Here is a 57671-nt window from a genome sequence, read left to right as displayed (position 1 = left end):
CAGCGAGCCTTTCTCGGAGATCGCTGCAGCCAACCCGACCTGACTGCGACTGACGTTGCGCAACACAGCGTACTCCGCCAGCACCTTTCGCACGTATTCCTGTGTTTCACGATACGGAGGGATACGGCGTCCGTGCTTTTCAACGGCCCCCTCGCCCGCGTTGTAGGCGGCCAGCACCAGTTCCAGGTCATTGCCGAACCGTTGCTGCAGGGTCTTGAGGTATCTGGCGCTCACCTGCAGATTGGTCTGCGGGTCATGCAACTGGTCGGCCCCCTCTACGCCAAACCTGCGGGCTGTCGGCAGGATCACTTGCATCAGCCCTCGGGCTCCAGCGGGTGATACGGCGTCAGGCTGGTGCCGTGACTCAACCCGTGCAATCGAATGCAGTAGCAGCGGGTCGATATCGTGCTCGCGCGCTGCGTGGTCAACCAGTGGCGCAAGGCCTGCAGGCCCACGGGTACGCACTTGCAGGGACTCACTGGCGCGCACCGAAGGCTGCGACTTGGAATCTGGGCGCTGCTGCGCAGCGCGCGCACCAGGCCGCGGCGTGCTCACAATGCCCGCATTCAGCAGACGCGACGAAGAGTGTCTGTACACCCCCATCTGCGCTGCCAGCACAGGCCGACCTGCCTTGCCCGAAGCCGCCTGGCACCCCCGTAAACGCACCTGCTCTTCACGCTCAGCAGGGGTGAGCAGTTGGTCCCACCCTGCGGCACATGCCACTGGTGCTGCCAGGACAGCCTCTGCGCCCCCGGCGCAGGCAACGCTGGCGAACGCCGCCCCCAGCAAACCCCAGGGGGCCACCCAGCGTCGGCAAGCCATGCGCAGCGCGGCACTGGAGACGTGATGAAACAAAGGGTGACGCACGGGAGGCATTTCTTTTTGGAATAGGTACAGACACGCAAGTGTTTGCGTACAACTTGTCGAATTTGTGGCAAAACGTGCCGCATCCCGTATCCATTTGTCAGCAACGAAACACAAATGCATTCGCACCACAATGGTGCTGTCGCATTTGTGCTTGCACCTTGTTTCAACATCCCCGTCGTTCCAGTCAGACTCCCCGACACTTCTGGACACCTTCAGGCGAAGGGGCCTCGCAGAACAGCATCGCCAAGCCGTCGCCCCCCAAAAAGCACGACGCAAGCATCGCCGCAGGGGGGCATCCCATGGTCTTGGCTGGCGCGCAGGCAGCCCCTCATGTACCGGATTTATCAACCTTCCTATCGACCCTCCAAGAGGACACAACAGCCATGGCAGGTACTGACGACAGTGGCGACAAGACAGAAAAACCCACCCCCAAGAAGCTGCAGGACGCACGCAAAAAGGGAGAGGTTTCAAAAAGCAAAGACCTCACTGCCACGGCAACTCTGTTGACCGTGCTTTTGCTGGCCACGGTGGCACTTCCGCTCATCGGCCAACAGCTGACTGCGCTCATCGACATCAGCCTGAGCGCACTGCAAGAACCCTTTGCCACCGCCATGCCCCGCTTGGTGCAACAGGCACTGGTCACACTGCTGTCCATCGTTGCGCTGGTCATCGTGCCGGTTGCCGTGGTGGGAGTGCTGGTCGAGTTTCTGCAAGCTGGCCCGGTGTTGACGATGGAGAAAATCAAACCCAAGGCAGAGCACCTGAACCCCGCCAGCGGGCTCAAGCGCATGTTCTCTCTCGACAACCTCGTCGAGCTGCTCAAGTCCATCCTCAAGACGGCCCTGGTTGGCACCATTGCCTGGCTGGCACTGAAGACCTTGCTACCGGACCTGCCCCTGCTCGCCAACAGCCGACCTGAAACCGTGGGCTCAGCGCTCTGGCACGCCAGCTGGACACTCCTGGCCTGGGCCAACGGTTCGTTCCTGCTGGTGTCCGCGCTGGACCTGGCCTGGCAGCGCTACACCTTCACGAAAAAAATGCGCATGAGCATGCGGGACATCCGCCAGGAAATGAAAGATGCCGAAGGCGACCCCCACCTCAAAGGCCAACGCAAGCAGTTGCAGCAAGAGTGGGCCCAACAAAGCGCCAACAAGGCCGCCGCTGGCGCACACGTGTTGGTCGTCAACCCCACCCACGTGGCGATTGCCATTGACTACCACCGCGATCGCTGCCCCGTGCCCACCGTGACGGCCAAGGCCCAGGACGACGACGCCCTGGCCATGCGCGAGGCGGCACAGGAAGCGGGCGTGCCGGTGCTGCGCAACATCGAACTGGCGAGGCAACTGCTCGCAGACACAGAAACCGGTGACATCGTGCCAGCCGAGCTGTTCGACATCATCGCCACCGTGGTCCTGTGGGCCCAGGACGTGCGCCACGAGCTGGAGCTGGCACAAGAACGCGCAAACAACGCGACACCGAATACAGGCCCGCGTGCAGCCAAGCGCCCCGCCCCCGGCGAAGACCTCACCCGCTACGGCCCTGCAACCGCAAACACCGAGAGCCAGACCGCCAAAGGCGCGCGCTGGCGCAAACACCATTTCTCCCGCTACGTCCCTCGGCGCTGGCGGCAGCACAACCCATCCTCGTCACAGCCATGACCACAACGCCAAGACACGACGCATCCCCAGCCTCCCCCCAAAACCCAAACAACGGTGCAGGCGATGTGGCAAACGCCACGGTCGCCCCCTCCACACCCACCCAGGCCCTCACGGCGACAACATCGACACCAGACGCAGGCACCCCAATATCTTCTGGCCCTCTGGCAAGCGTGCTGGGCAGTGCACTGGCGCTGGCGTTTGTGCTCGCCCTGGCATGGCTGTTCTTGAAACTGCTGCACCGGGCCAGTACCTTGCGCTCGGGTCAAACAACATCCCCGCTGCAAATCGTTCAGCACCTGTCACTGGGTGGACGCGAACGGGTGCTTGTCGTGCGCAGCGGTGACCAAGAGTACCTGCTCGGCGTCACCCCTTCGCAGGTTCAACTGCTGGACAAGCGCCCACACCAGTCGACTAGCGCCAGTCCAACGGACAGCTAACGCTATGCCATTGCCAACCGTGCTCGCTTGTGGTCATTTAGGCCTCTAGCGCTTTCTCATCAAGCGCTAGAAGCTATTCATTTGATAGCAATTGCCTGCCTTGCACTCAGCGCCCCATAGGTGTTCTTCCCAGCTAGGGTGATTCCCAGCTAGGAAGCATCCCAGTTACGCACAGCGCAGAGCCTCGGCACACTGCGCCGCCATGCAAGTCACATCGTCCGGCGCCGCCGCAGTGTGGGATACCCCCACCATCGAGCCCATCACCCCCGCATCTGTGGATGCCTACGACCCAGGCAGCGTAGACACCTTTGACACGGTCGACACCAAACCCTTGCTGCTCGACGGCGGCGCGGGCTATGACACGGGCTACAACAAACCTCTCTTGGTGGACGAAGCCCCGGTCTACGAAACCGTGTCCACCAAGCCCTTACTGATCACCGACGACGGCAATGGCGATGTGGCGTATGGCGTGAACAAACCCCTGCAGATTGACGCTGCCCCGGAATACGTAACAGTCCACACCAAACCCCTGCTGCTGACACCCGCCCAAGTCGCCAGCCCAGACGCTGCCACGGCAGTGGCCGCCCCCAAAGCCAGCGCCATGGAGATTGCGGCGCTGGAGTTGTTGCTGGCCGAGCCCGCCAACCAGGAAATGATTGCCCAGTTTGGCCCGCCGCTGGCGCCGCTGAACACCGGCACCGACGTGGGCAACGGCATCCAGGCTCGCTTTGGCACAGACCTGGGTGCGCGATTGACGCAGCTGCAGGAAGCGCAAAACAACGTGCGCGGCCAATTCCTCAAAGCCCTGGACGAGGCCCAGCAGCACCCTGGGCCCAATGTGGTGGGCAGTGAGCTCGTGCAGCTGTACAGCAGCAATAACGACAGCGGCGATGTATCAGAGCAAACGCTGCTCCACGTCACGCACCCTATCGACGTTGCGCAAACGAAGGCGGTTTGGGACAAAGCCAACCAGTTTGTCAGCGGGGTGAGCAACGAATGGCGCTTCACCGATCCCGCTGAATTCGCCAAAGCCTACGCCGCAGGCGACAGCCCTACGCAAAAAGCGTTTGCGCTATTGCACGGCAAAGAGCCACTGCAGTTCCAGCCTGAGCAGATCCACAACCAAACCGATGCAGGTGTGGACAGCACCCCCGCGCATTACAAGCTAGGTGAGGCCAAGCTGGTCATGGGTGGCCAGACCGTGGACGACAACGGCAACCCTGGCGACTGGCGTGACGCCACCCTGGAAAAAACCCAGCTCACCCCCGAACAAAACCGCAGGCTCATCAACAACGAATACCTGTGGTTTGACCCCGTCAACGGCTGGAGCACGGACCTGGAGAACAACATCCGGCCCAGCAACAGCTTCATCGACAAAGCCTTCCCCCTGGTGTTCGCTGGCGTCATGACGATGATGACGGCCGGCGCCTTCGGCATCACCGCCGCCAGTGCCAGCACCAGCCTGGGCCAAAGCATGGCCCTGGGCGCCATCAGCAGCGCCAACATGCAACTGGCCACGGGCGGCAAGATCAATCTGGGCAACATGCTGCGCTCGGCCCTGACCGCGGGCGTGACGTTTGGGGTGATGGACGTCTCGGGCGTGAGTGGCGCCCTGCAAAGCACCGAGCTGGCCACCCGCACCCTGGGCCACCTGGGCAAAGCTGGCCTGCAGGGCCTGCTGCAAGAAGCCAGCGGCGGCAAGTTCAAGGACGGCCTGACCAACAGCCTCATCTCCAGCGTGGCGGGAGAAGTGGGCAAGAGCCTGGAGAGCCAGATCACCGCGCTCAGCAAGGACGGGACGCTGAACGTGCAAGAAGCCAGCACCCTGCGCCTGATGAGCCGCGCCGCCAGCAGCGCCGTGCGCGTGGCAGGCAGTGGCGACGCAGCCGCAGGCTTTGCCAGTGACTTTCTTGGCGGGCTGATGGAAGAGAACAACCCGTTTGCAGGCAAAGCAGACGCTGGCGGCAAGGCAGACAAAACGAATAAGACCGAAAACACCGGCAACACCCGCCAAGGCGACAAACCCAACAACGAGTGGGTGCAGAACCTCGGCTCCAGCGACGTAGACCCCACCCAGGCCCAAGGCCTGCAGCCCGGGCGCAGCAGCCAAGGCCTGCGGGTCTCGGGCGATGCGCTCTCGAACTGGAGTGATGAGATCGACGGCGGTATCCGCCTGAACGGCAGCATGGCCCCCGAGGCACCAGCCATCAACGAGGCCGTCGTGGGCAAGGGCCAAGGCCCACTGGCCGCATTGGCTGCAGCCGGGCTCAACGCCCAGGAGCAAAGGGCGGCCTACGGCCAGCTGCTGGCCAGTGGTCAGGTGCGGCTGAACGCGCAGGGCGTGCCCGTGGTGCAGCCGGGGCAGGTGCTGCGGTTTGACTTGTCGGATACGAGCGCGGCGCAGCTGGGTGGGCGGGCTATTGCGGCCGAGAGTGGGGGAAGGGCGCAAAGAGACGCCGCCGCTGAGAACACCAACAATGCGGGCGGTGGCCGAGGATTTGTGAATCCAGCACCAGCGTCCGAGTATGGAAACTACCCTTTTGCGGGGCGCTCTACGATCACCGATCCCAGTGCCTATACCGATCCGCGTCAGCGGGTTATGACGCTGGCGAGCATGTCGGACATGCCCATAGATAGTTTTAGCGCAGCAGAGTGGAGAGCTGCAGCCTCGGAATACAAGCAAATCCAGGGCAAAGACTTCTCTCGCGACGCCATCTATAACGGACTGTGGACCAAGGCGGCAGCGTTGGAAAATGCTGCAGGCAAAGGGTTTAGCCGGGATGCGATCAACGACATCACGGGCTTTGCGACGGAGGAAGGGCTGCACGCGCAGGTCGGAATGGCCATGGGAGGTGCGCTGGGCCGGGGGATTGGCAACAGACTGGGCGGCAGTGTTGACAATGCGATGGGGGCTGCGGGAAAGACGCCGGATGGAAATAGGCCTCAGAACGGTTCGGGTGTGAGTGGAGTAGAGGCTGCGAGCAGCAGGGACATTTCGAACAATGGAGGCGTCGAACTTGCTGAAGGCGCCTCCTCTCTCATTGGCGCTAACAGAGCAGTCATTGATCCACGCAAGCTTACCGATTACGCACTGAACCCTGCCCATCCGGTCGGGGGAAACAAAGCACGGGTGTTTGAGTCAGCACTTGGATTCACCAAGAGTAACGCTGATGATCTGATGAGCCAACTTCGTCAAGGTGTGATGAATTACACACCCATCGCGGGTAAGGTCGATCAGTTCGGAAGTCGCTTTACGGTAGATATACCTGTAACTGGTCCAGCAGGCAGTGGCGTTGTTCGAAGCGGCTGGATATACAAACCTGGTTCAAATGTGCCTGAAATGACAACTATCTTTGTGAAGTGATGCAGACAATGAAGCCAAAGATAAATGACGCTGTGGAGCTCATTGACGCAATTCCGAGCGAATCGCTAGCCAAGGGCGCAATCGGTGTAATCGTCGAAGAGTTCACAGAACCAGAGAGCGCTTACGAAATCGAGTTCTGTGATGAAGAGGGCGTAACCGTTGCTCAGATTGCGTTACGCCCCAACCAATTTAAATTGATGGGTTCACTCTTCCAATGAAAACATCGCCCATACCCGCAACGCAACTAGAGCGTTTTATGAACTTTACTCATTGAGGGCAAAGCCGCGAGTAGAGTTTGCGCATGCCCCGCAAGCCCTACACAACGGACGTCAGCGATGAAGAATGGAGCTTCACTGCCCCATATCTGACCTTGATGGACCAGCACGCGCCCCAGCGAGAGAACGATCTGCGGGAAGTCTTCAACACCCTGGGAGTCGGTCTATCAGCAGAGCCGGCGCTGGCTGGATGCGGGTTGCCTCGAGGCGATGGTCTCGGACCTGCGCTCCAGCATTCGCGTAGCGCAGGGTCGCCAAGGTCAGCCCAGCGCCGTAGCGATGGATGGGCACACGTTGCAGTCGAGCTGCGAGAGCGGCCCGAGTGCGGGCTACGACGCTACAAACGCAAGCGCGGCAGCAAAGTCCACATGGCCGTGGACACGCTGGGCCACCTGCGGGCGGTGCATGTCACGCCAGCGGACGAACAGGAGCGCGCCCAAGTGCAGCGCCTGTGCGAAGACATGCAGTAGGCCACGGGCCACACGGTGCAACTGACATGGGCAGACCAGGGTTACACGGGTGAGGCAGCATCGAAGGCGGCGCAAGCAAACGCGATCGACCTGCAGATTGTGAAGTTGCCTGAGGCGAAGAAGGGCTTCGTGCTGCTGTCCCGGCGCTGGGTGGTAGAGCGCAGCTTCGGCTCGCTGGCGAGATTTCGCAGGCTATCGCGGGGCTACGAGCGACTGCCCGAAGTGCCCGGCGGGCTGCATTTCCTTGTCTTTGCAATGCTCATGTTGCCCGCTGCCGCACGAGTGCTGGCCGGGGCAGGAAGTTCATAAAACGCTCTAGGCTTCGTCAACAGTACAGGGGCAATCCAATGGGGTGCGGGAACGTTCAGTGTTGCAGCCGCAAACGGTCCCGAGTTCTGCAACACATGCAGCGGCAAGGAACCGTGGTCCTCGCCTACCGCCACGCACTACCCACCCGTCGGCCCCTGGTGAAACACCAGCTCCTGCACCACCTGCCCGCCCACCAAGTGCTCGGTAATGATGCGGTCCATGTTCGCGGGGGTCACGTCGTAATACCAAGTGCCGTCAGGCTGCACGCACATCACCGGGCCGCCTTTGCAGGCGGCGAAACAGCTGACCCTGCTGCGTTTCACGCGCAGTTCCCCATCGTTCAAACCCGCGGCCTTGAACTTGGCGCCCAGGCTGTCAAACAGGTCTTGCGCCTCACCGTTTTGGGTGCAACGCGGACCGGTGCAGATGAGCAAATGACGGCGGTAGTCACCAATCTTGGGGCGCACGACCTCGGGGGTCGTTGTATCAGTGGCTACAGCCGCGTTCGTGCTGTCGGTGCTCATGCTTCGGCCTCTTCGGGGACGTCCTGCGCTGCGGCTTCCAGCGGGTTTTCGAGGGTGTCGCGGATGTACTCCACCGGCAGGCGGTGGCGCTGGGCCAGGGCCTCGATGGTGTCGCCCGCAGCGTGGTCGGCAAACAAGTTTTCAAGCCAGCCGTTGAGTCCGGTGGAGAGCGACCGGCCCGGGCGCTCTCCCTCGCGCGTGGTGCCGCCCGCTTGCACGTCGTACTTGTTGGCGTAGCCGCGTGGCGTGACCATCAGGCCGTTTTGCACCACGGTGTTGCTGTTGCCGATGAGCACGGTGCTGAGCATGCCGATGTCGGCATCGCTCATGTGCGCCAGCGTGGTGAACTCAATGCGCTCACGGCGGCGGTAGGCGCTCTTGACGATGGCCACGGGCGTATCGGGGCTGCGGTGGCGCAGGAACAAGCGCTGCGCCTCTACGATCTGGCGCGTGCGGCGGCCGCTCTTGGGGTTGTAGAGGGCCACCACAAAATCGGAGTAAGCCACGGCATCCAGCCTGCGCGCAATGGTGGGCCAGGGTGTGAGCAAGTCCGACAGCGAGATGGCGCAAAAGTCGTGCGTGAGCGGCGCGCCCACCAGGGCCGCGCAGCTGTTGAGGGCCGAGGCACCGGGCACCACTTCCACCACAATGCCGCCTGCCTCCGGCACACCGTTCTCGTCGATGGCTGGCGGCGTCCACCCGGCCTGGAACAGCACTTCAAACGTGGGCCCGGCCATGCCGTACACGCCCGCATCGCCCGAAGAGATGAGCGCCACCTTCTTGCCCTCGCGGGCACGGGCCAGCGCTTCGATGGCGCGGTCCAGCTCTTCGGTCATGGACTTGCGAATGATCTCCTTGCCTTCGATGAGATCGGCCACCAGCTTGATGTAGGTGACGTAGCCGATGATGGTGTCGGCCTCGGCAATGGCGGCGCGGGCGCGCGCCGTCATGTGCTCGGTGCTGCCGGGGCCGATGCCCACGAGCATGATTTTTCCTGCGGTCATGGAATCAGCCCTTGTACAGATCAAGCAGACGCCACTGCAGGCGCTGCGCGGCGCAGCAGGCCTTCGTCAATGCAGGCGGCGAGCAGGCGTTGACCCACGCGGCTGCCACGCAGACGGCCCGCCAGGGCCACCAGGCCGATGGTCAGCAAGGGCTCCACGGCGACCAGGCTGGTGTACGAGGCTGCAAACAGCGCCCAGTCGGCCACGGGGGCGGCATCGTTGCTGATGGACAGCCAGAAGCCCACCATCAGCGTCACACCTGCGTAGTACACGGCGTCGAGCTTGAGCACATTGGCCACGCTGATGCCTTGCATCTTCTTGCCCAGGGTGTGGTGCACGGTGACCAGAGGCACGGCCAGGCTCAGGAAGTTGACGGCCAGGTGGGCCATGTCTTGCGGCTCAAACACCAGGGCTTGCACCAGCAGGCCCAGCCCAAAGCCGAACAGCGTGGGGATAAAGCCGAACAGCAGGTACACGGGCATGGCCCCCACCAGGTGCAGCTCTGACGGGCCCACGGGCAGGTGCCAGGCCTGCATCAGCAGGCTGAAGAAGAATGCCGCCAGGGCCGTGCGCAGCCAGGCGGTGGGGCTTTTGAGCAGGCCCATGGTGTGGGCGCCCAAAAGGGCCGTGGCCGCGACGCCTGCGTAGGCCAGCTTTTCGGGAGAGATGATGCCGATTTCGATGTGCATGGGAGGTTTCCTTTCAAGAAACGGACGGGGGTGAAAAAGGGGTGGAGGACGCAGCGGCCATGCGGGCGATGGACACGGTGGCGTTCTTGCCATCGGGCCCGCGCAACTTGTGCTTTTCCACCACCAGAGCGTGCAGATCGGCCTGTGCGGCCAGCAAGGCAGCGGCCTCGCTCACCGAGGGGGTGCCCATGTAGCGCTGCACGGTGGCCGAGGGGTTGGGCACGGGCACAGCCGCCAGTTGCGCGGCGCTGTACCAGTGCAGAGGCCAGCCATGCTGCGCGGCCAGTTGCAAAAAGGCGGCTTCGTCGGCCTTGGCTTCAATGCTCGCCAGCACCGCCACATCGGCCAGCGTGCCACCGGCCGAAGCCAGTGCCTGCTGCAGGCATTGCTGCACCGTGGCCAGGGGCGTGCCCCGGTCGCAGCCCAGGCCAATGGCCAGGGAAGGTGCGACTGGCGCGGATGATTGGCTTGCTACCGCAGACATGGCTCAGGCCGTGGTGGCGTCTGCAGCCTGCCCTGCGGGCGGGCGGTACACCACCAGGCGCTCGGCCCAGTCGGCCCACAGGGTGTCGGGCACATCAGCGTGGGTGACCCACAGCACGGCCTTGTGGTGATCGGGCCGCACCTGCGCAAACGCGGTGAGGCATTCCACATTGGCGGGCAGCGGCGTGGGCCGGGTCCACCAGCGGGTGCTGCCCGCCTCTTGCACCAGGGCAATGGGCTCGCCGTTGACCACATGGGCCGAAACGCGGGTGATGTTGATCTTGGGGGCCTGCACGCGCCAGCCCAGGTGGCGGCCCAGGATGTCCACAGGGATGGTCTTGCCCACGTCCGATGCAGTGGTCAGCACGGGCGTGGCGCCGAGCAGGTCGGCAATGCGCTCGCTCATGGCGTTGGCGCCGCCCACATGGCCCGAGAGGACCGGGATGACGAACTGGCCTGCATCGTCTACCACCGTGATGCCGGGATCTTCGTCTTTGGACTTCAGCACGGGTGCAATCAACCGCACCACGGCACCCAGCGAGACAAAGAACACCAGCTGGTCGTAGCCCGCAAACAGCGGAGCCATCTCATCGCGCAGGGCACCGTCGTAGGCGCGCACGGGGTTGGCCAGGCCTTCGAACGCCTGGGCAAACTTGGCGGCGGTGCACACATGGGCATCTGGCAAATCACGCGCCAGCTGAGCCGCCTGGGCCGCACCGTGGCGGGTGATGGCGACGATGCAGACGCGGGCCTCCTGCTCAGGATTCACAGGGGCAGAGAGCACCACGGCGGGTGATACAGAGGATGCAGTCATTCAGCGGTTTCCTGTTCGGCAGAGAGGCCGTTGCCATCCACAGCAGGCAACGGCGCAGGCGATGTCTTTTTAAGGCAGCCCTTGATGCGCTCACCCCGTATGCGGTGCGGGTTCTTCACGATCATGAGCGAGAGGTAACTGACCTTGGTGCCGCGCAGAGCGGGCAGGTCCACGCCGTTCACGCTGCGCTCGTCGGGCGCACCCACGCGCTCGATGAACTGGGTGTGGGGCAGCAGCTCGCGAAGGGTCAGCCAGTTGATCAGGTCGTCCATCAGCGGCTTGACCTTCATGAGCACCAGGGTGTCGAAGTCGGTGAGCAAGCGGTCCACCGCGCTCACACCGTAGGCGGCGGGCACGATGGCAATGGTGTCGTCCTGCTCTGCCAGAGGCATGCCGCGCGCGGCGCAGGCAGCTGCGAAGGCGTTCACACCGGCAATCACGGGCACATCAATGCGCGCATCCAGCGCCTGCACGGTACGGGCCAAGTGGCCAAAGGTGGCGTAGGTGCTGGCATCGCCTTCCACCAAAAACAGCACGTCCTGCCCGACCAGTAGCCAGGGCAGCACCGTCTCTGCGGCGCGCATCCAGGCGCGGGCGAGCTTGTCGCCGTCATGCGTCATGGGGAACAACAACATTTGGTGCTGGGCGGGCGGCGTGAGCCCGGCGCGCTGCACGATGTCGAAGGCGTAGCTGGGTGTTTTGGTGCTGCGGGCGGGGTAGGTCCACACGGCATCGGTGCGCTGCAGCTGTGCCCACGCTGCGCGGGTGATGAGGCCAGGGTCGCCAGGGCCAAGGGACACCCCGATGAGACGGCCCAAAGGCTTTCCGTGTGGGATGGGGGCGGCGTCGCTCATGCGCGCGCTCCTTCCTCGGCAGCCGCAGGGGCAATGCCTTCGCCACGCTGCGCGCAAACGATCCACACCGGGTTCTCTGCCGCCATGCGGTGCATGTGCAGGATGGGCTTGCTGCGGGCGGCTTGCAGTTGCAGCACATCCCACACCGCACCCTGGGCCTGCAAGGCGTGCGTGGCGCTGGCCAGGTTTTCGAGCGTGACGAAGTTCATCACCAGCCAGCCCCCCGCACGCAGGCGGCGCAGGCACAGGCCAATCAGCTCCTGCAGCTCACCGCCCGATCCGCCAATGAACACGGCATCCGGGTCGGGCCAGGCGTCCAGCCCCTCAGGGGCTTTGCCGTGCAGCAGAGTGTGGTTGCTCACGCCAAAGGCACGGGCGTTCTGGCCTGCAATGGCGTGGTCGGCCTCGTTCTTCTCGATAGCCCACACATGGCCTTGGGGGCACAGGCGGGCGGCTTCGAGTCCTACCGAGCCGCTGCCCGCGCCAATGTCCCACACCCGGCTGTCAGCGTGCAGCTGCATGCGGGCCAGCGACACGGCACGTACCTCTTGCTTGGTGATGAGGCCCTTGTCGGGCTGGCGCTGGTGGTAGGCGCTGTCGGCCAGGCCCATGCGCACAGGCTGCGGGCGCACTTGGCTGCGCACCAGCACCACCACGTTGGGGTCGGCAAAGGCTTGCTGGGCTGCATCGTGGGGCGATAGCTCGGCCACCACACGCTCGTCGGGTGTGCACAGGCGCTCGGCCACGGCCATCTGAAAGTCGTCGCCCAGGCCCTCGGCCACGATCAGGCGGGCGATGCGATCGGGCGTGTTGTCAGGGCTGGTGAGCACCAGCAAGCGGTCGTGCTGGCGCAGGCTTTGCGCCAGGGCATAGAGGCCGTGGCCGGGCTCCGCCCCCACTCGCCATTCGCCAGCATCCTTGCTGTGCACGGACACGATGCGCGCGTCCTGCCAGGCCAGGCCCAGGCGGGCGCAGGCGAGTTGCACGGTCGAGAGGTTGGGTAACACCTCCACCGCCTCGATGCACAGGCGCGATGCGAGGTAGCTGGCAATGCCGTGGCACAGCGGGTCGCCCGTGGCCAGCACCACGCTGGTCTGGCCTGCGTCGCGCGCGGCGGCTATCCAGCCGGGCACGGCGCTGAGCTGGCCCGCCAGATCGCGGCGCTGGGCATGGGGGGCAATGTCGTCGTCCAGCAGCGCCAGCGTGCGAGCACCGCCAATGACCCAGTCGGCCCGGCGCAGCAGGGCCAGGGCTGTGGGGCTGAGGCTGGCGGCGCCATCGTCGAGCACACCGATCACTCGGCAAGGTTGGGGGTCGGTCATGTGGGTTGTGAAATGGAAGAATCGGCTTCGGCCACCTTCAGGCCATCGAAGTCACACACCAGCACCTGCAGGCGGAACTTGCCACCGTAGCGGTCAGGGGCCATGAGCGTGTGCACCACGGCCCGGGCCAGCGCTTCGTGAAAGGCCGTGGCCAAGCCCAGGGCCTGCATGCGCTCGGCGGCAAAACGGGCGGTTTCAGCAGCAGCAATCTCGGCGCACACCTCGGGCGGGGCACCAATGCCTGCAGCCAGTTGCGCGAGCAGCTCGGTGTCCACCTCGGCGCGGTTGGCGTGGGTGATGGTTTCGCCCTGGGCGATTTTGGTGAGCTTGCCCACCATGCCGCCAATGACGACTTCGGCGAGGCCTTGGGCCACAGCTTCATCAAGCGCATAGCGCAAAAAGTCGCCCATCTGCACAAAGCAGGCAGGGGGCAGGCCAGCGCGCTCTTTCATCGCAAACTGCTCGGTGCGGCCACCGGTGGTGAGCACCACCACACCATGGCCCAGCGTGGCCGCCACCTGCACGCCCTGCACCACGCTGGCGCGGTAGGCGGAGGTGGAATACGGCTTGACGATGCCGGTGGTACCCAAAATGGAGATGCCGCCAAGGATGCCCAGGCGCGCATTGAGTGTCTTCTTGGCCATGTCCACGCCTTGCGGCACGGAGATGGTGACCTCCAGCCCCGCATGGGCCAGCAACGTTGCACCTGCGGCGCGCACGTTGTCTTCGATGTTGCGGCGGGGCACGGGGTTGATGGCGGGGCCGCCCACCTCCAGCCCCAGCCCGGCCATGGTGACGGTGCCCACACCAAAGCCCCCGCACAGACGCACCACACCCGCCTCGCCGGGCAGCACACGCACATCGGCGGTGAGGTGGGCCTTGTCGGTGCAGTCGGGGTCGTCGCCCGCATCCTTGATGACCATGGCGTGGGCGGTGGCACTGGGGGCGTCAGGGCCCGGGGCATCGCAACGCCCATCGTTCACCGCAAAACGCACCGTGTCGCCGTTGGGCAGCAGGCAGTCCACCGCATCGGGCACCGTGCCATGCACCAAGCCCTGCACGGCGGCAGCGGCGGCGGCGGCAGAGCAGGCCCCAGTGGTGAACCCGGTGCGGGTGCCACGGCGAACGGTTTTTTCCATCATGGCGGTGTCAGCCCTGGGCTGCAATGCCCATCAGGTGCTTTTGCCGCGCCTCGGCCAACGCCAGTAGCGCATGCAAGGCGGCCACAACCAAGGTGGAGCCCCCCTTGCGCCCACGGATCACGATCCATGGCACTTCGTGCTGGCTGGCAATCAGGTCTTTGGACTCGGCCGCCGACACAAAGCCCACGGGCATACCTACCACCAATGCCGGGCGCACGCCCTCTTCGGCGATCAGCCGGGCCAACTCGATCAGCGCCGTGGGGGCGTTGCCGATGCCCACGATGGCCCCGTCGAGCAAGCCCCGCTGGTGCGCCTTGCGCATGGCCTGCACTGCGCGGGTGGTGTCTTGCTGCTGGGCTTGCGCGATCACGTCCGCATCCGATATGAACTGGTGCGTGTACATGCCAAAGTGCGCCAGCCGCGGCTGTGACAGGCCCGAGCAGATCATCTCCACATCGGCCACCACGGGCGTTCCCCCACGCAGCATGGCGGTGATCCCCGCCTCCACGGCATTCAGGTGAAAGTCGGTCAGGCCGTTGAACTCGAAGTCAGCATTGGCATGGATCATGCGGCGCACGATGGGCCACTGCTCGGCCGTGTAATCGTGGCCCTGCACCTCCGCATCGATGATGGAGAAGCTGTCGTGCTCAATGGCCTGCCCTGCGCGGGTGAGCTGCTCGGTGACAGTGTTGACGGTGCTCATGCGGGCTGCACCTCGTGATGGTGATGATGGTGGTGATCGTTTTCGTGCAGATGCACTACGGCCTCTGCAGCCGGGGCATGGGTGTGCTCATGGCTGTGACCGTGGCCCATGTCGTGGGCAATCTCGCGGTACTTGCAACCGTCGCAGGGCAGCTTGCTGTCGGGCACGCCCGCGCGCAAATCGGCCACACGCTGCTCCAGCAGGGCGAAGATTTCTTTCTCAAACCCGAAGTACGAGGCCTGTGCAAACCGCACCTGGGGGTACTGCTGGCGCAGGTGCTCCACCTGGCGGGCAATGCGCTGCATAAGCGTGCCGGTGAACAGGTAATACGGCAGCACCACCACCTGCTTCATGCCCAGCTGCACCTGGCGCTGCACCGCGCGCTCCAGGCGCGGCCAAGTGATGCCGGTGAAGGCCAGGTCCACCAGCTCGTGGTCGGTCTCTTCCATCAGCCAGCGGGCCATCTTGGCCACATCGCCATTGGCCTGCCGGTCGGACGAGCCGCGCCCCAGCAGCACCACGCCCGTGGTGGTGGGGTCGGGCATATCGAGCTGGCCCATGCACTGACGCAAATTGCGGCGCAGCACCGCCAAAATGGGATCACAAGCCGTGAGGTGTGGGCCGTACAAAAACTCGGTGCCTGGGCAATGCTCGCGCGCGTGCTCGATGGCCTCAGGGATCTCCATCTTCACGTGGCCCGCCGCGTTCAGGATGAGCGGTAGCACCAGCACGCGGCGGGCGTTGCGCCCGGCTTGCTGCAAGCCATCGTGCAGGCTGGGGGCGGCAAATTCGATGAAACACACCTCAATGTTCCAGCCCGGCTGGCGCGCGCGCCACTGGGCCACAAAACGGTGGATTTCGTCGTTGCCCTCGCTCTCGCGTGAGCCGTGGCCGATGAGCAGAATGGTGTCGTCGTGGCGTGCGCCGAGGTGTATACCGTGGGGCGTGGCTGGGGTGTGCATCAGGAAGTCTCCGTGGGCGTGGCAGGCACGCTGGCCTTGCGAAAGCGGTGGGTGAAGCTGGCGTCGTACAGCTTGGACTTGGCCAGCGTGGGCCAGTGGCGTGCGCCCAGGTTGGGGCTGGCAATCACCATGGCCTGGCTGACCACCTTGGCGTCGCGGCAGCGCTGGCGAATGTCTGCCAGCGTGCCGCGGATGATGAGTTCCTCACCCGGCCAGCTGGCCTTGTGCACCACCAGCATGGGGGCGTCCTCGGCCCAGCCAGCGGCGCGCAGCTGCTCTTGCACCTTGTGCAGCAGGGTGATGGACAAGAAGATGCACAGCGTGCAATGGTGGCGCGCCAGCTCGGCCAGCGACTCGCCTTCGGGCATGGGCGTGCGGCCTTCCACGCGGGTGAAGATCACGCTTTGCGTGACCTCGGGCAGCGTGAAGCTCTCCACCGCCGCCGCTGCCGACGCCATGGCCGATGACACGCCCGGCACCACGCGCACGGGCACGCCTGCGGCATCCAATGGCTGCACCACCTCGATCAACGCGCCGTACAGCGCCGGGTCGCCGGTCTGCAAGCGGATGACTACCGCGTGCTGCTGCGCCTGGGCAATGAGCCAAGCGGCCATCTGCTCCAGCGTCATGTCCTTGCTGTCGGCAATGCTGCAGCCCGGCGGTGCCCAGCGGGTCACGGCCTCGTTGACCAGCGAGCCAGCAAACAGGATGGCGCCAGCGCGCTCAATGAGCGAGCGGCCCTTGACGGTGATGAGCTCCGGATCACCTGGGCCCGCGCCCACAAACCAGACGGTGCCGACCGTCATGGCCGACGCAGGCACAAGGAGGCCCACCCTGTCCGCAAGGGAGAGGGATGGCACGCCAAACGCCGCGCCGCTGGCACGCAGGCCAACACCAAATCAGAAACCATGGACAAAACCCGGATGCACCCAGACCCCCTGCTTCCCCGCAGGTTCTGTGACATGGGTGGGCACGTGGCTCACCCGCTTGTCGGCCGGTCTCCGGGCTGGCGAGGTGTTCCTGTGAATCCTTCCCAGGCCATGAAGACCCAGTGGACATGTGACGCAGGCTGAAAGCGGTGCTTTCTCTCGCTTACCGTTGCGGGGGCAGCTCAGGTTAAGGGCGACTCGTGGTGGGCCGCGCTCTCCTGATTCCCGTTTAACTGTGCCGTCGCAATGACGGCACGAGCACCAACGGGGGCGAGTATAGGGCACGGCACCGTCAGGGCACCTGCAGCCGTCAGCACAACCCCTGGCCTGGCGTGCGGGCCCATTGCTCCAGCCCATGCCACACCCCTTGCACGCCATCTGTGTCTGGCGTCTGCAGGCCGTGGTTGGCCCCCGCCAAGCTGCGCATGCAGTATGGCGCTGTACGCCCCTGGGCAACCCGGGCAAATTGCCGGTACGCAGCCGCAGGCACAAGCTCGTCCCTCTCACCCCACACCTGCAGCAGCGGCCAGGGTCCGTCAACGAGGGGCTGCTGCACAGGCCAATGCCACAGGTCTCGCCAGTAGCGCAGGCTGCGGCCTTGGTGCACGGTGGAGTCTGGGGCTGTGCTGGCCTGCATGCGGCCCAAGGCGTCCCAATCGGCACTGTGGCCCATGCGCAGTGCCTGAAGCCGCCCGGCTTCGCGCGGGTCCAGGCCGCTGCCAGAAACCATCACCATGCCCGCCAGTCCGGGCCCGGCAGCCGCCGCCAAGGTGGGCAGGAGTTCCACCCCCTCGGAGATCCCGACGAGCAGCAGGGGTAGCGATGGGCCATCCACACGGGCAGGCGGCGGCATGGCGACGATCTGCTCCAGCGCCGCCCGGGCATTGGCCGCCCAGTGGGAGAGGCTGTCCGTCTGCACAAAATGGGGCGGGCAATCGGCAGGTGCGGTAGTGTCCTGAGGATGCACCCCGGGCTTGTGCAGCACCGTCACCTGGGCATGCAGCAGGCCCCGAAAGTAGCGGTCTGCCAAGGGGCCCATGCCCGCGCAGCCAGAGCCCGGAATCACCACCAAGCGGTAGCGCAAGGGCGGCGCCAGGGGGCCGCGCTGCAGCGCCCACAGTGCTTGCGTTGGGCCCTCACCCACACTGATCCCACTGAGCCGCAGGGGTGCAAATCGCACGGCGCCCTGCCCTTCAGCGGTCTCTGCAGGCGCAGGCGTCTGCGGTGCAGCGCAGCCGGGCAAACCCGCGACAGCGCACGCAAAAAAGGCCAGCGCAAGGCTGGCCTTCACGGTGCGCTGGCGCAGCGAGGGCGCCATGGCGTTCATCGCCACGCTGTGCCCGGCATCACTTCAGGATGATGACCTGATCAGGCTGCTGCGGCACAGGCATGGGCTGGGGTTGGCCGCCGTCTGCAGGGTAGGCCATCGGCTGTGGAGGCCGCACGCCACGGGACAGGTGCGCATCGGTGTAGCCCAGTTGGGTGGCCAGTTGCACGTACACGTCTTGGGCCAGACTTTGCGAGGTTTCGCGGATCACCTTGGCACGGTTGGGCGGGGCAATGTCGCCACGCGTGGACAAAATCTTGGTGTCGTTGCCCTGGCCCTGGGCCGAGAACGCTGCCTTGATTTCATAGGTGCGGGTGTTGATCAGAGAGAAGTCGGCCAACAACTGCAGGTCGTACTGGCGTGTGGCGCTGCTGCTGCCTTGCAGGGGCGACAGGGCATCGGTGAAATCGATGCTGGAGACCACGCCGAACAGCACGTAGTCGGCGCCGTTGAATTCGCCCTTCTTGATGCGGGCGATCACATCGGTCACCTGGGGCTGTGCCTTGGGCGTGGCCATCTTGCCGCCCTGCACTTGGTTGAGCACCTGCTCGGCCTTGGAGGCCTGGGGTGCACCGGCGTCAAAGCCCTTGCCCTGCACCAGACGGAAGTAGGTGCCTTGCAGCAAAGCGCCCTTGATGTCGTTGGTGTAACCACCCAGCTCACGCTGCTCGATGTAGCTGTAGCTGCCCGCCACATAGGTGCCACTGGCCTGCTCGGACGCCTGCACCGACTGGCTGCCAGAGTACGAGCCACCGCCACCATATGCCCCATGGCTGTGGCTGCCGCCCTGGCTGCTGCGCGCACTCATCTGGGCGCTGCGCTGGTAGGCGCCCGCCACAAAATACTCGGACACGCGCTGGGCATAGGCCAGGTCGGTCACGGCAATCTTGGGGGCCGCATTCTGCGCCTGGGCGCTGCCGCCCCAGGCCAGCGTGGTGGCGGCGATCACGGCCAGTGCCGTGTGCAAAGTGGTTCTGCGTTGCATGGTGTGCTCCTTGTGAGCTGATTGAATGGTTTTTACTCGGCGTGGGTCATCTCACCCCAACCCACGAAAGCCACACCGCCGTGCGAGACTGGCACTGCCCAGGCGCGGGACGCCAAGCAAGGGCCGCCCCGCAGCGAGGGCGTCGTCCCCCTTCCCGGCGAAGCCGAGAGAAGGGGGAAGGCGCGCAGCGCCTCAGGGGGATGTCACTTCTTGCTCGTTTTGCGAATCTCTTTTTCGTCCTGCCATTCGATCGTGCCTTCCTGCACGTCAAACATCTTCAGCGTGAACTTGTAGAAAACGTCCTTGGTGTTGTTGTTCTGCTTGACGATGCTGGTCAGCTCGCCTTCGAGCTGGTATTTGGCCGCCGTCATCTGGCCGACCTTGGCCGTGGTGTTCTGCTTGTACAGGCCGCTCTGGTTCTGGCGCTGCAGTTCGTCCACGCCCTGCTGCATTTCATTGATGGAGCGCGTAAAGCGCACCTTGCCCGACTTGACCAACGCGGTCTGGATCGAGTTCATCACATTGGTGGTGTCGATGTACTCGCTGGTCTTGTTCTTGACGGTGGAAATGGTCACCGTAGGGCGGCCCTGGAAGATGCCGGTTTCCAGCAGGCTGCCGGTCATCTTCTCGGCAATCATCTGCAGGTCGGACGAGCCGAATTCATTGGTCACCAGTTCCACGCCCTTGGCGTCGCCGTAGTTGACCTGGCGGTCAAAACGCACGGTGGGGGAGGACAGGTTCTGGCAGGCCGACAGGGTCAGCGTGCTGGCCGCAAAGGCCACGATGAGCGCAGTGCGCTGGAAATTGCGTTGCATGGTTTTCTCTCTCTACAAAACGGTCAATGCGTTGTGCGGTCCGCGCATCAGCGCGGTTCGACATTCATTTCAAGGCGCATGTCCACCGCAGCTGCGGTGGGGGCTACGCTTTTGATGGTTTGCTGGCCCAGGCCCAGCACGGTGAGCTGCTTCCACGACTCACCATCGCCCACCTGGTTGCCCACGTTGTCCAGCCACTTGAAGCGGTAGAACAGCGTGCGGTCGCTGCGCACCGAGCTGGACAGGTCGGCCTGCACCGCCAGGATGTCGTTCTTGCGCACCAGGCGCATCTCGCGCACTGCGATGCCGTTGGCTTCACCGCGCAAGGCCACTTTGGAAGCCACAGCGAGCGGCGTGGCAGGGTCGTGTTGTTGGGCGCTGGCAGCGCCAGCCAAACCCACGCAGGCGGCGCAGATGGCGCTCAGGATGATGCGGTTGGTCATTCAAAAGACTCCTTCAGGCAAATCGTGAAATGGGCCGATGGACTGGGCGGGATGCGCTCAGTTTTTAGCGGCAGGTGTCGGGGCAGCCGTGGGGGACTTGGCCACAGGCTTGCTGGTCGTGGTGCGCGTGGCAGTGCGCGCGGCGGGCTTGGCCGCAGGGGCGGCGGCTTCCACAGGCACAGAGCCTGCAGGAGCGAGCTTGCCCAGGCTGGCCACATCGCCCATCAGCACCGTGTTTTCGTACAAGCGCAAGGGCACCAGGGCGTACTGGCCGTCGATCTTGATCGGATCGGGCAAGGCGCGGCCATTGACGCTGACCACATGCTCACCTGGGGGCAGGTAGCCACGGGCAATGTAGACCCGGCCCGGCAACATGCGCCACAGGCGGTCATCGGCCACTTCGGTGGCGGCAGAGGCCACCGCACCAATCAGGCCACCCACCAGGCCACCGCGCTTTTGCAGCTCGTTTTGCACCACGCCCTTGGCCACAGCGCGGGTCACGCCACGCAGCACCATGCCAGGCATTTCGTCCTTGAGGGCGCGACGGGCCATCACGTTCACGTCCACCACCTTTTCCAGCTTCAGGTTGGTGCCTGCGGCCGACAGCGTAGTGAGCAGCGGGTCTGTGGAGGGCTCGATGATGGGGTAAGAGATGCTGGCGGTGACCATGCCACGGCCCGTGGGCACGGGGATGGTGAAGGCCTTGGGCTTGCGCGCAGGCGCGTCACCGGCTTCGACCACGAACAGCACGTCCGTCATGCGCTGGCGGCGCTTCCAGGTGAAGCTGGTACGGTTGTCCAGGCCGCGCAGGCCCTCTTCCAGCACCCCCGTCTCAGGCTTGAGTTCAATGGCTTTGCGGTAGCCAGGGGCGGCCAGGCCAGACTCGCCCAGCACTTCGTACATGAAGCCTGCCAGGTAGTGGCTCAGGGCGTTCTGGTAGCCGTTCTTCAGCGCCAGCACTTCGGGGTCGTTGAGGGTTTCAACGGGGTAACCGTTGAGTTCCTTACCGCCTGCAGCGGCGCCTTTGGACTTGGCTTCTTCTTCCGCCGCCAGGGTTTCCTTGGAGCGGAACTCGGCAATGATGGCCTCGCGCTCGTGCGTGCGCTTGATATCGACCCGGGCGTTTTCAAAGTCGCCCACGGCCACGCGGTTCAAGGCCAGACGGGTGGTGAGCCACACCTTTTCGTAATCCTGGCCTTCATAGTTCTTCAGCCGCTCGCTGATCAGGGCGGCACCCACGGTGCCCATCAGCTTGGAAGGGTTGGTCTTGGCGGTTTCTTCCCATTCCTTGACCTTGATGTCTGCCAGCAAGAAAGCGTTGGTGCTGTCCTGGTAGCGGCGGTCCATGCGCAACAATTCGCCGCGTTCCAGGTTGTAGAGCAGTGCGGTCTTGTCGTCCTCGCTCTTGGCAGATGCCTCCAGTTGCTGCAACGCGGCTGGAATGCCGCCCGTGCGACCGGCCGACTGCACATCGGTGGCCAGCTTGTCATGGCTTTGCATGCTGGCGCAGCCCGTCAGGGCCGCGCTCAGCGTCAGCACCCACAGCAAACGGGGGCGAAAGTGCGCAAGAGTTTTCATTTTTTTCCTAGGAGAACGGTAAACGGGATCTCAGAAAGCCCTGCAGGACCCATCGCATGCAGCCCGGTAGGCCAACGCGCCAAGTCTGTACCGCAGCAACGGCAGGCGAAATGCGCATGGAAACCGGGCAATCAACGGGATGGATCGGGTGTCACGGTGCGCTCCCTCCCGGCGCGCAAACGTGTCAGGCAGCCCCCTCAAGCTGTGAGTTTTCTGGAAATTGTGTTGGCAGATGTAGCCAGCCGGGAATGTAGCAAAACGTTGTATCTTTTCTGTAACCAAGCGGGCCTGCAGCGGCGCCTGCAGGTCGGAGTGGACAAGCGGCTCGGCCATGGCGATCACCGGCGCTGGTCCTGCAATGGCATGCGGTAGATCCACACCACCCGCCCACCCGGGGCCCGCAGCTGGGCGCGGGGCAGCACGCCAGGCACAGCAAACTCCAGGCTCACCAGCCAGGCGCCGGGGGCCATCTCCGCCTGGGCCTTGGCCGCGGCGCGGGCCATGCTTTCGGGCCGCTGAAACAGGTACACCATCTGGTAGCCGCTCCAGTCGGCCTTCCACATGTCGGCCCGGCGCACCCTGGCCCAGGGACAGCGCAGCGCGCAGGCCACCCGCAGCAGCCAACTCCACTCAATACCGTGCAGCGCCGCATCGGGGTAGGCGTGGCGCAGGGCCAGCAGGCCATCGCCCAGACCGCAGCCTGCGTCCAGCACCTTCGCGCTTGCGGGCAAAGGGGCCTGTACAGCCAAGGCCTGCAGAGCATGGCGGGGGGTAGGGAACAAGGGGGCATCACGCCAGGCGTTGAGCGGGTACACCAGCAGCAGCAGCGCCAAAGGCACCAGCCAGGCCCAGGCAGGCAAGGTGGCCATGCCCGTCAATGCCAGGGACAAGGGAAAGCCCACCGCAATCAGCCCGCGCCGCCACCAGCTTTCACCCAGCAAGCTGGCCGCTGTGCCCAGCAGGCAGGGCAGCAGCATGGCCCACAGCGAGGGCACCACGGGCTGGAGCGTGATGAACAGCAGCCAGGCAGCCGCCCAGGCCAGCAAGGCAGGCAAGGGCCAGGGCAGGCGCAGGGACACCATCATGCGCACCCATCCGCCACAGGCAGCGCACCGCAGTGCCACAGCGTGGCTGCGGGCAAGGCAATGCAATCAAGACAAGGGTGGTTCATGGCGAAGGCTGGAGGAAGCACGGCGCACTCCAGGCGCCGGTCTGCAGCGGGCAGTGTAGGCCGGTTGGGCGTGTTTTCCAGGGCCCTCAGGCACTCGCCACGGCCAGGGTTGTGCCAAAGTTCACATTCGCGCCCGCCGGGCTGTCAACGCGCCCCGGCCAAAGACCATTGCCGCCGGGGATCTCTGGGGCACCCCATGGCGCAATCGGCACCAGTCGTGAGGCCGCGCTGCGAACTACCCAGCCATTCAGCCGCGCAGTCGCTCGATGAGGCCGTTGAGTTCTTCGATGGAGCCGAACTGGATGGCCAGCTCGCCCATGTCCTCCATGCGCCCTGCCCGCTTCACGCGCTTTTTGACGCGCACTTCCACGGCGGCCATCAGCAGGTCCGAAAGCTCTTCCTCCACGCGCTTCATGTCGCGGGACTTTTCCTTCTTGGGCTTTTGCGGCACCAGGTTGAACTCGGCGCCGATCTTTTTGACCAGGCTCTCGGCCTCGCGCACCGACAGCTTCTTGGCCGCAATCTGGTTGCCCGCCGTGATCTGCGCGGCGCGGTCGAGCGACAGCAGCGCGCGGGCGTGGCCCATGTCGATGTCGCCGGCCATCAGCATGGTCTGCACCGGATCGGCCAGGTTCAACAGGCGCAGCAAGTTGCTGGCAGCGCTGCGCGAGCGGCCCACCGCCTGCGCGGCCTGCTCGTGCGTGAGGCCGAACTCGCGGACCAGGCGCTGCAGGCCCTGCGCTTCTTCCAGCGGGTTCAGGTCTTCACGCTGGATGTTTTCGATGAGCGCCATGGCCGCAGCGGCCTCGTTGGGCACATCGCGCACCAGCACCGGCACCTCGGCCAGGCCCGCCAGGCGGGAGGCGCGAAAGCGCCGCTCGCCCGCGATGATTTCGTACTTGCCGGCATGCTCGCCATCCGTCAGGCGGCGCACCAGAATCGGTTGCATGATGCCCTGGGCCTTGATGGACTCGGCCAGCTCGTACAGCGCGCCTTCGTCCATGCGCGTGCGCGGCTGGTAGACGCCCGGCACCAGCTCGGTCAATGGCAGCGTGCTGGGCAAACCCGCCTGCACGGCCTGGGCTTGTTCGACTTTTTCCTCGACCTTGGGGCCGAGCAATGCTTCCAGGCCGCGGCCGAGGCCCTTGGGTTTTTTGGTGACCATGAGATGCGTCTCGCGAAAGAGAAAAGGAATGGAAAGAATCAGCGGTCGATGATGACCAGCGTGCCATGGCTGCCAGGCGCCACGGCGTGGGGCACGCCTGCCGGGACGATGAACACTTCACCCGCATTCACCTCGGTGACCTGCCCCTGCAGGTCCAGGCGCATGCAGCCGTCGAGTACCAACAGCGCTTCATCGAAGTCGTGCGACTCATCGGGGTAGGCAGCGCCGTCCATGCGCAGCACCTTGACGTTGCTGCCCGCTGCCTGGCCCACGATGGTGGAAGCCCAGGCGCGGGGCAGCTGGTTGGCGGTTGAGATCAGATGGGTTTTGGACATGGGCTAGAAATGCGGGGTTGTCAGCGTGAAGCTCGCGCCATTGCCTGGCGCTTTTTGCGGCTGCGCCACAAGCGCAGCCAAACACCCCAGGCCACCGCCAGCAGCACCAGGGCCAGCATGAATTGGCCCAAAGCGGCCACCACCACGGCGCTGCTGGGCAGCAACCAGGCCAACACCACTTGCAGCGCTTCCAGCGGCACATAGAGCTGGGCAGGGCGGCGCCGGGACGTGGCAGCCGGGGCCTGCACGGCGTCCGTCACGGGCGGGCGCTTGCGCCACAGGGCCCAGCGGCTCATTCCGCATAGGCCAACTGGGTCAACCAGCCGTGCCCCTCTTCCCAGTCGCCCAGCCCGGATTCCGCATTGATATGGCCGCGCTCGCCGCAGTCCACAAACCGCGCGCCCCAGGCCTCGCCCAGGCCCTGCACGCGCTCGTGGCTGCAGTACGGGTCGTTCTGGCTGCCCACCAGCAGGGCCGGGAACGGCAGTGGCTGCCGCGCAATGGGCGCCCAGCCGTGGATCATGGCGGCGATGTCGGGGCGCTCCACATCGCCCGGGGCGACCAGCAGCGCGCCGCGCACCTTGGCGGCGTGGCGGGTGTGGCTGGCCCACCAGGCGGTGAGCACGCAGCCCAGGCTGTGCGCCACCAGCAGCACGGGGCCGTCGGCATCGGCCACGGTTTCTTCCAGCCGGGCCGACCAATCGCCGCGCAGTGGGCGCATCCAGTCGTGCTGCTCCACGCGCTGGTAGCCGTGCAGGCGCTCCCAGCGGCTTTGCCAGTGGTCAGGGCCCGAGTTTTGCCAGCCGGGCAACAGCAGCACATTGGAGGGTTTGATTGCTATCATTTTTATAGCTTGTAGCGCTTTACGGTTAAGCCTTGGAGGTCTTTTTATCTCCAATCCCCATGCGCTTGACGCGATCGACCATCTCCTTGGCAAAGTCCACAAACGCGTGGCTGCCCTTGGCCGAGGGGTCAAACACCACGCCCGGCACGCCGTAGCTGGGGGCCTCGGCCAGGCGCACGTTGCGGGGGATGACGGTGTTGAACACCTTGTCGCCAAAGTGGTCCTTGAGCTGCTCGCTCACCTGCTGCTGCAGCGTGATGCGCGGGTCGAACATCACGCGCAGCAGGCCGATGACCTGCAAGTCGGCATTGAGGTTGGCGTGCACCTGCTTTATGGTGTTGACCAGATCGGTCAGGCCTTCCAGCGCGAAGTATTCGCACTGCATGGGCACGATGACACCGTGCGCGCTGCACAGGCCGTTGAGGGTGAGCATGCTCAAGGACGGAGGGCAGTCGATGAGCACGAAGTCATAGTCTGCATCGGCCTCGGCCAGCGCCGCCTTCAGGCGTTTTTCGCGGTGCTCCAGGGCCACCAGTTCGACCTCGGCACCGGCCAGTTCGCGGTTGGCGCCCAGCACCCAGTAACCGCATTTGTCCGACAGCACCGCCGCCTCTTTGACCGAGGCGGACTCCAGCAGCACGTCGTACACCGACAGCTCCAACTGGCGCTTGTCCACGCCCGAACCCATGGTGGCATTGCCCTGCGGGTCCAGGTCCACCATCAGCACGCGCTGGCCAATTTTGGCCAGACCCGCGGCCAGGTTGACGGTGGTGGTGGTTTTGCCCACGCCGCCCTTTTGGTTGGCAATACAGAAAATTTTGGCCATGAGGGTTTGAAGGTGGAGGGGTTCGAGTTACTTGGAGATGGCCAGCTTGATGCCGAAGCCGATGAGGAAGACGCCCGCCAGCTTTTCCAGCACGCGGCCAATGCGGGGGTTGGCGCGCATGCGCTCTGCCAGGTGGTGGGTGAGCAGCACCGCCACCAAGCCATACAGAAACGTGAGCACCGCCACGGTGGCCGCCATCACACCAAAAGTGAGCAGGCCCTGGTGGCGGGCTGGGTCCACAAACAGCGGGAAGAACGCCATATAGAACACGATGGCCTTGGGGTTGAGCAGCGTGATCAACCCAGCCTGCTTGAAGTAGTGGCGCGGCTCGATGTTCAGCACCGGCTTGGCACCGGGCTTGGCCGTGAGCATCTTGAACCCCAGCCATCCCAGGTAGGCCGCCCCCAGCCATTGCACGGCCGCAAACGCCGTGGGGTAGGTGGCCAGCAGTGCGGCCACGCCCGCTACGGCCGCCCACATCAGCACCTGGTCGCCCGCAATCACCCCCATCGTGGCCGCCAGGCCGCCGCGAATGCCGCCCTTGCTGGTCGAGGTGATGAGCGCCAGATTGCCGGGGCCTGGAATGGCCAGGAACAACACAATGGCGGCGACAAAAGCGCCGTAGTCAGCAATGCCAAACATGATTTCTCCCGGTGCCGTGACGATGGGGAATGCAGCGAAAACTGCGCAAGAACAAGGCCGAGTTTAAGCGACGCTTTTTCGGAAGCATCGCCTCCAACGCAGCACGGTCCAAGCACCAGCCCCGAAGAGCGCGCGCCGACCAGCTTACGCGGGCTTCATCCAGACAATGCAGCGCTCTGCATCCAGCCCGGGCACCGTGAGTTGTTCCACGTGAAACACCGCGATGTCAGCGGGCAATGCTGCGATTTCATCCTCGGGGTGCTTGCCCTTCATGGCCAGCCACACGCCATGGGGCGCGGCCAGGGCCGAGCGCGACCAGGTCACAAAATCAGGCAGCGAGGCAAACGCCCGGCAGCTGACGATGTCGAACGGCGTGGTCAGTGTCTCCACCCGGGCATGCACGCCATGCAGATTGGGCAACTTGAGCGCCACTGCCGCTTGCTGAATGAACGCGGCCTTTTTGCCCACCGTGTCCACGCAACTCACATCCACTGCAGGGCAGCAGATGGCAAACACCACACCGGGCAGGCCACCGCCCGAGCCCACATCCAGCAGCCTCACGCCCGCCCCGCCCTGCCCCAAGGTCGTTACATGGCGGCGCAGCGGCGCCACAGCAGCCAAGCTGTCAAGCAGGTGGTGCGTCAGCATCTCCTGCGGGTCGCGCACCGCCGTCAGGTTATAGACCTTGTTCCACTTTTGCAGCAGGGCCAGAAACTCCATCAACTGCGCCGTCTGTGCATCCGTCAGGTCCAAGCCCAACGCCTGGGCGCCCTCCTGCAAACGGGCTTGCAGGGCCTGCACGGGGTGAAGGGTCGGCGTGTTCATGCGGTCACCTCGCCCTCGGCCTTGGCGGGTGCCAAGGCAAAGTCTTTGAAGCCACCCTTCTTGAGGTGCACCATCAACAAGGAAATGGCCGCCGGGGTGATGCCCGTGATGCGCGAGGCCTGACCCAGGGTTTCAGGGCGATGGCGCGTCAGCACCTGGCGGGCCTCGATGCTCAAGGCCGTCACCTGCATGTAGTCCAGTTCAGCGGGCAGGCGCAGCTTTTCGTAATGGGCAGCACGTTCCACCTCGCCCTTCTGTCGGTCGATGTAGCCTGAATACTTGGCCGCAATCTCCACCTGCTCAATCACCGATTCACTCAACGCCCCCAGCGTTTCACGTGAAACATCGGCGCTGGCGTACTTGCCGCCGTCCATTCCCATCAGCGTGCCGTAGGCCACATCGGGTCGGCGCAGCAGGTCAAACAGGTTGTACTCGTGCTCAATGCTCTTGCCCAGCACGCGCTCAGACTCGGTAGCAGGCAGGTTGCGTGGGTTCACCCAGGTGGCTTTCAGGCGCTCTGTTTCACGTGAAACAGCATCGCGCTTGCGGCTAAACGCATCCCAGCGCGCATCGTCCACCAGCCCCATGCGGCGCCCGGCTTCGGTCAGGCGCATGTCGGCGTTGTCCTCGCGCAGTTGCAGGCGGAACTCGGCCCGGCTGGTGAACATGCGGTAGGGCTCGGTCACGCCCTTGGTAATGAGGTCGTCCACCAGCACGCCGAGGTAGGCTTCGTCGCGACCCGGCAGCCAGGCGGCTTCGCCCCGGCACTGCAGGGCGGCGTTGATGCCAGCAAACAAGCCTTGCGCCGCCGCCTCTTCGTAGCCCGTGGTGCCATTGATCTGCCCGGCAAAGAACAGACCCTGGATCTGGCGCGTCTCAAAGCTGCTCTTGAGCGAGCGCGGGTCAAAGTAGTCGTATTCGATGGCATAGCCCGGGCGCAGGATGTGTGCGTTCTCCAAGCCCTTCATGCTGCGCACCAGGTCGTACTGGATGTCGAATGGCAGACTGGTGCTGATGCCGTTGGGGTAATACTCGTGCGTGGTCAGCCCTTCGGGCTCCAGAAAGATCTGGTGGCTGTCCTTGTCGGCAAAGCGGTTGATCTTGTCTTCCACGCTCGGGCAGTAGCGTGGGCCCACGCCCTCGATCTTGCCGGTGAACATGGGGCTGCGGTCAAAGCCGCTGCGGATGATCTCGTGCGTGCGCTCGTTGGTGTGGGTGATCCAGCACGGCATTTGCTGCGGGTGCATCTGCGCATTGCCCATAAAGCTGAACACAGGCACGGTGCCCTCGTTCACGCCACCGGGCATGCCGTCACCGGGTTGCTCCTCGCACTGGCTGAAGTCGATGCTGCGGCCGTCAATGCGGGGGGGCGTGCCGGTCTTCAGGCGCCCTTGCGGCAGCTTCAGTTCTTTGAGGCGAGCACTCAGCGAGACGGCGGGCGGGTCCCCTGCCCGGCCGGCGGCGTAGTTGTTCAGGCCCACATGGATCTTGCCGTCGAGAAAGGTACCAGCCGTCAGCACCACGGTGCGGCTGCGAAAGCGGATGCCCACCTGCGTGACTGCACCCACTACGCGATCCCCCTCCACCATCAGGTCGTCCACCGCCTGCTGGAACAGCCACAGGTTGGACTGGTTCTCCAGCATGCGGCGGATGGCGGCCTTGTACAGAATGCGGTCGGCCTGCGCCCGCGTGGCGCGCACCGCAGGGCCTTTGGAACTGTTGAGAATGCGGAACTGGATACCGCCCTCGTCCGTCGCCAGCGCCATGGCACCACCCAGCGCATCCACCTCTTTGACCAAATGGCCCTTGCCGATGCCGCCAATGCTGGGGTTGCAGCTCATCTGCCCCAGGGTCTCGATGTTGTGGGACAGCAGCAAGGTTTTGCTGCCCATGCGGGCAGCGGCCAGCGCGGCCTCGGTGCCAGCATGGCCACCGCCGACGACGATCACATCAAATTCCTGGGGGTACAACATGGGAGCGCTCCGGGGCCCTGCCGGGCCCGATAAAGAAAACACCCGCAATCAGAATCTGTTCAAAATCTTTTCGGGGATCGCACTGCGGGCCGGGCATCAGGTGCTGTCGGCGCAGGCCAGGGCGATTGCGGGTAACCCCTGATTTTCCCACTTTGCGCGCATTGTGTCTGCGCATGCCCTTGGGGCGGGTGGTAGCGCATCCTGGCAAGCCCCCTTCGCTCAGTCCAAAAAGAGACTGCAACCCCCTTGTTTCACGTGAAACACCCCACGCAGGAATCCTGTCCACCCGGTGTGATTCAATGGCACCCATGCCAAACGCCCAACTCCTCATCTTCGCGGGCAGCACCCGCCAGCAGTCCTTTAACCGCAAACTGGCCCATGCCACCGCTGCCATCGCGCGCGATGCGGGGGCCAGCGTCACGCTGCTGGAGCTGTCTGACTTTGACATTCCGCTCTACAACGCTGACCTGGAAGCCCAAGGCACCCCGGCCGATGTGGTGCGGCTCAAGCAGGTGCTGCTCGACCACCCCGCCTGGATCATCTGCTCGCCCGAATACAACGGCAGCTACACCGCACTGCTCAAAAACACCCTCGACTGGGCCTCCAGCCCCATCAAGGGGGACCCGGTGTGGCAAGACGGCACCCGCTCCTTCCGGGGCAAGGTGGTGGGCATGCTCAGCGCGTCCCCCGGTGCGCTGGGCGGCCTGCGTTCGCAAAGCCACCTGGGCCCTTTGCTCACCAACCTCGAATGCTGGCTGGCCCCCAAGGCGTTTGCGCTGGGCTCGGCAGGCAGCGCGTTCGATGACAGCGGCGCCCTGCTCCAGCCCGCCCACCGCGACCGCGTGCGCGCCGTGGTGGACCAGGTGCTGTGGGCCGCAGGCCGCCTGCACGGCGACGCTGCAGGCCCCGCCTGAACGTATTTAAGTCAAAACAAGCCCTAGCGCTTATTTAACAAGCGCTAGCAGCTATATAAACCATAGCAAACCCATGGATTGCCGCCCTGGCTGCGGCGCCTGCTGCACCGCCCCCTCCATCAGCTCCCCCATCCCTGGCATGCCGCACGGCAAGCCTGCGGGGGTGCGCTGTGTGCAGCTGGACGAGCACGCACGGTGCCGCATCTTTGGCCAACCCGATCGGCCAGCGGTGTGCGGTGGGTTGATGCCCTCCGCTGAGATGTGCGGTGCCAGCAACGCACAGGCCATGGCGTATCTGACGCAACTGGAACAACTGACCCAACCAGCCCACCTACCGCAGCGTTGACCTGCAGCGGCTTGGGGCGGGCACAGGCATAAAAAAGCACGCCCAAGGGCGTGCTTTGGTAGCGGCTGGCATGGTGGCAGCAGGAATTCCGCTCAGCTCAGCTTAGAAGCTCTCCCACTCATCGTCATTGCCCCCGGCCTTCGCTGCCTTGGGCGCTGGCGTTGCCTTGGGTGCTGGCGCCGCTGCCTGGGGCGCCGCCAGGCTCGCCGCTGGCTTGCTTTGGGCTGGTGCTTTGGCCGTTGTCGCCTTGGGCTTGCTCAGCGCAGGCCGGGCCGCACTGCTGCCAACGGGCTTGAAGCTACTGGTGTTGCCTGGACGCGGGGCGTTGTAGCTGCTGCTGGCATCGTGGGCCAGTTTGAACACCGCCACGGCGTTGACCAGCTCGCTCGCCTGGCTGTTGAGGCTGCTGGCCGCTGCTGCCATTTCTTCCACCAAGGCCGCGTTTTGCTGGGTCGCCTGGTCCATTTGCGTCACGGCTTCGCCCACTTGGCCTACCCCTGCGCTTTGTTCGCTGCTGGCCGCGCTGATTTCTCCCATGATGTCGGTCACGCGCCTAATGGCCGTGACGACTTCGGTCATGGTGCTGCCTGCTTTGTCTACCAGCAGGGTGCCTTGTTCTACCCGCTCTACGCTGGCCATGATCAGGCTCTTGATTTCTTTGGCCGCTTCTGCGCTGCGTCCTGCCAGGTTGCGCACTTCGGTGGCTACCACCGCAAAGCCTCGCCCTTGTTCGCCTGCACGGGCGGCTTCCACGGCAGCGTTCAGCGCCAGGATGTTGGTCTGGAAGGCGATGCCGTCGATCACGCTGATGATGTCTGCAATCTTGTTGCTGCTGGCGTTGATGCCTTTCATGGTCTCCACCACTTCGGCAACCACTTCTCCGCCTTGGGTGGCAACGGTCGATGCGCTCATGGCCAGTTGGTTGGCGGTGCGGGCGTTGTCTGCGTTTTGGCGCACGGTGGAGCCGAGCTCTTCCATGGAGGCTGCGGTTTCTTCCAGGGCGCTGGCTTGTTGTTCGGTGCGGGCGCTCAGGTCGTTGTTGCCCGAGGCAATCTCGGCGCTGGCCGAGGCCACGCTTTCTGAGTTCTGGCGCACGACGGAGACGGTGCGCACCAGGCTTTGCTGCATGCGTTGCAGGGCTCCGAGCAGTTGGCCGGTTTCGTCAGTGGAGGTGACTTCGATGTGGGCGCTGAGGTCGCCTGCGGCCACCTGGTCGGCCACTTCTACGGCGCGGGACAGGGGGGCGGTGATCGAGCGGATGATGGCAATTGCCAGGAAGATGGCCAAGCCCACAATCACGGCGCAGGCCAACAGAACATCCCGCTGCAGGGCCGAGGCCTCGCCTTCGGCCCTTACACCGGCTGCTTCGGTCGTTTTGCTTTGGTATTCCAGCTGGCTCTCAATCAGTGCCCGGTAGGCTCTCTGGACAGGCCGCAGCTCCGTCTCCAGGTACTTCAGGGCCTCGTCTTTGCGCCCTTCTTTGATCATGGCCAGGTACTGGTCACTCACCCGGAGAAAATTGGCCCGCTCCTGCTGCATCTTGGCCAAGCGGTCCTTGCCTTCTGGCGACCGAATCAAGGTCTCCAGCAGTTTGTACTGGGCGGTCACGGTTTCGCGGGCCGAGGCGATCTGGGTGGAGGCACGCTGGCGCACCTCATCGGTGTCCCAAAGGGCCAGGTTGCGGTACTGGATCGCTTGCTCGTTCACCCCGGAATCCAGGGCGGCCAGGGCTTTGGTCACAGGGATGCGTACACCCACCACGTCGTTCAGGGCCTCCCGCTGGTGGCCAGAGCGCACCAGGCTGATCACACCCAACACCAAAACAAGCAGCACCATGGCTGCAAAGGCCCCCGCAAGGCGCGTCGATATCTTCCAGTTTTTCATAGACTTCTCCCCAGTTTGGAACCCACAGCCGCAGAGGGCGCCGCGTTGCAAACCACGCCGCCCCACTCCAGCCAACTCTGTGCGGAATCTCCGCGATCGGTCCTGTAAAACCCGGCCCTGTGCAGGCTTCTTGTGGCTTCAGCCCCCAAAAGCATTGACACGTGTCAAAAAAATACTATCACCAATTGTTAAAAGATTAACAAAATCACATACCCACAAATACCTTTTGGCCTTTGAACGGAAGGCGCCTGTGGCACCGGGCAACACCCAGGGTTTCCATGGCGCCGTGGCCCGAGGGTTTTGACAAAAAGGCCTGATTGACGACCTGCCTCAGACGCCTTCTCGTCCCCACCCCACCCGTTCGGGCTGAGCCTGTCGAAGCCTTGCACGCACGCAGCAAGCCCTGGCTTCGACGGGCTCAGCCCGAACGGATGCAGGGGTATCTGAGGCAAGTCGCTAATCAGGCAAAAAGGCCGCCTAGCGCCCGCACAGCAAGCGCTAGCAGCTATCAAATCAGAAGCAGATGCGATACCGCTGTCACAAACCCGAGGGGCCGTGCGTCTGACAGGCTCAGACAAGCGCAGCGCGAAGCTCCTTGAGCCCCCCCATTCACCACCCACGCCATGACCCACCCCACCGAGCCCGCTTTCGCAGCACCCACCACAGACCCCTTCACCACCCTGCGCCCCCGCCTGTTTGGGCTGGCCTACCGCATGCTGGGGGTGCGGGCCGATGCCGAGGATGTGCTGCAGGACGCCTGGCTGCGCTGGAGCCGCCAGGACACCGCCGCCCTGCAGTCGGCCGAGGCGTGGCTGGTGACGGTGGTGACGCGCCTGTCGATTGACCGGCTGCGTGCCCTGAAGGCCGAGCGCGAGGCCTATGTGGGCTGGTGGCTGCCAGAGCCGCTGGTGGAGCTGCAGGCAGGCGGGCAACATCACCACACGCCAGAGTCGGCGGCCGAGCTGGCGGGGGAGCTGTCAGTGGCGTTTTTGTACGTGCTGGAGCGCCTGGGGCCGGAGGAGCGCGCGGCCTTTTTGCTGCGCCAGGTGTTTGACTACGACTACGCCGACATTGCCGCGCAGCTGGGCAAAACCGAGGCCGCCTGCCGCCAGCTGGTGCACCGCGCCAGCGAGCGGGTACAGCAAGCGCGCACCCGCTTTGAGGTGCCGCGCACGGTGCACCAGCAGCTGCTGCAGCGCTTCATGCAGGCCGCCCACAGTGGCGACCGCAACGCCATCGAGGCACTGATCGGCGAGGACGCACAGCTCATTGGCGACGGCGGCGGCAAGGTGCCCTCGTTCCCCAAGCCGCTGGTGGGGCCGTTTCGCATTGCCAACCTGTACTGGGCCCTTTTCCGCCGCCTGGGCCCGCAGGCGGCGTACCGCATGGCGCTCATTAACGGCGAGCCGGGGCTGCTGCGCTACGTGGAGGGCCAGCTCGAATCTGCCCAGGCGTTTGTGACGGATGGCGAACGCATCGTGGCCATCTACGCCGTGCGCAACCCCGACAAGCTCACGGGCATTGCCTCCACACTGGGCTGAAGCTCCAGGGAATTGGGGCGTTGGGGCCCTTGCCCCGTCACAAACACGGCACGGGCTGCGTCTTATGGGCATGAACAGGCCACCTGGCCACATTCATGCCCTTTGCACTTCCACCCTAACGTTTCCAACCAAGGACCTGACATGACCTCCAGCACCTCCCACACCGCCCGCCTGCCCTACCACCAGCTGTCTTCCAAGGCCTTCATGGGCCTGGTGAACCTGTCAGACACCATCAAGAAAGGCCCGCTGGGCCTGCGTCTGGCCGAGCTGGTGTTCCTGCGCGTGTCGCAAATCAACGGCTGCGCCTATTGCATGGACATGCACTGGCATGTGCTCGTCAAAGACGGCATGGAGCCCCGCCACCTGAACGCCGTGGCGGGCTGGCGCGAGGCGCCGTTCTTCAGCGACTGCGAGCGCGCCGCCCTGCGCTGGGCCGAGATCCTGACCGCCACGCCGCACAGCGACGCCAGCGATGAAGAGTTTGCCAAACTGCAGGCCGTGTTCAGCGCTGCCGAAATCTCCGACCTGGGCTTTGCCATTGCCATCATCAACGCCTGGAACCTGATTAACGCAGGCATGCGTGCGCCAATCCCGCAAACACCCGTGGTGTAATTTCAAGCCAAATAGGCTGCTAACGCTTATCCAATAAGCGCTAGCAGCTATCATTTTTGAATAAACAAAAGGGCCACCACTCCCCTTGCTTGTGTAGCCTGTCTGACAGCCACGCTGGCGCAAGCGGCCTACAGTGTCCCCACCCACGTTACGGAGACACCCCATGCATTCCATCCCCTCGCTGCAGGGCAGCGTCAGCCCCGAAGAATGGCAACTGCGCTGCGATCTGGCCGCCTGCTACCGGCTGGTGGCGCTGTACGGCTGGAGCGACCTGGTCTTCACCCACATCAGCGCCAAGCTGCCCGAGTCGGTGTCGGGGACTGAGCACCAGTTCCTCATCAACCCCTACGGCCTGATGTTCGACGAGATCACCGCATCCAGCCTCATCAAGGTGGACATGCAGTGCAACAAGCTGCACGACTCGCCCTTCCCCGTGAACCCTGCGGGCTTTGTGATCCACAGCGCCGTGCACGAGGCCCGGCCCGAGGCAGGCTGCGTGCTGCACACCCACACCCGCGCGGGCGTGGCCGTGAGCGCGCAAAAGGGCGGCGTGCTGCCCATCAGCCAGCAGAGCACCTTTGTGCTGGGCTCGCTGGCCTACCACGCCTATGAGGGCGTGGCCTTTCGCGACGAAGAAAAGCCGCGCCTGCAGGCCGACCTGGGCGAGGCCAACTTCCTCATGCTGCGCAACCACGGGCTGCTCACGGTGGGCAAAACCATTGCCGATGCGTTCTTGTCGATGTACACGTTCGAGAACACCTGCCGCATCCAGATCGACGCGCAGGCCGGTGGCGAACTGATTGCCGTGGACCCGCGCATCGTCAGTGGCGTGGCCCAGGCCATGCGCGTACAGACGGGCGGACTGGGCGGTGCCTTTGCCTGGCCCGCACTGCTGCGCAAGGCCCAGCGCGAAGCGCCAGGGTTTGACCACTGAAGCCCACGCACCCAAAGCCCGCCCCTGCGCACAACGCTGCGCCAACGCATACGATGTGCACCTCGTGATTTTTTGACCAGAGGACACAAGCCCATGAAGCTGTACTACTCCCCCGGCGCCTGCTCGCTGTCGCCCCACATCGCTTTGCACGAAGCGGGCCTGGCGTTTGACGCCGTGCTGGCGAGCACCAAGACGCACAAGCTGCAAGACGGCACCGACTTCTACACCATCAACGAACTGGGCTACGTGCCCGTGCTGGAGCTGGACAACGGCGAGCGCCTGCGCGAAGGCCCTGCCATCGTGCAGTACGTGGCCGACCAGGTGCCCAGCAAGGGCCTGGCCCCCGCCCACGGCACCATGGAGCGCTACCGCCTGCAAGAGTGGCTAACCTTCATTGGCACCGAGCTGCACAAGGGCCACAGCCCGCTGTTTGCCCCCAACACGCCCGAAGAGTACAAGCCCATCGTGCGCGAACGCCTGCAAAGCCGCTTTGCATGGGTCGACAAGCAACTGGCAGGCAAGGACTACCTGCTGGGCAGCTTCACCGTGGCCGATGGCTACCTGTACACCGTCTCGCGCTGGGGCCAGTTTGTGGGCGTGGACACCTCGGGCCTGGCAAACCTGCAAGCCTTCAAACAGCGCATGGAAGCGCGCCCAGGCGTGCAAGCTGCCTTGAAGGCGGAAGGCCTTCTCAAGTAAGCGGCAGCCCCCTGAACAGGCCCCAAACAGCGCAGACCTTTGCAAAGAGGCTGCGCTTTTTTTCATGGGCCTGCCCACCAGCGCAGCAGCGCCCCCGCACTGCAAGGTTCCACGTGAAACGCCACTGCGCGCCCGCCCTCCAAGCCCTGCGGTTATCACAAAAAGAGAGCCCTTGTTGATGCATCCGGCCTGCACGTTGGGGCCAGCAGCAGTACGCTTGAGGCCGTTATCCACTGAGTGCAATCTAGATTGCGGAAAGCGCGTCCATGACTTCCCTGTTCGAACCCACCCAAGCCGGTGACATCGCCCTGGCCAACCGCATTGCCATGGCCCCCCTCACCCGCAACCGCTCGCCCGAGGCCATTCCCACCGATCTGGTCGCCACCTACTACGCGCAGCGCGCCAGCGCGGGCCTGATCATCTCTGAGGCCACCGCCATCAGCCCCCAGGGCCAGGGCTATGCCGACGTGCCGGGCCTGTACGGCACCGAGCAACTGGACGGCTGGAAGAAGGTGACCCGCGCCGTGCACCAGGCGGGCGGCAAGATCGTGGTGCAGCTGTGGCATGTGGGCCGCATCTCTCACACCTCGCTGCAGCCCGGCAACGCCCAGCCCGTGGCGCCATCGGCCATCCGCGCCCATGCCAAGACGGTGCTCATCAAAGACGGCGTGCCCACGTTCACTGAAACATCCGAGCCCCGCGCGCTGGATGCGCAAGAGCTGCCCGGCATCGTGCAGGACTACCGCCACGCTGCGCGCAACGCCATTGCCGCCGGCTTTGATGGCGTGGAAATCCACGCGGCCAACGGCTACCTCATCGACCAGTTCCTCAAGACCGGCGCCAACCAGCGCACCGACGACTACGGCGGCAGCATCAAAAACCGCGCCCGCCTGCTGCTGGAGGTGACGCGCGCCATCGTGGACGAAATCGGCGGCGGGCGCACCGGCATCCGCCTCTCGCCCGTCACCCCCGCCAACGACATCGTGGACGAAAACCCGCAACTGCTGTTTGACTACGTGGCGTGCGAGCTGGCCAAGCTGGGCCTGGCCTTCATCCACGTGATCGAAGGCTCAACCGGCGGCCCCCGCGAGCTGGCAGACCGCCCCTTCAGCTACGACGAAATGCGCACCGCCTACCGCACCGCTGGCGGCAAGGGCGCCTGGATGGTGAACAACGCCTACGACCGGGCACTGGCCGAATCGGCACTGGCCCAAGGTGCCGACATCGTGGCCTTTGGCCGCCCGTTCATCGCCAACCCCGACCTGGTGCAACGCCTGCAGCAAAACGCACCGCTCAATGAACTCAACCGCGCCACGCTGTATGGCGGCGGGGCTGAGGGGTATACGGACTACCCTGCGCTGAACGCCTAAGGCAGCGGACCAAAGCAAGAGCTGCGGAGTTTCACACACGCTGAATGAAACTGGCGCAGCCCAAGCCAGGGTCGCCGCGCAAGGGCCGTCCCGCCGCGCTGGCGACGTCCCCCTGCCCGCGAAGCGAGAGCGGGGGGAAGCGGCGAAGCCGCTCAGGGGGGTGAACCTAATCCAATCGGGCTGGGGGCCCGCATCACGATGCGGGTGAACAGACGGTCATACGCCGGGTCGCGCGGACGGCCGTGGGTGAGGGGGTTGGTGTTGGTGGCAAACGCGGCATCCACAGCGGCCCAGTCCTCATCGCTCAAATGCGCCTGTGCCGCAGGCAGCACCAGCGTCTCTTCCAGGCGCATGTGCTCCAGGTAAAAATCGATATAGCGCCCCAGGGCCTGCACAAACGCCTCGCGCCGCCCCTCACCCATCAGCTCCCAGCCCAGCAGCAGGTGCTGCAGCTCCCGCACCGCCGCCTCGCCGCCATCGTGCTCCTGGTCCAGCCGCGCAATCACCTCGGCCACATGGGGTGCGCACAGGGCCACCCGGGGGAAGAGGCACTGCGTCTCTTTGGGGTGGTGCTGGCGTTCGGGAAACTCGTCGATGTAGAACAGCATGGCCCGCGCCACGTCAAAGAACGTGGCGGGGTTGTCCCCCGGGCCTTGGTCCATCAGCAGCCTCAGCGAATGCAGCACCGCAGCGAGCGATGCATGTTCTTCACGGATGATCTGCAAACTGACGGGAGGCATAGGGCAAGCACCGGGGGCGGGTAGACGAATCGGGCGAGAGTGCCACGGCCCCGCCAGCCCCTGCGTGACACAGGTCAACAAATGCCCAGGCATGGGGCCCTGCAGCGCACAAAACGGGGCCCCAAAAAGCAAAACCCCCAACCAGTGGGGGTTTGCAGCAAGGTGGCGGGCCCGCGCACCGGGCGCCCGCCAGTCCACCCATCAGCCCAGCAAAGCGCGGGGGCCCGAGCGGGGCGCAGACAAGCCCTGCGGGGCTGCCACGGCGGCGTGCTGGTGCAGGTCCATGGATGCCGACAGGCGGAACTGCTGCACCACCTGCGACAAGCGCGCAGCCTGCTCACGCAGGGACTCGGCGGCGGCAGCAGACTCTTCCACCAGCGCCGCGTTTTGCTGCGTCATGCGGTCGATCTCGCCCACCGACTGGTTCACCTGGCCAATGCCTGCAGACTGCTCGGAAGCCGCTGCCGTGATCTCGCCAATGATGTCGCCCACGCGCTGCACGCTGCTCACGATGTCCTTCATGGCCGTGCCCGCGTCTTCCACATGGCGCACGCCGCCGTTCACGGCGGTCACGCTGCTCTGGATCAGCACCTTGATGTCGCTGGCCGCAGCGGCCGAGCGCTGGGCCAGGCTGCGCACTTCGCTGGCCACCACGGCAAAGCCACGGCCTTGCTCGCCCGCACGGGCGGCTTCCACGGCCGCGTTCAGCGCCAGGATGTTGGTCTGGAAGGCAATCGAATCGATCAGGCCGATGATGTCGCCGATCTTGCGGCTGGAGGCCGAGATCTCGTGCATGCTGGACACCGCCTGCTCCACCACCGAGCCACCCCGCGTGGCTGTGCTGGATGCTGAGGCCGCCAGCTGGTTGGCCATCTGTGAAGAAGACGCCGTCTGCTGCACCGTGGCCGTGATTTGCGACAGCGAACTCACCGCCGCCTGGGCGTTGCTGGCCGTTTGCTCGGTGCGGTGCGACAGGTCCTGGTTGCCCGTGGCAATCTCCTGGCTGGCCGTGGCGATGTTGCCGCTGGCATCGCGCACCTGCGCCACCAGCGTGCCCAGGCCCTGCTGCATGTCGGACAGGGCGCGCAGCAGGTCGGCCACTTCATCGCGCCCTTCGGCACGGATGGACTGCGACAAGTCGCCCCCCGCAATGGCCTTGGCCACACGCTGGGCCTCGTCCAACGGCTTGCAGATGGAATGCATGTTCAGCAAAGTGAGCGGCACCACCACCACCACCGTGATGATCACTGCCAAGGCAAACAGCCACTTCGTTTGCTCCGAGACGCTCTGTTGCTCGGCCACCGACTTTTGCACCTCGCTGCGCAGCACCTCATCGAGCTGGCCCATCAGCTTGTCGGCCTCAGAGAATTCGGCCACGGCCTTGCCGCTCATGCGGTTGGCGATGGTAGCGGTGTCGTAGCCACCGGCCTCCAGTTGCCGCGCCACATGGGCAAACGCCTCCTTGTAGCTGTCCAGCTTTTTGATGATGTCGCGCACCACCGGGTTGTCCACATCCTCTTCGCCTTCCAGGAACTGGCTGGCCACTTTTTTGGCCTTCTCCTGGCTGTCCAGCCACTTGGCATAGGCGGCCTTCACTGCCTCGGGCTTCTCGTAGCCAATGATCATGTCCTTCTCATGCTGACGAATGGCCCCCATCTCGCCACGCAACTGGGCCATGTAGGACACCTCCTTGAAGGAGTTGTGCATGAAATCCTCGCTCATGGAATAGATGCGGAACATGCCCAACATGCCCGCACCGCCCAGCAGCCCCAGCAAGCCCAACACCACGCCAATAGCACCCAGCATGCGAAAACGGATGGTGAACAGCCGCATGAGCGAAAAGAGATTCATGATTTGTCTTCCTCAAGAGAGATACGCCAACAGAGCCGACGCTGCCAATTTTTTAGTTTACTTTTCTGAAACTATTTGTTGCAGTTTGCCAGACATCGCAGACCTCGGCCATGTGGTTTATCACATGCGCCAGCGTTTGAGTAGCAGGGCATTTGCCATCACGCTCACCGAACTGAGGGCCATGGCCGCCCCCGCCACCACGGGGCTGAGGTAGCCCAGCGCCGCCAGCGGAATGCCCGCCACGTTGTACGCAAAGGCCCAAAACAGGTTCTGGCGGATCTTGCGCACCGTGCGGTGGGAGATGTCGAGCGCCGCAGCCACCAGCATCGGGTCGCCCCGCATCAGCGTGATGCCCGCTGCGTGCATGGCCACATCGGTGCCATTGCCCATGGCCATGCCCACGTCCGCAGCGGCCAGTGCGGGGGCATCGTTAACGCCGTCTCCTACCATCGCCACAATGTGGCGCCGTGGGGCGCTGGCCCCGGCGGTTTTTACATCTGCGACGTTGCCCTGCTGCAACAGCCGTATCTGCTGCGCCTTGTCGCCCGGAAGCACCTCGGCCATCACTTCACCGGCCGCAGGGTCCAGCCCCAGGCGGCGGGCCATGGCCTCGGCCGCGCCCCGGTTGTCGCCCGAAATCATCACCGTGCGAATGCCCCGCGCCTTCAGCGCCGCCAGCGCCTCGCGGGCGCCGGGCTTGGGCTCGTCGCCAAAGGCCAGCAGGGCCAGCACCTGCGGGCCCTCCGGCGCGTCTGTGGAAACGGCCGACACGGTGTAGCCCTCGGCCTGCAAGGCCTGGGCACGTTGCAACAAGCCTTCGCAATCCCCCTGCCCCTGCGCGGGCAGTGCCGCACCCAGCTCCTGCATCCAACGCAGGCTGCCAATGCGCCAGGCCTGCCCGGCCACCGCGCCCTCAGTGCCGCGCCCGGGCACAGCCCGCACCGCCTGCACGCTGTCGGCCGCAGCCACACCACGCTGCTGCGCGGCGGCCACCACGGCACGGGCCAGGGGGTGTTCACTGCCGCCTTGCACCCCGGCCACGGCGGCCAGCACGGTGGTTTCATCAGCGCCCGGGGCCAATTCCAGCGCCACCAGGCGGGGCTGGCCCACCGTCAACGTGCCGGTCTTGTCAAAGGCCACGGTGTCCACCTGGTGCGCCACCTCCAGGGCCTGCACGTCCTTGATCAAGATGCCGTGCTGCGCGGCCACACCCGTGCCCGCCATGATGGCCGCAGGCGTGGCCAGCCCCAGCGCACAGGGGCAGGCAATCACCAGCACCGCCACGGCGTGGATCAAGGCCGCCTCGGCCCCTGCACCTGCTGCCAGCCAGCCCAGCAAGGTGATCAGCGCCAGCGCCAGCACCACAGGCACAAACACGGCCGATACCTTGTCCACCAGCCGCTGCAGCGGCGCTTTGGCGGCCTGGGCGTCTTCCACCAGGCGGATGATTTTGGCCAGCACCGTCTCGGCCCCCACGGCCTGCACCTGCATCACCACCCGGCCTTCGCCGTTGATAGAGCCGCCCGTCAGCCGCCCGCCCACTTCGCGTGCCACGGGCAAGGGCTCGCCGGTCAGCATCGATTCATCCACCTGCGTCTGCCCTTCGGCCACCACGCCATCGGCCGGAATGCGCTCGCCAGGGCGCACCACCAGCCGGTCGCCCACCAACACCTCGGCCACAGACACATCCACCTCGCCGGTTTTAGACAGCAAATGCACCACATCCGGCCGCAGGGCATGCAGCGCGCGGATGGCGGCGGTGGTCTGCCGCTTGGCGCGGGCCTCCAGCCATTTGCCCAGCAGCACCAGCGTGACCACCACGGCCGAGGCCTCGAAGTACAGATGCGGAACATGCCCAGGGTGATCGGTCGGAGCCGTCAGCCACAGCCACATCGACAGGCCCCAGCCCGCGCTGGTGCCCACCGCCACCAGCAAATCCATGTTGCCGCTCAGCGCCTTGGCCGCTGCCCAGCCCGCCTTGTAAAAGCGTGCGCCCAGGATGAACTGCACCGGCGTGGCCAGCGCAAACTGCACCCAGGCGGGCAGCATCCAGTGCTGGCCAAACAGGTCGCCCAACATGGGAAGCACCAACGGCGCCGACAACGCCAGCCCCACCGCCACGGGCAAAAACCCCGCCCAGGGCGAAGCATCCTCAGGCCCGTCACCCGCATCGGCCGCGCGCGGCTCGTAGCCCGCATTGCGCACAGCGCGGCGCAGCTGGGCGTCCATGGCCGATGCCTCAGCGGCCACAAAGGAAACCCGAGCCGACTCGGTAGCCAGGTTCACCGTGGCATCTTGCACACCGGGCACCTTGCGCAGCGCCCGCTCCACACGGCCCACGCAGCTCGCGCAGGTCATGCCGCCAATGCCCAGGTCCAGCGACAGGGCGGCTTCGGCCGCAGGGGAGGAAACAGAGGGTGGGGCGGAGGATGGGGTGGGGTTGGAGGTCGTCATAGGTCAGACAGTAATCCTTGACGCCATGTGAAGGTCAAGGCTTGCGCCATATCAACCCTCTTTTTCAACCTTTTTTCGACCCAGGCAAAACAACCGCTTGACCCTGCCACCATGTGAAGGTTCATGATGGCGCCCAGATCGGTTCCACACCGTTTCGCCCCTTTCATCCTCATTTCACGTTTACCCAGGAGCACACCATGCCCACCACCCAAACCTTCCAAGTCCAAGGCATGACCTGCGGCCACTGCGAACGCGCCGTGACCCAGGCCATCCAGCAAGTCGACCCTGCTGCCACCGTGCAGATCGACCGCGCCAGCGGCCAAGTGCAGGTGCAAACCACCGCCGCACGCGAACCCCTGGCCGCCGCCATTGCGGAAGAAGGCTACCCAGTCGCCGCATGACCACCCCCACCGCCCGGCGGGCCCCCACCGCGCCACCAGTCTGGCCCGTGCCCATCAGCGAAGCCGCACGGTTGGCGGGCGTGTCGGCCCGCATGGTGCGCCACTACGAATCGCTGGGCCTGCTGCAAGGCGTGGCCCGCACCGAAAGCGGTTACCGCCAATACACCGAGGCCGATGTACACACCCTGCACTTCATCCGCCGCGCGCGCGACCTGGGCTTTTCCATGGAGGAAATCGCCACCCTGGTGGCCCTGTGGCAAGACCGCAGCCGCACCAGCGCCCAGGTCAAACGCATTGCACAAACCCACATCGCCCAGCTCACCGAACGCATCGCCCAAATGCAGGCCATGCAGCGCACCCTGCAAACCCTGGTGGGCTGCTGCCACGGCGACGACCGGCCCGACTGCCCCATCCTGGACGACCTGGCCGGAGGCGGTCTGGGTGCCATGGCTGGCAGGCATCAGCGGTGAGTGAATTGCTATTTAATTCATAGCTGCCAGCGCTTATTAAATAAGCGCTAGAGGCCAAAAACACTCAAAAAATCAGCGCCATTTCCCACAACCACCACACCGTGCATGGCAGACTCACAGGCTTTCCCATAGCCCCAAAGACTGCCCCATGCTCACCGGTGACCTGCGCAACAAAGTCGATCAAGTCTGGAACGCCTTCTGGTCCGGCGGCATCGCCAACCCCATCGAAGTCATCGAGCAGATCACCTACCTGCTCTTCCTGCGCGCCCTCGACAGCGACCAGACCCGCGAAGACAACAAGGCCCTGCGCCTCAAAACCCAGCCCGTGCGCCTCATCCCCACGGGCACCGATGCGCAAGGCCGCCCGCACGACAACATGCGCTGGTCCCGCTTCAAAAACATGGCCCCGGCCGAGATGTTCGACGTGCTCAGCAACCAGGTCTTCCCCTTCCTGCGCGAGCTACACACCTCAGACAGCCCCGCAGCGAAAACCGCATTTGCTCACCACATGCGCGATGCGCGTTTCACAATATCCAAGGCGGGATTGCTAGCCAAAGCAGTTGATTTGCTCGACACCATCCCCCTGGACGACCGCGACACCAAAGGCGACCTGTACGAATACATGCTCGGCAAAATCGCCTCTGCCGGGCAAAACGGCCAGTTCCGCACCCCGCGCCACATCATTGATTTGATGGTGGCCCTCACGGCCCCCACACCGCAAGACACCATCTGTGACCCGGCCAGCGGTACCTGCGGCTTCTTGGTCGCCGCAGGCGAATACCTGCGCCGCACCCACCCCGACATGCTGCGCGTGCCCGCGCAAAACGCGCACTTCCACAACGGCATGTTCCACGGGTATGACTTCGACAACACCATGCTGCGCATTGGCAGCATGAACATGGTGCTGCACGGCGTAGAGCACCCCGCCATCGAATACCGCGACTCGCTGGCCGAAGGCGCGGCGGGCGACGCCGAGGCCTACAGCCTCATCCTGGCCAACCCGCCCTTTGCGGGCAGCCTGGACTACGAAAACACCGCCAAGGACTTGCAGCAAACCGTCAAAACCAAAAAGACCGAGCTGCTGTTTTTGGCCCTGTTTTTGCGCCTGCTCAAAACCGGCGGGCGGGCGGCGGTCATCGTGCCCGACGGCGTGCTCTTTGGCAGCAGCAAAGCGCACAAAGAACTCCGCCGCAAGCTGGTCGAAGAGCAAAAGTTGGACGCCGTCATCAGCCTGCCCGGCGGCGTGTTCAAGCCCTACGCGGGCGTCAGCACCGCCATCTTGCTGTTCACCAAAACCATGAGCGGCGGCACCGACCACGTGTGGTTCTATGACATGCAGGCCGACGGCTGGAGCCTGGACGACAAACGCCAGTCCCTGCTGGATACAAGCCTTTTAGGCCTCCAGCCCTTACTGGACAAGCGCGAGCAGCTATCAGAAGCAGAGCACGCCAAAAATAACCTGCCCGATGTGCTGACCCGCTGGGCGCAGCGCAACGGCACCGAACGCGACCGCCCCCGCACCGCGCAAAGCTTTTGCGTGCCCAAGGCCGACATCGAGGCCAACGGCTATGACCTGAGCATCAACCGCTACAAGGAAGTGGTGCACGCGCAAGTGCAGCACCGGGCACCGGGGGAGATCCTGGCGGAGCTGCGGGTGTTGGAGGGCGAGATTGCGCGGGGGATGGGGGTGTTGGAGGGGATGTTGTGATGCCCCCGTCTTTGACAACTGTTGGCAGCGTTCTACGTGGCATCGTTTCCGGCAAAAGCGTGCAAACGCTTGAGCGGCCAGCGCAGGACAACGAACTCGGCATTCTCAAAGTCAGCGCAGTGACTTGGGGCTCATTCCGCCCCAATGAAAACAAGGCACTGCCGCCTAGCTACGACCCCAAGGACTGTCCACGCCCCATGAATGGGGACATCCTGATTTCCCGAGCGAACACGCGTGAACTGGTGGGCGCACCGGTCATGGTGCATGGCGACTACCCTCACTTGCTGCTTTCAGACAAGCTGCTGAAGCTACTCCCCGACGAGTCTGCAGTCGATGCGCGCTATCTCGTGCGCGCTTTGAGATCGCCTTCCGCCTCGGCACATTTCTTTCAGTGTGCAGGTGGGTCAAGCGGGTCTATGACAAACATCACGCAGTCAGACATTCGATCTGCTCCGATCTACTTGCCCTCGCTAGAAGAACAACGCCGCATCGCCGCCATCCTCGACCAAGCCGAAACCCTCCGAACCCAACGCCGCACCGCCCTGACCCTGCTCGACAGCCTCACCCAGTCCCTCTTTCTCGATATGTTTGGGGACCCGGTGGCGAATCCGAAGGGGTGGCAACTCGAAAAACTTGGAAAGCTGACCTCGAAAATGGGGAGTGGATCGACACCTTCAGGTGGAGATGCAGCCTACAAAACTGAAGGCATTTCACTCATACGGAGCCTCAACGTCCACGACGGTAATTTCAAGTACAAGAACTTGGCATACATCGACGAAGTGCAGGCAGCCAAGCTATCAAACGTTCAGGTTGCCGAAGGCGATGTGCTTTTGAATATCACTGGGGCTTCTGTTGCGAGAGTTTGTAGGGCGCCAGCTGATGTGCTGCCCGCACGCGTGAATCAACACGTAATGATTGTTCGGCCAAAGGCTGCTTTGAATGGTGTTTTTTTGGAGCGCATGCTTTTATCCGAAACCATGAAACGCGCCTTGCTTCAGATTGGTGGTGCAGGCGCCACGCGCGAAGCAATTACAAAAGCCCAAGCAGAAGAGTTGCTGGTACCGCTCCCCCCCTCCCCCTCCAACAAACCTTCGCCACCCGCATCGCCTCCATCGAAGCCCTCAAAACCACCCACCGCCGCGCCCTGGCCGCGCTGGATGCGCTGTTTGCCTCGCTGCAGCAGCGGGCGTTTGCGGGGCAGTTGTGAGGAACGACCACGACCTGGGGGAAAGGGAAAATCCCTGAACTTCCCAATGGATTCAATGACTTAGCCGGTGGTACCCTCATCCGTGAGGGCACCAAAGCTTGGCCTTTTTAGTGTTGGGCGGGGACAGCAGCAGGCGAAACACGCCCAGCGCTCCGGACGAGCAATGGGCACCTCCATCAAGTACCCGTCAAATAAGCAGCTTTTGCTAACCTGTTGTCAATAAAGGGAATTTTTGAAAAAAGCGCTTCGGTGACGCCCTTTCATCAAATACCCATCAAACAAATCAGGCCCAGTGCGGCACATAGCGGCGCAGCTTGGGCGCCGCAGCTTCATCCTCCAGGCGGATGACGCCAGCCGCCAGCGCATCCTTGAGCAACCGGGAGGCGATGGCGCTGTTTTTGGGGTCGATACCAAAGCGCTGGCGCAGCGTGGTGTTGGTCATGTATTCACGCTGCACATAGCGCAGGCAAGCGTGCAGATAAACGGCGCGCACCCTGTCCTCCCGATCCATGCCCGCCAGGGGGCGGGGAGCAAACAGGGTGGCGCGAGTGGATTCGCCCACCACGTCAAACGCAGGGGCAGGGAGTTGGTACAGCTCGGCCTCAGACACCACCTTGTCCACACCGCTGCCGCGCTCCTCACAAATGCCCACCAATCGCATGATGGAGGCCAGGCTCTCATTGCGCGACCGGGGCGGGTGATCGAGCATGCGGTGGGGCTCCATGAGCGGCTTGCCGGGGTTAGTGATTTCCATGCGGTCATCAAAAATTTCGACCATGGGGCCGCTGCCTGACACGCTCAGGTCTTGATGGATCAGTGCATTGGCAACCAATTCACGAATGGCCAATTCGGGGTACATGCGCACCGATTTGCGCAATGCTTGCCCAATCACCTCATTGATGGGCAACAGGTTGTTCACAAATCCCACCAACCCTTCAAAGCCCGCCGCGTAGCCGCGCATGCCTTCTTGCTCACGCAGGGTTTTGACGCGCCCGGTCCCTTCGTAAACCACCACGCGCACCGCCTTACGTTGCAGGCGCGGAAAGTCAGCCAAGCGCTTGGCAAATAGCAGTGCCCCAAGATTGAAGATGCTCCAATGACCGCCACCCATGGGTTCCACCAAGCGATGGGCTTGCAAACCGGCCAGCATGCCGTCGCGGTGATTGGGAACTGGCTTGTCCAGCAACTCAAAAAATGCCGGGTAGTCGATGAGTTTCAAAACTTCATCGGCGCTGAGCTTCTCGGCGGCAGCCAACATCTCGAACGGTGTGGCGTCCAGCATCCGCCATAACGTGCGCTCTTTTTCAGGAAAGTCCTTGAGTGGCTTCTTGTAAGTGCCGACCCTGATGTACTCCACCCCTTGAAATTTCACTGGGTGTCGAAACGCAGAATCAATCTCCAGCAAAACGACCGGACGCCCATCGATCTCAATGCGATGGAAATGAAAGCCGATGCGCGGGCTCAACAGCCGCAATAACCAGCTTTCCAGCTCTTCGTTACCTTGCCGAGCAGTTCGCGGGTCAAAACTCGTACCCACGATGGCGTGCCCGTCGTCGGCAACGCCCCAAAGCATGTAAGCATGGGCCCTGCCTTCCAAAGCAGCACTGTTGGCCAGTGCAGAGATGTACTCGCCAATGTCTTGCGGTTCGGCCTTGTTTTCCTTGAACTCCAGCCAGCCCGTTTCAGATGGCATGGCCGCAAACTCAAGTACCAAACTGCGCAAGTAATTTTGGTCTCGCAAGTTCATCTCTCTCCACAGTTTCCAGATTGCATATTCGGTCGCCAATTCTTGAGATGGGACCACAGCGCAGTATGGCAGCAGCCTGCATGAAACCGATACAAGCACTGAGCGTTGTCACCGGGTGAGCCTCCGCAACAAAAAAACTACCCATGGCTTGTGAAGCAAGCCCATCACTTAAAGTGTCCTCATAAGAGCAAAAGCGACCAAAAAAGCTGACTTGGTGCTGAAATTGCTCTCATAGGGACAAAAATGAACCTCACGCCTACCAACTCTGCCCAACTGGCCCAAGCCCTTGCCACTGAACGCAAGCGCCAAGGCATGACACGTTCACAAACAGCCGCCGTGTGCAATGTCAGCCCGTCGTTCATTCGTGATGCAGAGAGCCACCCAGAAAGTTGTTCGCTGCAAAAATTGGTTTTGCTGGTGTGCGGGCTGGGGTTAACGCTAAACATCGAGGGTTGGTCTAAACCACCCGCAAACAACGAACAGGGAGAGAGTGCATGAGCACAGTGCCATCGAACTTCGCCTTCCTGCAACCCGACTGGCCCGACCTGCTGGCCGAAGCCCGCCGTGCCGAGGCCGCTGCCCATGCCGACCCGCGCACCGCCTGCTTTTATACCCGCCGCACGCTGGAGCTGGCCGTGGCCTGGCTGTACCAGGCCGAAGGGGGCCGGGGTGGCTGCCTGCGCATGCCGTACAAGGCAGACCTTTCGGCCTTTTTGTTCGAGCCCAGCTTTCAGCAACTGGTAGGCACGGCGGTGCACGCCAAGATGGATGTGATTCGCCGCCTGGGCAACCAGGCTGTGCACCACGCTCGCCCGGTGCCACCGCAAGATGCCCTGGCCGCGCTGCGCGAGCTGTTCCATGTGGCCTTTTGGCTGGCGCAGCACTATGCGCGCCGCGTGGGTGACCGGCCTGCGGCGGGGTTGCAGTTTCGCGCCGACCTACTGCCCAGGCCTGCGACGGTCAACACCGCCGCTGAGCAAGCCGCCAGCCGCACCGCCCAGGCCGCAGCGCAAGAAGCCCTCGCCAAACAAGCCCAAGCCCTGGCAGAGCGCGATGCGGCCCTGCGCGAGGCAGCCGCACGCAATGCCGCGCTGGACGCAGAACTGGCCCACTACCGCGCCGAGATTGCCGCCGCCAAGGCCGCCAATGCGGCGCAGCCTGCCACCGCACACGACTACAACGAGGCCGCCACGCGCGACCTGTTCATTGACCTGCTGCTCAAAGAAGCCGGCTGGGCGCTAAACCAGCCGCGTGACCGCGAGTTTGCAGTGCAAGGCATGCCCAACAACGAAGGCAAGGGCTTTGTGGACTATGTGCTGTGGAGTGGCGAAATCCCCCTGGCCATTGTGGAAGCCAAGCGCACCCGCCGCAGCGCCCAAGAGGGCCAGCAGCAGGCCCGTCTGTATGCCGACTGCCTGGCAAAAAGCACCGGCCACCGCCCCGTGATCTACGGCACCAATGGCTACGAGCACTGGATGTGGGACGACACCACCAGCCCGCCGCGCCCGGTGCAAGGCTTTCACACCAAGGACGAGCTGGAGCTGATGCACCAGCGCCGCACCACGCGCAAGCCGCTGGCCAGCCTGCCGATTGCGGCGGGCATTGTGGAGCGCCACTACCAGCACCGTGCCATCCGCCGCATTGCCGAAACCTTTGAGCGCGACCAGCACCGCAAGGCGCTGGTGGTGATGGCCACAGGCGCGGGCAAAACCCGCACGGTGATTGCGCTGGTGGACTTGCTGATGCGCGCGGGCTGGGCCAAGCGCGTGCTGTTTTTGGCGGACCGCGTGGCGCTGGTGAACCAGGCGGTGAATGCCTTCAAGGCCCACCTGCCCGATGCTGCGCCGGTGAACCTGGTGACCGACCGCGCTACCGAGGGGCGGGTGTACGTGTCCACCTACCCCACGATGATGGGGCTCATCAACGAGGGTGCCGGTGGTGGCCAGCGCCGCTTTGGCGTGGGGCACTTTGACCTGATTGTGGTGGACGAGGCGCACCGCTCCATCTACCAAAAGTACCGCGCCATCTTCAGCTACTTTGACGCCCTGCTGGTGGGCCTGACGGCCACGCCCAAGGACGAAATCGACCGCAACACCTACAGCCTGTTTGGCCTGGAAAGCGGCGTGCCCACCGATGCGTATGGCTTGGACGACGCGATTGCCGAGGGCTTTCTTGCACCGCCCCGAGCGGTATCGGTGCCGCTGAAATTCCAACGCCAGGGCATTCGGTATGACGAGCTGAGCGACGACGAAAAGGACCAGTGGGACGCACTGGAGTGGGACGAAGAAGGTGGCGAGGCCCCCGACGAGGTGAGCGCCGAGGCGGTGAACCAATGGTTGTTCAACACTGACACGGTGGACAAGATGCTGGCCCTGCTGATGGAGCGCGGCCACAAGGTGGCGGGCGGCGACCGGCTGGGCAAAACCATCATCTTTGCCAAAAACCAGAAGCACGCCGAGTTCATCCAGGCGCGCTTCGATGCGAACTACCCCGACCGCAGGGGCGTGTTTGCGCGGGTCATCACCTTCAAGACCGAGTACGTGCAGTCGCTCATCGATGACTTCTCCAAAAAGAACGATGCCCCGCACATCGCGATTTCGGTGGACATGCTGGACACGGGCATCGACGTGCCCGAGGTGGTGAACCTGGTGTTTTTTAAGATCGTGCGCTCCAAAGCCAAGTTCTGGCAGATGGTGGGGCGCGGCACGCGGCTGTGCAAAGAGCTGTATGGGCCGGGGCAGGACAAGAAAGACTTTTTCATCTTCGACTTCTGCCAGAACCTGGAGTTTTTCAGCCAGGAGCTGGAGGGCAGCGAGGGCGCGCTGGCGCAGTCGCTATCGCAACGCTTGTTCAATGCGCGGCTGGAGCTGGTTGAAGTGCTGGACAAGCGACTGGCCAGCAACGGCGTGGCCGAAGAGGCGCAGCAATCACCCGTGCTGACCGAAGCCGGTATCCGCCACGACACAGCGACCCTGCTGCACAGCATGGTCGCTGGCATGTCGCTCGACAACTTTGTGGTGCGCCCGCAGCGCCGCTGGGTAGAGGCCTGGGCGCAGCCCGACGCGTGGATGCACCCCACACCAGAGCAACTGGCCGAGGTGGCAGCGCACTTGTCGGGCCTGCCCACCGCAGTGCGCGATGACGATGAAGACGCCAAGCGATTTGACGCCCTGCTGCTGAACACCCAACTGGCCCTGCTGCGCAACGAACCAGCGCTGGCGCGGCTGCAAGCCAAGGTACAGCAACTGGCCAGCAGCCTGCTGGAGCTGGCCAACGTGCCTAACGTGCGCGAACACCTGCTGCTGATTGAGGCCGTGGCAGGTGAAGAATGGTGGCAGGACGTGACACTGCCCATGCTGGAGCAAGCGCGGCGCAAGCTACGCAGCCTCATCAAGCTCATCGAAAAAAGTGGCCGCAAGGTGGTCTACACCGACTTTGAAGATGCCATTGGTGAAACCGCCGAAGTGGATTTGCCCTTGGTTGCCAATGCAGTGGACTTCGATCGCTTTCGTGCAAAGGCCAAGGTGTTTCTGCGTGCCCACGAAGACCGCCTGGCTCTGCACAAGCTGCGGCGCAATCAACCGCTGACTGCTGCCGACCTGCAAGAGCTGGAAGCCCTGCTGCACGAAGCGGGCGGCACCGACGGCGACATTGAGCGTGCGCGCACTCTGCACACCAGCCTGCCGGTGTTTGTGCGCTCGTTGGTGGGGCTGGACCGTGAAGCCGCCATGGCGGCCTTCTCCAGCCTGATTGGCGCGGGGCAGGCTACAGCCAGCCAGTTGCAGTTCATCGAGGAAGTCGTGCAGCACCTGACCGAACACGGGGCCATGCCCGCCGCTCGGCTCTATGAGTCACCGTTCACCGATATCCATGCCCAAGGGCCCGATGGGGTGTTTGAAACGTCCAAGGTGGAGGCGCTGTTTCAGGCACTGAGCCAGTTGGAGCAGTTGCCTATGGCGGCATAGCCTGGCAACGCCCACCGAGTCCTATCACAGCAGTCACGCCCCTTTCACACAACCGCTGCAGCATGGCCCGCTTCACAAAAAATGAGGAGAAGCGCATGCAAGTTCGCAAAACCCTGCTGGCCCTGGCGGCCACGCTGGTCATGACCATGGCCTGCGGCGGCAGCGACACCCCGGCCTGGCCGCCCGTGCCCACGGTGATTGCGCACCGGGGGGCCTCGGCGCTGCGGCCAGAGCACACGCTGGCGGCGTACCAAAAGGCGATTGACGATGGCGCCAACCTGATCGAGCCCGATCTGGTCATCACCCAAGACGGGGTGCTGGTGGCGCGGCACGAGAACGCGATTGCCATCCTCAACACCGATGGCAGCGTGCGTGAGGCCACCACCGATGTGGTGGACCGGCCTGAGTTTGCGGCGCGCAAGACCACCAAGACCATTGACGGCACCGCCATCACCGGCTGGTTTGTGGAGGACTTCACCCTGGCCGAGCTCAAGACGCTGCGTGCGCGCGAGCGCATCCCGGCGATCCGCCCGGCCAACGTGGCTTACAACGGGCAGTTCGAGGTGCCCACGCTGCAGGAAGTGATCGACCTGGCCAAGGCACAGTCTGCGGCCAAGGGCCGCACCATTGGCGTCATCCCAGAGACCAAGCACCCGAGCTTCTTTCAGTCCATCGGCAAGCCGCTGGAACCCGCACTGTTGGCGGTGCTGGCGAAGAACGGCTGGAACAGCAAGGACGCCCCGGTGTACGTGCAGTCGTTTGAAGTGGCCAACCTCAAGGCGCTGCGCAAGCAAAGCTCGGTGCGCCTGGTGCAGCTGCTGTCGAGCAGCGGCCGCCCCTACGACTTTGCGGCGGCAGGCAACACCCAGACCTATGCCGACATGGCCACGGCGGCGGGCCTCAAGGAGATTGCCACCTACGCCGATGTGGTGGGTGCGCACAAGGACCTGGTCATCCCCGTGAAAGACGGCGCCCTGGGCACGCCTACCGCGCTGGTGAAGGACGCGCACGCGCTGAACCTGGCGGTGCACATCTGGACGCTGCGGCCCGAAAACGCCTTCTTGCCCGCCGCCTACAAAAAGGCGCCCACCACCGACAACACGGTGCGCGGCGACAGCGTGGGCGAGATTCAGGTGTTCCTCAAGGCCGGGGTGGATGGCTTCTTCACCGACGACTCGGGCGTGGGCCGGCTGGCGGTGGACAGCCTGAAGTAAGCGCAGGCCTTCAAAGAAAAAATGCCGAGGTCAGCCTCGGCATTTTTTTAGGACCTTTGCCAGCGCTCAGCGCTCAGAACGGCGCAGATTCCGGATCGGTATCCACCGGCGCAGTAGCCGGGCCGGTGACCACGCCGCCGCCCGACTTGCGGGCCGGGGCCGAAGGCTGAGGGCGCAGGGCTGCAGGCGCTGCGACGGGGGCGGCAACCCCGGCACTGCCAGACCCACCCGCCACAATGGCTTCGGCCGCGCTGGCCACGCCGCTTTCGGCCTCGCCGCCCAGGGCTTCGATCAGGTCGGGAATCAGCTTGACCAGCTCGCCCGTGGCAATGGCCACATCGGTGTCAAAGCCGCCATCGTCGGCCTTGGTGCCTTCAAACACCGTGTCCAGAAACGACAGCTTGCGCACCTGCAGCCCCTCGGTCAGCATGAAGGAGACGCGGTCGTCCCAGGTCAGCGCCAGCTTGGTGGGCAACTTGCCTTGCTGGATGTGCTGCTGCACCTCTTCAATGTCGAGCGGGTGGCGCGCGTAGCGCACCACGGCTTTGGATTCGTCGGCGCTTTTGAGTTCGCACTCGCGGTCGATGCTGAAGCCTACGGGCGGCTCCTGCTCCAGCAACCAGTGCGCCATGGCGGCCTGCGGACTGGTTTGCGTGTTGAGCAGCGACACCGACAAGCCCGGCAGCGACTCGACCAGCAGGCTCACCACCTCATCGGCGCGGCCCTGGCTGCCCGTGTCCAGCACCAGCAGGCGCGACTCGGTGTCGATCCACACCCACATGCTGCCCTGCTTGGTGAAGGCCATGGGCAGCAAATCCAGCTTGGCCTCGTCCTTGAGTTCCTTGCTTTCCTTCTTGCCGGGCTTGCGGCCGGTTTCTTGCTCGATGCGGGCGGCTTTTTCTTTGACCTTGCGGTTGAGCACCGAGCCGGGCAGCACCTTGGACTCGACCATGAAGCGCAAGATCCACTGCCCGCCCACCGACTCGGCCATCGCGCCGTGCTGATCGCCGCGCGGGGGCACCCAGCCCAGCGACTGCTCCTGGGTGGCGCCGCACTCCATAAAGGGCGACTTGGCCAACGCCTCTTCCACCTGCGTCAAATCCGCCTGCCAGCCGGGTGCAATGCGGTACACGATCAAGTTCTTGAACACGGAAATCCTTCGCTTCGTTGGTCTGACGGGGGTGATTGTCCGCGCTGCCAGCCCCATACCAGAGCAAGCCAAGCCCACGGGTTGCAACACAGCGCAACGCGGGCTGCAGTGCAGTGGCAGCGTTTGCTATTTATTTAATAGCTGCTAGCGCTTATAGATATTGCGCTAGCGGCATATTTGATTGGAATTGGGGTGAGAACAAGCTGTGCATAACCCACGGCCACCAGCAACGAACCATTGGTTGTCACAACTTTACAAAGCCTTCAATCGCCCTCACCGGCGCGATACATGGGCGGCGCACACTGACCGCAGAACCTGTTCAACGTCTTTTCGGGGTCGCACAAGTACCGTACCGGGATGGGATGCAAGGCGCGGTGCGCAGTGGATAGCTCGGCTATCCACAAGCGCCGCAACGCCGCAGACCGCCCGGCAAGGCACTTGCCCGAAGGGTTGGAGTGAAATCGGGCGATTGAATGCCCCGGCTGCTTGCATGGGCACAAGCCCATGCGGCGCATCCGTTGCATCCACTCATCCCGATTGCACTCCAATGCGATCCCCGAAAAGACGTTGAACAGGTTCTTACCCGCTGCAACGGTCGTTGCGGTGGACCAATTCACCGATGTGAAAGGACTGACACCATGGCCTTCTCAACCCGTAACGCCACCCGCCGCTTCATCGCCCACACTGCCACCAGCGCAGCCACCGCCGCCTTCCTGGCCGCCCTGGCCCTGCCTGCCCTGGCGCAAACCCCCCCGCCCCCACCCGCTGCCGCCACCAAAGCAGCAGACGCCCCCGCCCGCCGCCCCGGCGGCCCCGACATGCAAAAGCGCCACGAAGAACACATGGCCAAGCGCCAGGCCGCACTCAAGGAAAAGCTGAAACTGACCGCCGCCCAGGAAAGCGCCTGGACGACCTTCACCAGTGCCATGCAGCCGGGCGAGCGTCCTGCCCGTCCCGACCCCAAGGAACTGGACAAGCTCACCACCCCCGAGCGCATCGACCGCATGCGCGAGCTGCGTGCCCAGCACACCGCCCAGGCCGAGCGCCGCGACGAGGCGGTCAAAAAGTTCTACACCGCCCTGACACCAGAGCAGCAAAAGACCTTTGACACCGAAGCCCGCCACGCCGGCCCTGGCATGCGCCATGGCGGCCCCCACGGCGGGCCCGACCACGGCAAACGCGGCGGCCCGGACGACCGCCCCGCCCGCTGATCTGGCCGCCCTGTCGGGCGATCGGAACCCAGCTTGAAAACCCGCCCTCCGCAAGGAGGGCGGGTTTTTTCATGCCCGGTCTCTAGGGATGCCCTGCATAACCCGCGCTATCACCGACCGCAGGGAGTTATGCAGGACATCCCTTGGATTCGCCAGGCAGGCCTGAGCGCCTGTGGACAACGCTGTGGCTTTTTCAGGAGCAACTGGGGGGTTGTCCACAGAAAAAGCCGCTTCGCCAAAGTTGTTGTCTGTCAGGCATGCCAACCATACAGGCCGGGGCACAGGGTTGTCTGCGCTGCAAGTGGCTGTCAGCATTGATGAAAAAACAGTTGTCCACAAAAAAGGGCTTGCTCTATTACTACTGCTATTTATCTATAAGACTTTAAAAGAACAACCCAAGAACATCCTTGGGGCCCCAAACCGGTGCCGCGGATGCCAAAACCGGGTGGGGGGATGGCAAGGTGCTTGCCACCGAAGTGGCCTTTGAAAAAACGAAGGCCATGTTCCGCCGCCAGTTAGGGCCTCCGCCGACCCTCTGCAGGCTGCAAATCAGGCCAAGGGGCGGGGGTGGGTGGAGCAAACCGCTCTTCAGGCCCCCTGGCCTGCCAAAACGGTGGCACAGGCGCCATGCCGGGCCTCAAAGCCGGTGGAAGGGGCGCTGCAAAGCCCGGGCAGCCCATCCCCTGGCCGGGCGCCCGCCAAGGCCCCTGGTGCGGCCTTTCAAAGGCCTTGAGCAGGTTGTGAGCAGGGATTGCGTGGGCTGACGGCCAAGCATCCGCGCCTGGGATACATCCCTCTCCACGCCAGCTTGTGTGGGGTTTGCTATTGAAAAATGAGCTGCTAGCGCTTATAGAGCGGGCGCTAGAGGCATTTTTTGTACAAAACGCCTTCCAAACAAAGGGCGTTGCATAAGACTGGGGATAGCTTTGGCACAAGTGCCCGCTTATCCACAGCAAATGGCGATGCGCTCAGTTTGTCCCCGTTGGCGTGACAGCACAAACACCGGGTGGCGCACAGGGTTTGCCGCGCCGCAAGTGCTTGCCAGCCAACGGAAAAAAGCAGTTGTCCACACAAAACACCGGGCTCTACTACTACGACTATGTATTTATAAAGAAATTAAGAAGAAGACAGAAGAACAACTCCGGGTCCGGGCAAGTCCCTTTCGGTTTCAGCAAAGACAAGGGCGAAAGCGAAACCTGGAGTGAATGCATCCCCTGGTGAACGGGGTGTGGAACTTGCGATGCGGGCTTGCAAGGCGAAAAGAGCAGACGTTCCACGCGCGGCGAAAACGACCAAGCCGCACGACAAGACGGGACAACGATGCCAAGTGGGGTTGTGTTCGCCGCTCCAAAGGCCCTCAGGAGCGTTTGCAGCGCCTGTGGAGGTGCGGGGCATGAGGGGGGTAGCCTTGGCGCGTTGCCTGGCCTGTAGCACCTGCTGTGGGGGCGCTGGCAGATTCGGTGCGAGGCAGGGCCGAATCTGCCGCACACAGACCGCTGCGCGGCCCCTGGGACGTGG

The 57671-nt window shown here is 64.1% G+C and carries 51 protein-coding genes, 1 pseudogene and 1 riboswitch (1 of these 53 only partly in view); of the genes and pseudogenes, 20 read left to right on the top strand and 32 right to left on the bottom strand.

Features of this window, described 5'->3' with window-relative positions:
• A protein-coding gene (locus CLU88_RS15265; protein WP_099658919.1) for a lytic transglycosylase domain-containing protein crosses the window boundary here: on the bottom strand, positions 1-603 show its 5' portion. The gene continues 3 nt to the left of window position 1, outside the view; the window shows 603 of its 606 coding nt (coding positions 1-603); the start codon lies at positions 601-603; its stop codon lies beyond the left edge, outside the window.
• A 647-nt stretch (positions 604-1250) separates the two neighbouring features.
• On the opposite strand from CLU88_RS15265, the gene sctU reads away from it, so the two are divergent.
• The 5 genes and pseudogenes from sctU (at position 1251) to CLU88_RS15240 (ending at position 7380) form a co-directional block, all read left to right on the top strand.
• Positions 1251-2525, top strand: coding sequence for a type III secretion system export apparatus subunit SctU (gene sctU / locus CLU88_RS15260; RefSeq protein ID WP_099657317.1), 1275 nt, complete (start codon positions 1251-1253; stop codon positions 2523-2525).
• Positions 2522-2962: a flagellar biosynthetic protein FliO gene (gene fliO, locus CLU88_RS15255; RefSeq protein WP_099657316.1), complete on the top strand. Its 441-nt coding sequence runs from the start codon at positions 2522-2524 to the stop codon at positions 2960-2962. Before sctU ends, fliO begins: the two co-directional genes overlap by 4 nt.
• Positions 2963-3164: 202 nt before the next feature.
• Complete coding sequence (locus tag CLU88_RS15250) at positions 3165-6326, top strand: DUF6883 domain-containing protein (protein ID WP_099657315.1); 3162 nt, start codon at positions 3165-3167, stop codon at positions 6324-6326.
• Positions 6326-6544: a DUF4926 domain-containing protein gene (locus CLU88_RS15245; RefSeq protein WP_199173461.1), complete on the top strand. Its 219-nt coding sequence runs from the start codon at positions 6326-6328 to the stop codon at positions 6542-6544. Before CLU88_RS15250 ends, CLU88_RS15245 begins: the two co-directional genes overlap by 1 nt.
• Before the next feature lie 83 nt (positions 6545-6627).
• Positions 6628-7380: pseudogene (locus CLU88_RS15240) on the top strand (IS5 family transposase).
• 137 nt (positions 7381-7517) lie between these two features.
• On the opposite strand, the gene CLU88_RS15235 reads toward CLU88_RS15240, so the two are convergent.
• The 25 genes from CLU88_RS15235 to mnmG form a co-directional block, all read right to left on the bottom strand.
• The gene (locus CLU88_RS15235) at positions 7518-7904 is read right to left on the bottom strand and encodes a ferredoxin (protein ID WP_099657314.1); all 387 of its coding nucleotides are present in this window, start codon (positions 7902-7904) and stop codon (positions 7518-7520) included.
• Entirely contained in the window at positions 7901-8908 is a 1008-nt protein-coding gene (gene cobJ / locus CLU88_RS15230; RefSeq protein WP_099657313.1) for a precorrin-3B C(17)-methyltransferase, read from the bottom strand. The genes CLU88_RS15235 and cobJ overlap by 4 nt, the downstream gene beginning before the upstream one ends.
• A 20-nt stretch (positions 8909-8928) precedes the next feature.
• Positions 8929-9597, bottom strand: coding sequence for an energy-coupling factor ABC transporter permease (locus CLU88_RS15225; RefSeq protein WP_099657312.1), 669 nt, complete (start codon positions 9595-9597; stop codon positions 8929-8931).
• Positions 9598-9610: 13 nt separating this feature from the next.
• Entirely contained in the window at positions 9611-10081 is a 471-nt protein-coding gene (locus tag CLU88_RS15220; RefSeq protein WP_099657311.1) for a cobalamin biosynthesis protein, read from the bottom strand.
• A gap of 3 nt (positions 10082-10084) precedes the next feature.
• A complete protein-coding gene (locus CLU88_RS15215) occupies positions 10085-10894 on the bottom strand; it encodes a cobalamin biosynthesis central domain-containing protein (protein WP_099657310.1) in 810 nt (269 codons plus the stop codon).
• Positions 10891-11748 (bottom strand): precorrin-2 C(20)-methyltransferase, encoded by an 858-nt coding sequence (gene cobI, locus CLU88_RS15210; RefSeq protein WP_099657309.1) that lies wholly within the window; start codon positions 11746-11748, stop codon positions 10891-10893. The genes CLU88_RS15215 and cobI overlap by 4 nt, the downstream gene beginning before the upstream one ends.
• Positions 11745-13070, bottom strand: coding sequence for a precorrin-6y C5,15-methyltransferase (decarboxylating) subunit CbiE (gene cbiE, locus CLU88_RS15205; RefSeq protein WP_099657308.1), 1326 nt, complete (start codon positions 13068-13070; stop codon positions 11745-11747). Before cbiE ends, cobI begins: the two co-directional genes overlap by 4 nt.
• Positions 13067-14212 carry a cobalt-precorrin-5B (C(1))-methyltransferase gene (locus CLU88_RS15200; RefSeq protein WP_099657307.1) on the bottom strand — a complete coding sequence of 382 codons (1146 nt, stop codon included), beginning with the start codon at positions 14210-14212 and terminating at the stop codon, positions 13067-13069. The genes cbiE and CLU88_RS15200 overlap by 4 nt, the downstream gene beginning before the upstream one ends.
• Before the next feature lie 7 nt (positions 14213-14219).
• Positions 14220-14915: a precorrin-8X methylmutase gene (locus CLU88_RS15195; protein WP_099657306.1), complete on the bottom strand. Its 696-nt coding sequence runs from the start codon at positions 14913-14915 to the stop codon at positions 14220-14222.
• A complete protein-coding gene (locus CLU88_RS15190) occupies positions 14912-15877 on the bottom strand; it encodes a sirohydrochlorin chelatase (protein ID WP_099657305.1) in 966 nt (321 codons plus the stop codon). Before CLU88_RS15190 ends, CLU88_RS15195 begins: the two co-directional genes overlap by 4 nt.
• The gene (cobM, locus tag CLU88_RS15185) at positions 15877-16683 is read right to left on the bottom strand and encodes a precorrin-4 C(11)-methyltransferase (protein ID WP_099657304.1); all 807 of its coding nucleotides are present in this window, start codon (positions 16681-16683) and stop codon (positions 15877-15879) included. The genes CLU88_RS15190 and cobM overlap by 1 nt, the downstream gene beginning before the upstream one ends.
• A 168-nt stretch (positions 16684-16851) precedes the next feature.
• Positions 16852-17087, bottom strand: a riboswitch (cobalamin riboswitch).
• Between the two features lie 29 nt (positions 17088-17116).
• Positions 17117-18133: an alpha/beta hydrolase gene (locus tag CLU88_RS15180; protein WP_233205612.1), complete on the bottom strand. Its 1017-nt coding sequence runs from the start codon at positions 18131-18133 to the stop codon at positions 17117-17119.
• Positions 18134-18152: 19 nt separating this feature from the next.
• The gene (locus tag CLU88_RS15175; protein ID WP_099657303.1) at positions 18153-19118 is read right to left on the bottom strand and encodes a hypothetical protein; all 966 of its coding nucleotides are present in this window, start codon (positions 19116-19118) and stop codon (positions 18153-18155) included.
• Between the two features lie 203 nt (positions 19119-19321).
• Complete coding sequence (lpoB, locus tag CLU88_RS15165) at positions 19322-19933, bottom strand: penicillin-binding protein activator LpoB (protein WP_099657302.1); 612 nt, start codon at positions 19931-19933, stop codon at positions 19322-19324.
• Between the two features lie 47 nt (positions 19934-19980).
• On the bottom strand, positions 19981-20376 hold the full coding sequence (locus tag CLU88_RS15160) for a YcfL family protein (protein WP_099657301.1): 396 nt from the start codon (positions 20374-20376) through the stop codon (positions 19981-19983).
• 57 nt (positions 20377-20433) lie between these two features.
• Positions 20434-21954 (bottom strand): COG3014 family protein, encoded by a 1521-nt coding sequence (locus tag CLU88_RS15155; RefSeq protein ID WP_099657300.1) that lies wholly within the window; start codon positions 21952-21954, stop codon positions 20434-20436.
• A gap of 338 nt (positions 21955-22292) precedes the next feature.
• On the bottom strand, positions 22293-23036 hold the full coding sequence (locus CLU88_RS15145) for a class I SAM-dependent methyltransferase (protein WP_099658916.1): 744 nt from the start codon (positions 23034-23036) through the stop codon (positions 22293-22295).
• Between the two features lie 336 nt (positions 23037-23372).
• Complete coding sequence (locus CLU88_RS15140; protein WP_099657298.1) at positions 23373-24290, bottom strand: ParB/RepB/Spo0J family partition protein; 918 nt, start codon at positions 24288-24290, stop codon at positions 23373-23375.
• A 38-nt stretch (positions 24291-24328) separates the two neighbouring features.
• Positions 24329-24625, bottom strand: coding sequence for a cupin domain-containing protein (locus tag CLU88_RS15135; RefSeq protein WP_099657297.1), 297 nt, complete (start codon positions 24623-24625; stop codon positions 24329-24331).
• 20 nt (positions 24626-24645) lie between these two features.
• Entirely contained in the window at positions 24646-24921 is a 276-nt protein-coding gene (locus tag CLU88_RS15130) for a hypothetical protein (protein ID WP_099657296.1), read from the bottom strand.
• Positions 24918-25460, bottom strand: a complete 543-nt coding sequence (locus CLU88_RS15125) for an alpha/beta hydrolase (protein WP_099658915.1) — start codon at positions 25458-25460, stop codon at positions 24918-24920. Before CLU88_RS15125 ends, CLU88_RS15130 begins: the two co-directional genes overlap by 4 nt.
• A gap of 34 nt (positions 25461-25494) precedes the next feature.
• Positions 25495-26295 (bottom strand): ParA family protein, encoded by an 801-nt coding sequence (locus tag CLU88_RS15120; RefSeq protein ID WP_099657295.1) that lies wholly within the window; start codon positions 26293-26295, stop codon positions 25495-25497.
• Between the two features lie 27 nt (positions 26296-26322).
• Complete coding sequence (locus CLU88_RS15115) at positions 26323-26937, bottom strand: LysE family transporter (RefSeq protein WP_099657294.1); 615 nt, start codon at positions 26935-26937, stop codon at positions 26323-26325.
• A 144-nt stretch (positions 26938-27081) separates the two neighbouring features.
• Complete coding sequence (gene rsmG, locus CLU88_RS15110; protein WP_099657293.1) at positions 27082-27762, bottom strand: 16S rRNA (guanine(527)-N(7))-methyltransferase RsmG; 681 nt, start codon at positions 27760-27762, stop codon at positions 27082-27084.
• Entirely contained in the window at positions 27759-29735 is a 1977-nt protein-coding gene (gene mnmG, locus CLU88_RS15105) for a tRNA uridine-5-carboxymethylaminomethyl(34) synthesis enzyme MnmG (protein ID WP_099657292.1), read from the bottom strand. Before mnmG ends, rsmG begins: the two co-directional genes overlap by 4 nt.
• Before the next feature lie 308 nt (positions 29736-30043).
• Here mnmG and CLU88_RS15100 point away from each other — a divergent pair, with 308 nt between their 5' ends.
• Entirely contained in the window at positions 30044-30649 is a 606-nt protein-coding gene (locus CLU88_RS15100; protein ID WP_099658914.1) for an NADPH-dependent FMN reductase, read from the top strand.
• A gap of 73 nt (positions 30650-30722) precedes the next feature.
• Positions 30723-30995: a YkgJ family cysteine cluster protein gene (locus CLU88_RS15095; RefSeq protein WP_099657291.1), complete on the top strand. Its 273-nt coding sequence runs from the start codon at positions 30723-30725 to the stop codon at positions 30993-30995.
• 102 nt (positions 30996-31097) lie between these two features.
• On the opposite strand, the gene CLU88_RS15090 is transcribed toward CLU88_RS15095, so the two are convergent.
• Complete coding sequence (locus CLU88_RS15090) at positions 31098-32879, bottom strand: methyl-accepting chemotaxis protein (RefSeq protein ID WP_099657290.1); 1782 nt, start codon at positions 32877-32879, stop codon at positions 31098-31100.
• Positions 32880-33502: 623 nt separating this feature from the next.
• Between CLU88_RS15090 and CLU88_RS15085 the strand changes: the two genes are divergently transcribed.
• The 5 genes from CLU88_RS15085 to CLU88_RS15065 all read left to right on the top strand — a co-directional run bounded on the left by CLU88_RS15085 (position 33503) and on the right by CLU88_RS15065 (position 38035).
• Complete coding sequence (locus tag CLU88_RS15085; protein ID WP_099657289.1) at positions 33503-34420, top strand: RNA polymerase sigma-70 factor; 918 nt, start codon at positions 33503-33505, stop codon at positions 34418-34420.
• A 141-nt stretch (positions 34421-34561) separates the two neighbouring features.
• Positions 34562-35032, top strand: a complete 471-nt coding sequence (locus CLU88_RS15080) for a carboxymuconolactone decarboxylase family protein (protein ID WP_099657288.1) — start codon at positions 34562-34564, stop codon at positions 35030-35032.
• Positions 35033-35195: 163 nt separating this feature from the next.
• Complete coding sequence (locus CLU88_RS15075) at positions 35196-35966, top strand: class II aldolase/adducin family protein (RefSeq protein ID WP_099657287.1); 771 nt, start codon at positions 35196-35198, stop codon at positions 35964-35966.
• A 93-nt stretch (positions 35967-36059) separates the two neighbouring features.
• Positions 36060-36665, top strand: a complete 606-nt coding sequence (gstA, locus tag CLU88_RS15070) for a glutathione transferase GstA (protein WP_099657286.1) — start codon at positions 36060-36062, stop codon at positions 36663-36665.
• Positions 36666-36931: 266 nt separating this feature from the next.
• A complete protein-coding gene (locus tag CLU88_RS15065; RefSeq protein WP_099657285.1) occupies positions 36932-38035 on the top strand; it encodes an alkene reductase in 1104 nt (367 codons plus the stop codon).
• 152 nt (positions 38036-38187) lie between these two features.
• On the opposite strand, the gene CLU88_RS15060 is transcribed toward CLU88_RS15065, so the two are convergent.
• From CLU88_RS15060 to CLU88_RS15050, 3 genes are all read right to left on the bottom strand, one after another.
• The gene (locus CLU88_RS15060; RefSeq protein ID WP_099657284.1) at positions 38188-38775 is read right to left on the bottom strand and encodes a hemerythrin domain-containing protein; all 588 of its coding nucleotides are present in this window, start codon (positions 38773-38775) and stop codon (positions 38188-38190) included.
• Between the two features lie 201 nt (positions 38776-38976).
• Positions 38977-40626, bottom strand: coding sequence for a methyl-accepting chemotaxis protein (locus tag CLU88_RS15055; protein WP_099657283.1), 1650 nt, complete (start codon positions 40624-40626; stop codon positions 38977-38979).
• Between the two features lie 120 nt (positions 40627-40746).
• Entirely contained in the window at positions 40747-43080 is a 2334-nt protein-coding gene (locus tag CLU88_RS15050; RefSeq protein WP_099657282.1) for a cation-translocating P-type ATPase, read from the bottom strand.
• Between the two features lie 197 nt (positions 43081-43277).
• Here CLU88_RS15050 and CLU88_RS15045 point away from each other — a divergent pair, with 197 nt between their 5' ends.
• The 4 genes from CLU88_RS15045 (at position 43278) to CLU88_RS15030 (ending at position 46930) form a co-directional block, all read left to right on the top strand.
• The gene (locus CLU88_RS15045) at positions 43278-43481 is read left to right on the top strand and encodes a heavy-metal-associated domain-containing protein (RefSeq protein WP_099657281.1); all 204 of its coding nucleotides are present in this window, start codon (positions 43278-43280) and stop codon (positions 43479-43481) included.
• Positions 43478-43951 carry a Cu(I)-responsive transcriptional regulator gene (cueR, locus tag CLU88_RS15040; protein WP_099657280.1) on the top strand — a complete coding sequence of 158 codons (474 nt, stop codon included), beginning with the start codon at positions 43478-43480 and terminating at the stop codon, positions 43949-43951. Before CLU88_RS15045 ends, cueR begins: the two co-directional genes overlap by 4 nt.
• 148 nt (positions 43952-44099) lie before the next feature.
• Complete coding sequence (locus tag CLU88_RS15035; RefSeq protein ID WP_099657279.1) at positions 44100-45659, top strand: class I SAM-dependent DNA methyltransferase; 1560 nt, start codon at positions 44100-44102, stop codon at positions 45657-45659.
• Complete coding sequence (locus CLU88_RS15030) at positions 45659-46930, top strand: restriction endonuclease subunit S (RefSeq protein WP_099657278.1); 1272 nt, start codon at positions 45659-45661, stop codon at positions 46928-46930. Before CLU88_RS15035 ends, CLU88_RS15030 begins: the two co-directional genes overlap by 1 nt.
• A gap of 219 nt (positions 46931-47149) precedes the next feature.
• Here the strand turns inward: CLU88_RS15030 and CLU88_RS15025 are convergent, their stop codons facing one another.
• Positions 47150-48559 carry an ATP-binding protein gene (locus CLU88_RS15025; protein WP_233205483.1) on the bottom strand — a complete coding sequence of 470 codons (1410 nt, stop codon included), beginning with the start codon at positions 48557-48559 and terminating at the stop codon, positions 47150-47152.
• A 297-nt stretch (positions 48560-48856) separates the two neighbouring features.
• Between CLU88_RS15025 and CLU88_RS15020 the strand changes: the two genes are divergently transcribed.
• From CLU88_RS15020 to CLU88_RS15010, 3 genes are all read left to right on the top strand, one after another.
• Positions 48857-49111 (top strand): helix-turn-helix domain-containing protein, encoded by a 255-nt coding sequence (locus CLU88_RS15020; protein WP_094289931.1) that lies wholly within the window; start codon positions 48857-48859, stop codon positions 49109-49111.
• Positions 49108-52578 carry a DEAD/DEAH box helicase family protein gene (locus CLU88_RS15015; protein ID WP_099657276.1) on the top strand — a complete coding sequence of 1157 codons (3471 nt, stop codon included), beginning with the start codon at positions 49108-49110 and terminating at the stop codon, positions 52576-52578. Before CLU88_RS15020 ends, CLU88_RS15015 begins: the two co-directional genes overlap by 4 nt.
• A 95-nt stretch (positions 52579-52673) precedes the next feature.
• Complete coding sequence (locus CLU88_RS15010) at positions 52674-53792, top strand: glycerophosphodiester phosphodiesterase (protein ID WP_099658913.1); 1119 nt, start codon at positions 52674-52676, stop codon at positions 53790-53792.
• A gap of 73 nt (positions 53793-53865) precedes the next feature.
• Here CLU88_RS15010 and CLU88_RS15005 read toward each other — a convergent pair whose 3' ends face one another.
• Positions 53866-54942, bottom strand: a complete 1077-nt coding sequence (locus CLU88_RS15005) for a recombination-associated protein RdgC (protein WP_099657275.1) — start codon at positions 54940-54942, stop codon at positions 53866-53868.
• Positions 54943-55580: 638 nt separating this feature from the next.
• On the opposite strand from CLU88_RS15005, the gene CLU88_RS15000 reads away from it, so the two are divergent.
• Positions 55581-56153 (top strand): Spy/CpxP family protein refolding chaperone, encoded by a 573-nt coding sequence (locus tag CLU88_RS15000; RefSeq protein WP_099657274.1) that lies wholly within the window; start codon positions 55581-55583, stop codon positions 56151-56153.
• Positions 56154-57671: the final 1518 nt, after the last annotated feature.

Origin of the sequence: Acidovorax sp. 56, assembly GCF_002749705.1 — a bacterium.
Lineage (GTDB): Bacteria > Pseudomonadota > Gammaproteobacteria > Burkholderiales > Burkholderiaceae_C > Acidovorax.
Note: the sequence above shows the minus strand (reverse complement) of the source record. Positions and strands in the feature narration are given on the sequence as shown.

Coding starts and splice junctions, on each gene's coding strand:
- sctU (WP_099657317.1), top strand. CDS start 1,251: ATGGCAGGTACTGACGACAGTGGCGACAAGACAGAAAAACCCACCCCC.
- fliO (WP_099657316.1), top strand. CDS start 2,522: ATGACCACAACGCCAAGACACGACGCATCCCCAGCCTCCCCCCAAAAC.
- CLU88_RS15250 (WP_099657315.1), top strand. CDS start 3,165: ATGCAAGTCACATCGTCCGGCGCCGCCGCAGTGTGGGATACCCCCACC.
- CLU88_RS15245 (WP_199173461.1), top strand. CDS start 6,326: ATGCAGACAATGAAGCCAAAGATAAATGACGCTGTGGAGCTCATTGAC.
- CLU88_RS15235 (WP_099657314.1), bottom strand. CDS start 7,904: ATGAGCACCGACAGCACGAACGCGGCTGTAGCCACTGATACAACGACC.
- cobJ (WP_099657313.1), bottom strand. CDS start 8,908: ATGACCGCAGGAAAAATCATGCTCGTGGGCATCGGCCCCGGCAGCACC.
- CLU88_RS15225 (WP_099657312.1), bottom strand. CDS start 9,597: ATGCACATCGAAATCGGCATCATCTCTCCCGAAAAGCTGGCCTACGCA.
- CLU88_RS15220 (WP_099657311.1), bottom strand. CDS start 10,081: ATGTCTGCGGTAGCAAGCCAATCATCCGCGCCAGTCGCACCTTCCCTG.
- CLU88_RS15215 (WP_099657310.1), bottom strand. CDS start 10,894: ATGACTGCATCCTCTGTATCACCCGCCGTGGTGCTCTCTGCCCCTGTG.
- cobI (WP_099657309.1), bottom strand. CDS start 11,748: ATGAGCGACGCCGCCCCCATCCCACACGGAAAGCCTTTGGGCCGTCTC.
- cbiE (WP_099657308.1), bottom strand. CDS start 13,070: ATGACCGACCCCCAACCTTGCCGAGTGATCGGTGTGCTCGACGATGGC.
- CLU88_RS15200 (WP_099657307.1), bottom strand. CDS start 14,212: ATGATGGAAAAAACCGTTCGCCGTGGCACCCGCACCGGGTTCACCACT.
- CLU88_RS15195 (WP_099657306.1), bottom strand. CDS start 14,915: ATGAGCACCGTCAACACTGTCACCGAGCAGCTCACCCGCGCAGGGCAG.
- CLU88_RS15190 (WP_099657305.1), bottom strand. CDS start 15,877: ATGCACACCCCAGCCACGCCCCACGGTATACACCTCGGCGCACGCCAC.
- cobM (WP_099657304.1), bottom strand. CDS start 16,683: ATGACGGTCGGCACCGTCTGGTTTGTGGGCGCGGGCCCAGGTGATCCG.
- CLU88_RS15180 (WP_233205612.1), bottom strand. CDS start 18,133: ATGAACGCCATGGCGCCCTCGCTGCGCCAGCGCACCGTGAAGGCCAGC.
- CLU88_RS15175 (WP_099657303.1), bottom strand. CDS start 19,118: ATGCAACGCAGAACCACTTTGCACACGGCACTGGCCGTGATCGCCGCC.
- lpoB (WP_099657302.1), bottom strand. CDS start 19,933: ATGCAACGCAATTTCCAGCGCACTGCGCTCATCGTGGCCTTTGCGGCC.
- CLU88_RS15160 (WP_099657301.1), bottom strand. CDS start 20,376: ATGACCAACCGCATCATCCTGAGCGCCATCTGCGCCGCCTGCGTGGGT.
- CLU88_RS15155 (WP_099657300.1), bottom strand. CDS start 21,954: ATGAAAACTCTTGCGCACTTTCGCCCCCGTTTGCTGTGGGTGCTGACG.
- CLU88_RS15145 (WP_099658916.1), bottom strand. CDS start 23,036: ATGGTGTCCCTGCGCCTGCCCTGGCCCTTGCCTGCCTTGCTGGCCTGG.
- CLU88_RS15140 (WP_099657298.1), bottom strand. CDS start 24,290: ATGGTCACCAAAAAACCCAAGGGCCTCGGCCGCGGCCTGGAAGCATTG.
- CLU88_RS15135 (WP_099657297.1), bottom strand. CDS start 24,625: ATGTCCAAAACCCATCTGATCTCAACCGCCAACCAGCTGCCCCGCGCC.
- CLU88_RS15130 (WP_099657296.1), bottom strand. CDS start 24,921: ATGAGCCGCTGGGCCCTGTGGCGCAAGCGCCCGCCCGTGACGGACGCC.
- CLU88_RS15120 (WP_099657295.1), bottom strand. CDS start 26,295: ATGGCCAAAATTTTCTGTATTGCCAACCAAAAGGGCGGCGTGGGCAAA.
- CLU88_RS15115 (WP_099657294.1), bottom strand. CDS start 26,937: ATGTTTGGCATTGCTGACTACGGCGCTTTTGTCGCCGCCATTGTGTTG.
- rsmG (WP_099657293.1), bottom strand. CDS start 27,762: ATGAACACGCCGACCCTTCACCCCGTGCAGGCCCTGCAAGCCCGTTTG.
- mnmG (WP_099657292.1), bottom strand. CDS start 29,735: ATGTTGTACCCCCAGGAATTTGATGTGATCGTCGTCGGCGGTGGCCAT.
- CLU88_RS15100 (WP_099658914.1), top strand. CDS start 30,044: ATGCCAAACGCCCAACTCCTCATCTTCGCGGGCAGCACCCGCCAGCAG.
- CLU88_RS15095 (WP_099657291.1), top strand. CDS start 30,723: ATGGATTGCCGCCCTGGCTGCGGCGCCTGCTGCACCGCCCCCTCCATC.
- CLU88_RS15090 (WP_099657290.1), bottom strand. CDS start 32,879: ATGAAAAACTGGAAGATATCGACGCGCCTTGCGGGGGCCTTTGCAGCC.
- CLU88_RS15085 (WP_099657289.1), top strand. CDS start 33,503: ATGACCCACCCCACCGAGCCCGCTTTCGCAGCACCCACCACAGACCCC.
- CLU88_RS15080 (WP_099657288.1), top strand. CDS start 34,562: ATGACCTCCAGCACCTCCCACACCGCCCGCCTGCCCTACCACCAGCTG.
- CLU88_RS15075 (WP_099657287.1), top strand. CDS start 35,196: ATGCATTCCATCCCCTCGCTGCAGGGCAGCGTCAGCCCCGAAGAATGG.
- gstA (WP_099657286.1), top strand. CDS start 36,060: ATGAAGCTGTACTACTCCCCCGGCGCCTGCTCGCTGTCGCCCCACATC.
- CLU88_RS15065 (WP_099657285.1), top strand. CDS start 36,932: ATGACTTCCCTGTTCGAACCCACCCAAGCCGGTGACATCGCCCTGGCC.
- CLU88_RS15060 (WP_099657284.1), bottom strand. CDS start 38,775: ATGCCTCCCGTCAGTTTGCAGATCATCCGTGAAGAACATGCATCGCTC.
- CLU88_RS15055 (WP_099657283.1), bottom strand. CDS start 40,626: ATGAATCTCTTTTCGCTCATGCGGCTGTTCACCATCCGTTTTCGCATG.
- CLU88_RS15050 (WP_099657282.1), bottom strand. CDS start 43,080: ATGACGACCTCCAACCCCACCCCATCCTCCGCCCCACCCTCTGTTTCC.
- CLU88_RS15045 (WP_099657281.1), top strand. CDS start 43,278: ATGCCCACCACCCAAACCTTCCAAGTCCAAGGCATGACCTGCGGCCAC.
- cueR (WP_099657280.1), top strand. CDS start 43,478: ATGACCACCCCCACCGCCCGGCGGGCCCCCACCGCGCCACCAGTCTGG.
- CLU88_RS15035 (WP_099657279.1), top strand. CDS start 44,100: ATGCTCACCGGTGACCTGCGCAACAAAGTCGATCAAGTCTGGAACGCC.
- CLU88_RS15030 (WP_099657278.1), top strand. CDS start 45,659: ATGCCCCCGTCTTTGACAACTGTTGGCAGCGTTCTACGTGGCATCGTT.
- CLU88_RS15025 (WP_233205483.1), bottom strand. CDS start 48,559: ATGCCATCTGAAACGGGCTGGCTGGAGTTCAAGGAAAACAAGGCCGAA.
- CLU88_RS15020 (WP_094289931.1), top strand. CDS start 48,857: ATGAACCTCACGCCTACCAACTCTGCCCAACTGGCCCAAGCCCTTGCC.
- CLU88_RS15015 (WP_099657276.1), top strand. CDS start 49,108: ATGAGCACAGTGCCATCGAACTTCGCCTTCCTGCAACCCGACTGGCCC.
- CLU88_RS15010 (WP_099658913.1), top strand. CDS start 52,674: ATGCAAGTTCGCAAAACCCTGCTGGCCCTGGCGGCCACGCTGGTCATG.
- CLU88_RS15000 (WP_099657274.1), top strand. CDS start 55,581: ATGGCCTTCTCAACCCGTAACGCCACCCGCCGCTTCATCGCCCACACT.